The following is a 57,671-nucleotide window of genomic DNA, read 5'->3' on the forward strand; positions in this document are numbered from 1 at the left end:
GCGCAGGATCTTGAAATGTCATCTTTGCCACGTTTTGAAAGAGGAGGAGGACAAAAAGCATCTTTGCATGCACGCACTGTTGCGCGATACTTATGTCAGGATGGGAAACCAGTTGCAACAAGCGATCTTTACGAGGGGGCTGGTGCCAATGCTACTGTCAATGATGAGTTTAAAAATCGCGATCATCGGTTGTACTGGCGCTGTATTCCTCCCTATAAAACCAATAAGGGAAATGGTGTTGCTGTAACCGATGCAAACCGGGACTCGTGGTGGACTGAAGGAATGGATCCGAAAGATCGTTATTACATTGATTATATGAACAGTATTAACGATGCCAACCACCAATTTCCGTTGCATACCTGGCAGCCTCAGTTTCTTTCCAGAGTTCCAATGATTCAAACCTCTTCCAACTCGTGGGGACCCATGCGTAATTACGGAGGCTATTACTTCTACATGTACTATAATACCTACAATGAGGCTGCCATTCAGGCCGGAGGAAGATTTGCTGTAACAGATTGTCCGATTTTTCATATTGAAGAAATCATGCTGAACTATGCCGAGGTTACTTACGAGTTGGGTAAATTTGATCAGTCGGTTGCTGATTTGACCATTAATAAGTTGCGAGCCCGTGCCAATGTAGCAGCCATGAATGTGAGTGAAATAAACGCCTCATTTGATCCGGAAAGAGATCCGGCGGTTGATCCAGTGGCTTGGGAAATACGCCGGGAACGAATGGTTGAGCTATTGGGAGAAGGATTCGGGTTTTATGATATCAGAAGATGGAACAGAGGCGAATACTATATAAATCAAAGGCCTTTAGGGGTACGTGTTGCAGCATTGGAAAAAGATGAGTATTTTGGAAATGCTTCCATTTTTGTAACAACAGATGACGTAAATCCTGATGCATCAGTCACAACGGATGATGTAGGGCGTGTCGTTTGTGTTGGCGATTTTGTCCAGCAAGGAAAAGGTTGGCAAGATTATTACAATCTGAATCCGATACCTAAAACGCAGTTGATACTGAATGAGAACCTGGAGCAAAATCCAGGATGGCAATAAATTATTTTTGAGACCAGGTGGCTTTTATTTTTGAATAAAGGCCACTTGGTTTAAATAGAGTTTACATATGAATAAATTTTTTTTAGCGCTTGCAGGTGTTACCGGCTTGGCTGGATGCCAGGCAATAGAAAAGCCTGAAGATAAGTTGCCCAATGTCGTTTTCATTTATGCCGATGATCTGGGACGTGGCCTATTATCGCATGAAGGACAACAAATCGTAAAAACACCGAATATTGACCGGATTGCAGCAGAAGGAATCCGGTTTAGCAATGTTCGGGGATGTATGTTTTGTGCACCGGCACGGGCAAGCCTTTTAACCGGCTACCATGATTGCCATACCGATAAGTGGCAGATTACGAGCGGAGGGGCTTACAAAAAGGTTTTTGATGGCGACGTTACGGCTGATGAAGTTTCGCAGGCATTGGACAGGCAGGTCGGGAGTTCAAACACATCAACAACAACACTGGCCGAAGTGTTTAAAAAAGCAGGCTATACAACCGGTCAGGTAGGCAAGTTGGAATGGGGCTTTTCGGTTTCGTTTGAAGAAATGAAACAGCATGGCTGGGATTATTACTATGGCTATCTCGATCATGTGATGGCCCATGGTTTTTACCCCCCTTATATGTTCGAAAATGGACAGAAAATTGATATCCCGGGTAATACCCGAAAAGATTGCGGAAAAACAATCGAGCGGGAAACGCCAAAAGCGTATAAGGAACGGTGGAATATGGAAGGCAAGAGTTTATATTCTCAAAACTTGTTTCTGGATAAGATGCTTTCTTTCATTCGCGAAAACAAAGACCGACCGTTTTTTCTGTACCATCCAACACAATTACCACACGGTCCGGTTGCCATTCCTGAGGTACATGACGACTTTAAGAATGACGATCGCTTGACTCAAATCGAAAAGGAATATGCTTCGATGGTGAAAATGCTGGACGACCACGTTGGCGTAATCATGCAGGAGCTGGAAAAGCTCGGTTTGGAAGAAAACACCATGATCATTTTTAGCTCAGATAACGGGCATGAAATCTACTACTCTCAGGAAGGACGAATTCTCAAGCCGGTTCGAAATATGCAAACCGGAGAACGATTTGATAATATTACAACGAAGTTTTATTCCGAGCTGGGAGGCGATGTATTTAATGGCAATGATGGCATGGCCGGGTTAAAGTATGACAACTGGGAGGGAGGATTGCGCATTCCCTTGCTTGTAAAATGGCCCGGGAAAATTGAAGGCGGACAGGAGGCGAATAACCTGGTGGCTAACTATGATTTGGTACCTACATTTGCCGATTTACTGGGCGTCGAATTGGAGGAAGCAAAAGATGGAATCTCGATCATGCCAATACTAACAGGAGCGGATAAAACGACAGAACATGATTACACGATTAATTCGTCCATGTACGGAGGAACGATCGTGACCAAGGAGGGGTGGAAGCTTCGGAACTACTACTCTAAAGATATCTTTCAATTGTATTATTTACCTGATGATTATCGGGAAGAAAACAATTTGGCGGATCAGTTTCCGGAAAAAGTAGAAGAACTAAAAGCAATCTTAACGAAAGAGTGCAATGGTGATTTGGCCAATGGGCTATTCACTTACCAGAAATTTGTACTTCCAATGGTGAAACTTGATCCGAACTAATCAGACTTCAATATTTCTAAACCACTAATCATTTGAATTGCAGTAGAATCAAGGCAGATTGAATTATTTCTTATTTTGCTCTTGTACCGCTCAGTAGTAAGTATAAATACTAAGATTTGAGGCACAAGTCAAACAAGAAAAGTCTATTGTTTGAACAAAGAGAGCATTCAAGGAGAAGTTAGGTTGAAATCTATTCTGGAGTAAGCATATAATAGCTTAACTAATGTAAATATGTATAAAAATGACTAAGATAAATATTATTTACCTTCTACTACTGCTGATGTTAGCTTCTTGTTCAACGGATAGTGTGACTAGTCTGGAAGAAGAAGCAGGTCCGGATGAGGTTGACAAGCTTGTAGACAATGAATGGAAAGATAATCCATACAAGCTTAATGTCGTTTATTTTGTTCCGAATGATATGGTTCCTGTTGTTGATTATGAAACTCGTATTGAGGAAATAATGTTTGATGCTCAGGAGTTTTTTGCTGTTAACTTGGAACGGGAGGGGTTTGGACGAACTTCTTTTGGATTAGACATCAAAAGTGATGGAAAATTGAATCTTATAACTGTTACCGGCAAGCAAGGGAAAAGTGCTTATCCATACAGTGGTGGAGGTGGAGTTATTGTTAATGAACTAAACGCCTATTTCAATGAGCATCCTGATGAAAAGAAAAGCGAACATACGCTTGTTCTTTTACCATCTACGTCTGGAGATCCGTTAAACCCGGGCGGTGTTCCGTTTTATGGATATGGAAAGTATTGTTTTGCTCTCGATTATGAGTATCAGGATGTGCAATACTTGGGGCAAGATAATAACTTGGGAAATCTGGCGACTAAATGGATCGGTGGGTTGGTTCATGAGTTAGGCCATGGGCTTAATGCACCACACAATAAGGAGTGGAATAGTGTGCAATCGACGCTGGGAACCGCTTTGATGGGGACTGGGAATGGTACCTATGGGAAAAGACCGACCTTCATTACAGCGGCTCATGCTGCCATTTTTGCCAATTCACAAACATTCAGCACGGATGAAAGATCCGATTGGTACTCCAAAGTAACGACCAATATTACGAACCTGAGAGGAAAAGTTGAAAACAATAAAATCATAATCTCAGGCAATTTTACATCCGACGGAATGGTCGCTGCCATTAATGTGTGGCACGATCCATATCCAGCTGGAGCAGCTAACCAGGATTACGATGCGCCTTCTTTCACATCACTGCCTATTGGGCAGGATAGTTTATATATCGAATGCCCATTGTCGGATTTTTACAAGCTGGATGGTCAATACCAATTGAGAATTGGCTTTATTCATGAAAACGGATCGAGGGTTACCAGAGCTTATGAATATGAATTTGTAAATAATGTCCCAACAATTGAAGTCATCAATACAAAAGACCTATTAGATAGATCCGCTTGGTCGATTATTTATGCTGATAGTGAAGAAGACAATGGACCTGCTTCAGGCATGTTAGATGGCGATTTAGCTACTTTTTGGCATACCGAATGGAAAAGCACATTACCTGGTCATCCGCACGAGTTTGTGCTAGATATGGGAACGCTAACAACCGTGAAAGGCTTTGCTTTTGAAAACAGATCTAACCTGAATGGTGCCATTAAGGATTTTGAAATGTTTAAAAGTGACGATGGGGAAAATTGGACGAGTTTGGGAACGTATTCATTAGCGCAAATGCAAAACATCCAGAACATAAATCTCACAGCAGTACAGTCGTTTAGATATATGAAATTGGTGACCAACAATTCTCATGGTGATTTTAATTATGCACATTTGGCCGAGCTTAATGCCTATAATAATTAGTTGGGATCGACTTTTTACTTATATTGCCGAAATCTACTAACTACTTAATTGAATGAATATGAGATCTACCCTGATTGTCTTGTTCTTTGCTCTCTTGGTCTCGTGTGTGGCCAAAGAGGAGCCGGAACAAAATCCGAAGAATAATTTAGTGTTTAATGATCTGGCGGCTACCTGGGATGAAGCGATGCCTTTGGGGAATGCCATGGTCGGTGCACTCGTCTGGCAGAAAGAAGGCAAGCTGCGTTTTTCACTTGATCGTGCAGATCTTTGGGATTTACGCCCAATGGCAAACATCGATTTTGATAAATGGACGTTTGATGATGTCTATGAACACTGGAAAGCCGGAGAATACAAAAAAGTACAAGAGGTATTTGATACACCTTATAATCAGTCGCCAGCTCCTTCTAAAATCCCAGCTGGCGCCTTGGAGTTTGATATTGAAAAGTTGGGTACTGTAAAAGAAGTGAAGTTGGATCTAGAAACGGCGTCCTGTGTGGTTTCTTGGGAAAATGGTGCTAAGCTAACGACTTTTGTGCATGCAGAGAAGCCAATTGGTTGGTACCGCTTTGAGAATTTGCCTGACGACTTGGGAATTGAGCTTATTTCGCCAGCGTACAACCGGGAGAATAATGAAGGTCATACCAGCCAGTCACGAAATGACTTGAATCAATTGGGATATGAGCAGGGCGAAATTACTAAAGACAACAACTCCCTGACATACAACCAGCACGGATGGGGCGATTTTTCGTACCAGATCCATACCTCGTGGCAGCAGACTGAAAACAGCTTAGAAGGTTGTTGGTCGGTTTCTTCTGAAAATGATAAAAAAGATAGTCAACCATTAGCAAGTGAGTGGGTAAAGAAGGAATTGACCCAGGGACTTGAGCCTTCTTTAGCAGAACATCTGGCATGGTGGAAAAGCTATTGGGCAAAGTCAGCAATTAGCATTCCTGATTCGGTGTTACAACGCCAATATGATTTGGAAATGTATAAGTTTGGATCCGCTGCAAGGCCCGATGCGCCCCCTATTTGCTTACAATCTGTTTGGACGGCAGACCATGGGAAGTTACCACCTTGGAAAGGCGATTTTCACCACGACTTAAATACCCAGCTAAGCTACTGGCCATCTTACACCGGAAATTACCTGGACTTGGAAGAAGGTTTTCTGAATTGGTTGTGGAAGTATCGGCCAACATTTAAGAAATACACCAAGGAGTATTTCGGTGTTGAAGGAATGAATGTTCCGGGGGTGAGTACCTTAGAAGGAGAGCCAATGGGTGGCTGGATCCAGTACTCCATGGGACAAACAGTGGCTGCCTGGTTGGGGCATCATTTTTACCTGCATTGGAAATATTCCATGGATCGCGACTTCCTGGAAGAACGTGCTTATCCTTGGTTGAAAGATGTGGCGGTGTTTTTTGATAATATGGCCATCAAAGCGGAGGATGGGACGCGAAAACTGAAAATGAGCTCGAGCCCCGAGATCTATAATAACTCGGCTAAAGCTTGGTTTTCAGAAACTACGAATTTTGACTTGGCTTTGATTCGCTGGACGTATGAGAAAGCAGCAGAGCTAGCAGGTGAATTGGGATTGCAAGAAGAACGCAACGCTTGGTTGCAAATACTTTCAGAGTGGCCAGAGTTGGCTGTTGATTCGGAAACAGGATTGATGTTCGCCCCGGAGTTCCCTTATAACGAGTCGCACCGCCATTTCTCGCACCTGATGGCATACCATCCCTTAGGAACAATTGATTTTTCAAAGGGGGAAAAAGATCAGGAGATTATCCGAAATACACTGGAGAACCTCGAAAAACAGGGACCAGATTATTGGACCGGCTATTCGTATAGTTGGCAAGGAAACCTTTACGCACGGGCTTTCGAAGGAGAGAAAGCAGCAGAAGCGCTTCGTGTTTTTGCTGAATGCTTTTGTTTGCGAAATTCATTTCATGTGAATGGCGACCAATGTAAAGCCGGGCACTCAAAAATGACTTATCGTCCATTTACCTTGGAGGGGAACTTTGCTTTTGCAGCCGGTGTGCAGGATATGTTAATCCAAAGCCATACCGGAGTCGTAAGAATTTTTCCGGCGATTCCAGCGGATTGGAAAGACGTTAGCTTTCAACACTTACGTACGCAGGGCGCTTTTTTAGTATCAGCTGAAAAGCAGGAAGGGGTGCCAGTTTCAGTAAATGTAAAATCAGAAAAAGGAGGAGTGTTTAAACTTCATAATCCTTTTGGGAATCATGATTTCAACGTTGACGGTGCTGATTTTGCTCTTGATTCAGGGATAATTAAGATTAACATGGAGGCTGGACAAGCGGTTAAGTTGACCCTAAAATAGGTATGAAATAGCTTTAGAATTGCAAGCACAAAAGGGGAGAGCGTTTTGTCGCTATCCATATGGCTTGTTACTCCAACATAAAAGCCAATCTTTTCAGTCGAATGTGGATTTCCACGAATCAATGACTGTAGAGATTGGTTTTTTTATTCTGATCGACCGGATTTATAAGCCAACAGAGGCACCAAAATACTTGAAGGTGTTTTGTGTGTTTTTCAGATGATTTTTAATTAGCTTTAGATTCACTAAAAAACCTATGGAACAAACAGCAAGCTTAACGAAACTGCAGCGCGTGCTTTCGATAGATATCATGCGTGGTTTAACTCTTTTTTTAATGCTTTTTGTGAATGACCTTTTTGTGCCCGGAGCACCAAAATGGATGGTTCACACCCCTGCCGATTTTGATGGAATGGGATTAGCCGACTGGGTTTTCCCCGGTTTCCTTTTTATGGTAGGACTCTCGGTCCCTTTTGCTTTTGCCTCTCGTTTAAAGAAAGGAGACCGTAAACCACAACTCCTTGGACACATTTTGGTGCGTACTATCAGTTTACTAATTATTGGTGTCCTGATGCTGAATGCCGGACGAATTAATCCGGAGTTTACAGGAATGAACCGTTTTGTCTGGGCGATCTTGATGTACCTGTGCGTGTTTCTCATTTGGAACAAATATCCTTTAAATCCAAATTATAAAAAGCTTTTCATGGGATTGAAAGCCCTCGGTGTTTTAGGCTTGGTGGCCTTGGTTGCGATATACCGAGCCGGAGAACCCGGGCAGGTGGAGTGGCTGCGAACAGGCTGGTGGGGAATCCTCGGACTGATTGGCTGGGGGTACTTTGCAGCTTCCGTCACATTCTTAATTGTTGGCGAACGGATGTTGGGAATTGTGGCTGGCTGGTTATTGTTTTTTGTGTTGAATGTTTTGTCGCAGCTACAGTTACTTGGAGGGTTGGATGTAATCAAACCTGTTTTTGGCGTACTCCTGTCAGGGAGCACTCCTTCAATAGTTATGGCTGGCTTGGTAGTTGGCTTGTTGCTCAAGCAGCAAGGAAAGAATAAACAACGGTTCTTAATGATTCTCGTGGCGATGGGGATCACTTCGTTAGTTGCTGGCTTGGTGTTGCGGCAGTGGTTTATTGTTTCTAAAATTCAGGCAACTCCTAGCTGGGGAATGCTTTGTAATGGCATTAGCATGTTGCTTTTTGCCTTGTTGTACCTGGTGCTCGATGTCTGGAAAAAACAGCAATGGTCGCGAGTGTTTCTACCAGCCGGACAAAACTCCTTAACAACTTACCTGGCGCCCGATATCCTTTATTACTTGATTTGGGGATTGAGCTTGCCTATTTTGTTTTACAAGCAAGAAGATAGTCAGTTGTTGGTTGTTGCAGGATCATTGGTGTGGGCTTTTGCCATGGTGGGCTTTGCTGCGTTGTTAGCGCGAATCAATATTCGATTAAAATTATAGAACGAAGGCTAACTTATTCTCTTTTCCTGATTGACAAAGCTTGAACTTCTAAATGCTTTTGAAATCTTGCTGCGAAATGGCTTAATCGCTAAAAACGAATGAAACTAAACAGATGAAACACTTCAAATTATTTTTGGTATTAATGTTTTTTGTAGGCATTCAATTGAATGTTCAGGCAGGTGAAACGCTTCCAATTCGCGGTTTTTGTATTGGAGCTCCGCAAGTTGGAGAAGTCAAAGACTTTGTCCGCTTTATTGACGAAGAACTGGCGCCTCGGCAGGTCAATGTGTTGGTGCTGCGCGTCGATTACAACTATCAATATGAAAGTCATCCGGAGCTCAGAAATGAAGTAGCACTTTCTAAAGAGGATGTGAAGCAAATGGTTGAAGTATGTCAGAAACACAACATCCGTTTGATTCCTCAAATAAATCTATTGGGGCATCAATCCTGGCATTCACGCTTGGAAAAGCTGCTTGAAGTTTATCCGGAGTTTGACGAAACGCCACATGTTCAGTTACCCGAAAAGTATGAGTGGCCCAATGAGGATGGCTTGTATTGCAAGAGCTACTGTCCACTGCATCCCGAAGTGCATGCTGTTGTATTCGACTTGGTTGATGAAATTTGTGAGGTTTTCGAAGCGGACGCTTTTCATGCAGGGATGGATGAGGTGTTCTATATTGGCGATGAAGAATGTCCCCGATGTGCTGGCCGTGATAAGGCTGAACTATTTGCTGGCGAAGTCAATAAAATTCAAAATTACCTGGATTTAAACGATCGTCAGCTGTGGATCTGGGGCGATCGGCTGTTGGACGGGAAGACTACTGGCATGGGCATGTGGGAGGCGAGCATGAATAATACGCACCGGGCGATTGACTTGATTGATAAAAGCGTCATGATTTGTGACTGGCATTATGAGCGTCCCGATAAAACTGCCGTTTACTTCGCCATAAAAGGCTTGAATGTAGTGACTTGCCCGTGGAGACACCCAGAAAATGCGATTGCTCAAACGCGCGATATGTTTGATTTTAGAGCTTCTGCCACTCCTGAGATGAAACCGCGTTATCAAGGAATGATGCAAACGGTATGGTCAGGTGCAGGAGCCTTTATGAAAGAATTTTACAATGAAAAAAGCAGTACAAGAAACACGGCTTCAAAGTGTTTTCGAGCTATGTTTAAAGAAATAGAAAACCTTTCGTCGAATTAGGAAAGCTCAGAATGAAACGAAATATTATTGTTACTGGAGGAGGACAGGGGATTGGAAAAATAACCGTTCAGGAACTGCTTAAGGCCGGCTATGGGGTAACTGTTTTTGAAGTGGATGATGAAGCCTTGGCAGAACTGGAGGCTGAAATGGAAAACGAGAACCTTTTGCTCTTAAAGGTGGATGTGGCTGATGAGTCCATGGTCAAGTCCGGAATTAAGTTTTCGGAGGAATTCTTTGGGGGTGTTTATGGCTTGATGAATAATGCGGTTATTCATCGCAATGGGCCAATTGCTGATCTGAGTTTGGAGGACTGGGACAGGGCCTTAGCGGTAAACCTGACCGGCCCCTTTTTGTGTGCGAAGTATGCGGCTCCAGCCCTTCAAAAAGCCAAGGGGACAATTATAAATATCTGTTCTACCCGTGCCTTGCAGTCTGAGGCAAATACCGAAGCCTATTCGGCCAGTAAAGGCGGATTGCTCTCGCTGACTCATGCTTTGGCAATGAGCTTATCGCCGGATGTTCGGGTAAATGCCATTAGTCCCGGCTGGGTTGACGTGTCCGGAATCAAGAAAAAATCAGAACTCAAGCCCGAGACGCTAAGTCCGGGAGATCATCTGCAACACCCTGCAGGTCGGGTGGGACGACCGGAAGACATTGCCCGGATGGTGCTGTTTCTGTTAAATCCGGAGAATGATTTTATCACGGGCCAGAACTTTGTAGTCGATGGTGGAATGACCCGGAAAATGATCTATCAGTAAGGTAATTGGAAGCCTACACTTTTTCCCGAAGCGGACAGCGGCTGGGAGCATGTTTTTCCACAATGCTGATCAGGTCGTTCCCTTTAATCGGTTTCGAGATGTAATCGTCACAGCCTTCGGCCAGTGCCCGTTGCCGGTCTGATTCCATGGCATAAGCAGTTTGCGCAATGATTGTCAGGTTGGGCCGGAACTTTTTAATTTCTTTGGTGGCCGTGTAGCCATCCATTACTGGCATGCGAATGTCCATCAGAACCTGGTCAATCTCAGGGGTTGACTTGCAGATTTCTACGGCAGACAAACCATCCTTGGCCCGATAAAGCTTGACATTGAACTCGCTGAGAACTTCGGCCAGGTAAAGAAAATTAAATTCTTCATCTTCGGCAATCAGGATATGAATAAGGTTTGAATTCATCAGACTAGGTTTCAAGTTAAAATAAGAGGAAATTATGTATTCAAGTTAATGGTTTCCTTTTGATTTCGCAATTCAAAATAGTGGTTTTATTACAGGGAATTTCTCCGAACAAACTCAAAAGGACTTTTTATTCGCTTAAAGTCATTGGTCAGGATCATTTCTGCAGCCATCTGCCCAATTTGATCATGATTGGTTGAAATGGTGGAAATTCCTTCACAAAGCAGCTCCTTTACCGGACTGTCGTTATACGACAAAATACCAATGTCTTTTCCGGCTGTCCAGCCCCGTTGCTTCACCAGCTTGATCAGCTCATACAAGTCATTATCCGAGATAAGAATATAAGCTTCGTGCTGGTTGAGGCTTTCTTCTTTAAGCGAATTCAGAATTTGGTATTCGAACCCATGAATTTGATTGAAAATCTGAAATCCGCGGCTGATGTAAATGGAGTAATATTCGTTGGTCGGAAAGACCAGGTTCAAGCGTTTGTATTTCTTTAAGAGGTCCAGCGCTTGGCCCAAAGCCTGCTGAATGTCTTTGTCGTATTCCTGATAAACAACCGGGTAGTCCCGCAATGCCTCCAGGTTTTTATCAATAATCAGTACTTTTTCCTTGGGAATTTTTTTCACCACCGAACTAATATCCGCATGTTCATTTCTGAAATGGGGAAGAATGACAAAATAGTCGTAGTTCGTCAGGTTGTTGTTGATAATATCTTCAAACTCCGTCAAATCATAATTGTAGATAAACACATCTACACTTGCCTTGGAGCCAATGGTAGAGACAAAGGAGGCGTATAAACTTCGTTTGTAATTACTTAGTTTGTTAAATATCAGGGCTATTTTCAATTTTTTCCCCACAGCCGTTCGGTTGACGTAGTAGCCCTTTCCGCGGACAGCCAGTAAAACACCTTTTTCTTTCAGACGAACATAGGCTTTTTCAACCGTATCGCGCGAAAGCAGCAGCTCTTCGCTGGTTTCGTTGATGGATGGAATGCGTTGTCCGTGCTTAAAGATGCCTGTTTCGATGTCGGAAAGGATAAGCTCTTCCACTTGCTTGTACTTGGGGACTTCAGAATCAGAATCTATCCTTGAAAATTGAGTCATGGTATTCTCTTGCAAATTTAACTAATGCGTATGCTCTGTAAAAATAAGAAATCCCACCATCTCGCCATGAATGATCCGGTTTATATTTGTGATTATTTCACTATCGGGCAACAAGAGGATTTGTTCTTGCTTACAGGTATTTTTTTCAGACCGGATTTTCTCCTGTCAAAAAACCATTATCTTCGTTTCAGACTAAATTTATTCAGAATGAAGAAAGGACTTTTTCTGTTGCTTTTTCCCTGGCTTTCCCTGGCTGCATTTTCACAGACTGAAACCAAAGAAGAACTCGTAAAAGAGGGGTGGAATTTTGGTGCCCTGCCGGCTGTAACTTTTGACACCGACTTGGGGTTTCAATACGGTGCGCTGGTCAATTTGTACCATTATGGTGATGGAAGCAGGTACCCGAAGTATAACCATTCGCTTTATTTTGAAGTTTCCCGCTTCACCAAAGGAAGCGGAATTTACCGTTTTTACTACGATTCGGATCAGCTGATTAAAGGGATTCAAAGCTCGGTTGATTTAACTTATCTGACGGATCAGGCTTACGATTTTTATGGTTTTAATGGCTATGATGCGGTGTTTAATGATTCCTGGGTGGATGACGAATCGGAGGATTACGTGTCGCGTGTGTTTTATGACTATGACCGGAAAATGTTTCGGTTCAAGGTTGACTTGCAGGGAAAGCTTGTCGGTTCAAAATTTCGTTGGATTGGCGGGATGAATTTGCTGAACTTTGAGGTGGCTCCGGTAAATCTGGAGAAGCTGAACAAAGGGAAAAAAGAAGATGACCTATTGCCTGATGTTGACGGCTTGTACGATAAATACCTGGATTGGGGCCTGATTTCAGCGGAGGAGGCCAATGGAGGTTTTGTTCCTGTTTTTAAAGGAGGTTTGGTGTTTGACACCCGCGATAATAAGCCTCATCCGATGCGCGGGCAGTGGTCGGAAGCGGTGCTGGTGGTTTCGCCCAAGGTGTTGGGAGCCGAAAGCTCGTTTAGCAAACTGAGTTTGACGCACCGGCAGTATTTTACATTGGTTCCAAAGGATTTGTCGTTTGCTTATCGGTTGGTATATCAAACAACGTTGGGGGGAGAGGTGCCGTTTTACTACCAGTCGCAGGTGATTACCTCCATCATGACGGGCTCTACTTCAGAAGGGCTGGGAGGCTCAAGAACGCTTCGCGGCATTCGGCGTAACCGGGTGATTGGCGATGGTATTTTCTTTGGAAATGCTGAATTGCGTTGGAAAGTTGCCCGTCTTCAACTGCTGAATAATAACTTTTACATCGGACTTAATGGTTTTACAGACTTTGGAAGAGTTACCAAAAAGACGGTACTCAATCTGGATACCGATGTTTTTAATGCCTTCAGCTTGGCTAATGATCCAAAGGATTACTTTAATCCAGACAGTGAAGCGATGCACATTTCCTATGGGGTAGGTGTTCGGGTAGCAATGAATGAAAACTTTATAATAGCCATCGACTATGGGATGGCGGCCGATAAGCGAGATGGGGATTCGGGCTTGTACATGGGCCTGAATTACTTGTTTTAAAAGGCTGAGTTGATCAATGGTTTTTAAGAGGGAAGGAGAGTTGGTTTTAAGGCCGGCTCTCCTTCTTTTTTCTGTTTTAGGCTAAGCCTTCCTCGTGACAAATTTGAAGGATGGTTTCAGCCGTTGCTTCGATGTCGTTGTCCAAGCCCACCGAAAAGCGAACCAGCCCTTCCGAGAGTCCCATTTGGCGCTGCACGTCTTCAGGCACTTCCGAGGAAGTACTGGTTCCGGAGCAGCTGAACAGGGTTTTGAAATAGCCCAAGCTGACAGCCAGGTAACCCACATCCTGCTCCTGCATTTTTTGCATCAGGCTGTTGGCTTTTTTTACCGTGTGTGCATCAATCGCCAGCATGCCGCCATAGCCAAACTCCGGATTCATCAGCTGGCTGTGTAGCTCATGTTGCGGATGATTTTTAAGCCCCGGATACGTAATGGAAATTCCGCTTCTATTGAGCTTCTCTGCCAATACCTGGGCGTTTTGGCTGTGCTGCTTCATGCGTAAATGCAGGGTGTGTATGTTTTTCAAAATGGATGATGAACGTAGCGGATCCAGCACCGGGCCAAGCAGCATGGCGGTTCCGTCGTTTACATTCGACAAATCGTGAATGAATTGGTTGGTTCCGCAAATGGCACCAGCTACGCAGTCGTTCTTTCCATTGATGAATTTGGTCATGCTGTAAACCACAATGTCGGCACCGAGTCGGGCTGGCGAGATAATCATGGGAGTAAACGTATTATCAACCATAAGTTTGATGTTGTGGCGCCGGGCAATGGCAGCCAGCCTGGGGATGTCAGAAACCTGTAGCAAGGGATTGGTGACACTTTCCGTATAAATCACCTTGGTGTTTTCCTGAATAGCGGCTTCCACGCTTTCCAGGTCCGAAATGTTGACAAAAGTGACCTCAATCTGAAACTTTTTGAGGTAATTTTTCAGAAAGGCAAACGTGCCACCATAGGTGGTTACGCTGGTTACAATATGGTCGCCTGTGTTGCATAATTGAAGGAGCGAACACGTAATGGCCGCCATCCCCGAAGAAGTAACCCAGGCCGATTCGGTATCTTCCATGGCTGCCAGCGCATCGGCCAGGTATTTGTTGCTTGGGTTCCAGTGGCGCGAGTACAGGAAGCAGCCTTCCATGTGCCCCAGAAACGTTTCAAACATATCATCGCCATGCAAAAAGGTGTAGGTGGAGGAATCGGTGATGGAGGGATTTACGCCGCCAAATTCGCCAAAGTGCCGAAGTTTCTGAATGCGGCTTGCCGGATCATAGGTTGCCATAGTTTTATCGTTTAAATTTGCTTCAATTTAAACGAAGCGAACCTGAAAAAGCATGATATTTGAACAGGCCTGGGGCTATTGTTCAACATCTTGCAGAGGAACTGAAATTGTCTTACTTTCTACTTTTTCTTGAGAAAATGTTAGTATGCCGAGAAGGGGGTAAGCTTTCGGTAGCGGTTAAAAGCCTTTCAGAAAGAACGCAATGGCCACGCCCACATAGTTTCCGAAAGCATAGCCCAAAATACCTACCGTGAGTCCGGAAATGATGACTTCCTTGTTTTTCAGGGCTCCGGCAACAACCGGTACAAAAGGTGGCGAAAAGGTCAAGGCGGTCATGGTAATGATGGTCGTATCGGTATCCACTTTGAAAATACGCGAGAGAATGACATGGATGATCATTGAGCCATAAACGGCAAGTGCCACGTAAAGAAAAAGGTTCAGAAATTCAATCTGAAACATGCTTCTCAGGTCACTCATGCTGGCAATGACCAACGAAAAGACAATGATGAAATACATGCCTAGCTGAAAGGTTTTTTGAATACGGTTAATCTTTTTAATGGAGCTGAAGAGTAGGCCCAGCGTGGTGATAGTTAAAATGGCAACCACCATTTGAGCAGAAGGAGCAACTAGTAGGCTAAGTCCTCCTGCCACTGCAAAAATAAGCACGGATATGCCTAAGGCTTTTAGTAGCTGAGGCACTCCCTTGCGGGTCAGCATTCCCCGGTAATTATCCATTTGCTGGCTGTTTAAACTAAGCTCATTGGCCGGGATGTGAGCGTTTTCCCGGAAGGAAGGCAAAAAGGAATTCAACAGTCGCTGAGCTGCCGTCATAAAGAAAATCAGGCAAACGGCTCCAAGCATCATGTCATAGGTATGGGTCAGAATAAAAATATTGGGGTTCACTTCAAGGGCTGTGCTGATGGCTGCCAGGTTGGGGGTTCCTCCCGTGTAAATTCCAACGAGAAGGCCCGCTACTTTCCAGGCTTCGGCCAGCCCGTGATGCAGCAGAAAGTATCCGGAAAAAATGACAATTATTAAGGAGAGCATGGCTAAAACCAGCGAGAGCAAAGCTTTTTTGACCAACTTCAACCAGCGTTTGATATCGAGTGAAAATAAAAGCAAGGGAATGGCAAGTGGGATCACCAGAGTCATGATTAAATCCTGAAGGCTGGCAATGTTGTTGGCAATTACATCCGTTTCTGTAATGATTCCCTGTTGAAACAATTCGTTGACCTGATCACGCGGCAGACTGGTGCTACTGGCAAGCAGCTCCCGAAAAGTCTGTGACTGTTTCGGAAAAATGCCGATATTCCCCAGTAACATGCCAATGACGTAGGCCATTACAACAGCGCCAATCTTACTGCAAAACTTCGAAATATGGGTAAGGTAAATTAGTAAAACTGGGAAAGCAAAATAAAAGGTGATCAACACTATGCCTGGAATCATGATAAGCTGGAGTAGATAATTTGCGGTAAATATAGAAAAATGTTTTGTTAGATGGCTTCATTTTGCGTTTCAGCCTTTGCGGGACGACTGACCAACCGCCGTATTTTAATGTTGAAATAGGCAAACAAGATGCTCATGAGCGGACTGATTAAGTTGAAGAAACAGTAAGGGAGGTAGTCGAAAGTAGCCACGCCCAATACGCGCGACTGCGTTGCCCCACAGGTGTTCCAAGGGATCAGAACGGAAGTCATTGTACCGGAATCTTCCAGCGTACGACTTAGCACTTCCGGCTTCAAGTTCCGGTCTTCATAGGCTTTGCGGTACATGCGCCCGGGTACGACAATGGCCAGGTATTGATCCGAAGCTGTGGCATTGAAAAAAATGCAGGTACCCACCGTGGAGCTTACCAATGCTCCGGTTGATTTGGCCATCTTCATAATGGGACGGGTAATCCGCGACAGCAAACCTCCAGCTTCCATGATTCCTCCAAACACCATTGCTGAAAGAATCAACCAAATGGTGTCGAGCATGCCTCGCATGCCGCTGGTGCTTAGCAAGTGGTTGACGTTTTCATTGTGGGTTGATAAGGAAACATCGCCAAACATGGCTTGCATCGAACTGACATACGACGCTTTGGTATAGCTCATTCCACTGCCAGCAATTTCGCGTACCAGATCGGGTTGAAACACCACGGCAAAAATCGCTCCCAGTATGGTGCCAATCATTAGAGATGGAACAGGAGGAACTTTCATGATGATGATGCCGAACAAGATCACAGGAACCAAAAACAGCCAGGAGCTCGTATTGAAAACTTCCTCAATCGCTACTTTTACCAGCTCAATGTCGTGGATGGAGGAGTGGAACTCATAATTGAATCCAATGACTAAAAACAACACAAGCGTAATGATTAAGCTGGGTATGGTGGTAAATAGCAGGTACTGAATGTGGGTGAATAAATCGGTTCCGGCCATGGCTGGTGCCAAGTTGGTCGTATCGCTTAGGGGGGAAATTTTATCACCAAAATAGGCGCCCGAAATAATGGCTCCGGCAACAAGGGGTTCGTTGAATCCGATGGCTTTGCCGATGCCCAGCAGGGCTACGCCAATGGTGGCAATGGTTGACCACGAACTGCCAGTAGCCACCGAAACCAGAGCGCTTACAATTACAGCAGTTACCAAAAACAGGTTCGGATTGATGATTTCCAAGCCATAATAAATCATGGCCGGAACAATGCCGCTGATCATCCAGGTACCGGCCAGCGAACCAATCAGCAACAAAATGAGCATGGAAGGCATGGCCGATCCAATGGTTTTGACGACATGCTGGTTAGTTTCCTCCCATTTTTGGCCATTGCGCCGGACAATGATGCCCGCAATTGTTGCAGCCAATAATAAGGCAATTTGATTTGAGCCTGCCAAGGTGTCTTCAAACACAAAAACATTGATTGTGAGAAGAATTACCAGGCAAACAATGGGTAGCAAAGCCTCCGCTAAAGAGGGTGTTCTGTTTGTCGATACCATTTGGGCTAAAATTTAGGGAGTGCAAATAACGCAATAAATGCTAAAAATTAGAAATTTGCAGGCTCCAATCGACGTTTTGATGGGAAGAATTAATCATTAATTTTAGATAATTTCTTAAATTGTCAGGAAAAGTAAACCGTTATGTTATTTCGCATAGCGGAAAAAAAGAAGGAAAAAGCAAATTATGCGAATTCAGTTGGGGGTAATTTTCATTCGGACTTTTATGTTACTGTTAAGCTTGGGCGCTTTGGGGGAAGCTTATGCTCAGGAAGGTACTTTTTTGGAAGTGATTGGTCGGTTGAGTACCGATGATGGCAATAACAGTGATGTCAAGATTTTAATTTTAAAAAACGGCGAGGAGCAGGAAACCTTTACGCCGCCTCGTAACGGCCGTTTTCGGTTTGAATTCGATTACAACAATGAGTTTACCATGACCTTCTTTAAAGACGGTTACTACAAAAAAACGATCATTGTTTCGACCCACATTCCGCAGGAAGTGCTGGATGAAAACAGCGAGTTTCCTCCTTTTGAAATTGACGTGTCACTGGTGCGTGAAATTCCGGGAGTTGACAAAAGTTTTACCTACAAACCTGCCGGAAGGGTTTTTTACAACGGAAGTATTGATAATTTCGATTCTGAAGTTTACTTTTCCGATATTCAACTGGCCGAACAGGCTGCTAATGCCAGGGCACAGGAGCAGGCTTTAACAGAAGAGCAGCGAGCTGCCCAGGCTCAGCGTGAAGCCGATTATCAACGAGCTATCACTGCAGCCAATAATTTAATTACCGATGAAAATTATGAAGCGGCCATTGAGCAGCTTCAGCAAGCCAGCAGTCTTTTCCCTGAACGCGATTATCCGCGTGATCGCATTGCGGAGTTAAATGATTTGATGAGTGCCTTGCGATTGGCAGAGGAAAGACGGCAACAGGCTGATCAGGCTTACCAGGAAAAAATCAGGCAGGCGGATGGCCTGATGACTAGTCAAAATTATGAGCAGGCTCAAAATACTTACCGTGAAGCATTGGAATTGAAACCGGAAGATGCTTATGCCACGGCTCAGATTACCCGGGCTGAAGAGTTGATGGCTCAGCAGCAATTGGATACTCAATACCAGAATTTAATCACACGGGCCGAAGAGTTTTATGCCGAAGGTAGCTTGCAAGATGCCAAAAGTTTATATCAGGAAGCGCTGCAGGTCAAGCCTTCTGAGGCTGCTTATGTCAATGAACAAATCGCTAAAATAGATACCGAGCTGGCTGCGCAACAGGAGTTGGCTCAGCGGGAAGCGCAGTATAAAGAGTTCATGGAGCAAGGGGAGCAGGCTTTTGGCAGGGAGAACTACCAGGAAGCTGTTGATGCTTTCCGTCAGGCGTTAACCTTTATGCCCAACGATGAAACAGCGCTGCAACGAATTTCTGATGCTGAAAACTCTTTGTTGGCCATTCAGAATCGTGAAAATTACAACCAGCAAGTAGCACAGGCAGAAGAAGCATTGAAAGAGGAAGATCTGGGCTTGGCAAAGTCGCTTTTCAATGAGGCACTAAGCTATTTGCCTGATGAAACTTATCCCAAGGAGCAAATTGCTGAGATTGATAAAACCATGGCTCAGCTGGCTCAATTCAATCAATTGGTTGAGCAGGCTACGATGTTTGCTAGTCAGGAAGATTTCCAACAGGCCAAGCAGCTTCTGATGCAGGCATTGCTTATTCAGGAAGATGAAACGGTGAGAAATCGGGTGCAGGAAATGGATGAGCAACTGGCTCGTATTGCGATGGAAAATGAGTATGCCGACTTGATTAGTCGGGCAGACGAGGCCATGGCTGGTGAAACTTATGCGCAGGCGAAATCACTCTACACCAAGGCACTGGCATTGAAGGAAGAGGATTATCCGGCGGCACAGATTCGGGAGATTGATACCATTCTGGCCCGACTTGCCGAGCAGCAACAACTGGATGAACAATTCAATACATTGATGACGACAGCAGAAGCTGCTTTTGGTCGTGCCGAATTCCCGGCGGCACTGGAAAGCTTCAAGGCTGCCCTGGCCATTAAGCCTGAAAATGAGTTGGTGAAAGACCGGATTGCAGCTACCGAAGATCAGATCCTTCAGCTGGAGCAAAAGCAACAGTTTGATGCCCTGGTTGCACAGGCAGATCAGGCTTTTGAAAGTGAATTGTATGAGCAGGCAAAAACAGCTTATCAGGAGGCTTTGCTTCTGCTTCCTCAGGAAAGTTATCCGCAAAATCAGCTTGATCGCATTGAGCAGCTTGTGGCACAACTGAAAGCAGAGGAGCAGTTAGCTGCCGACTACCAAGCGGCAATTGAGGCAGGAGACAACCTGTTGGCTGCTGAAAATTATGTCATGGCCCGAAACAGTTACCAAACGGCTTTGGGGCTGAAGCCGAATGAGGCCTATCCGCAGCAAAAAGTATCAGAGATTGATGCTATCTTGGCCCGACTTGAGCAGGAGCGCCTAGCAGCAGAAGCGACACGTGCTGCCTACAACGAGCTTATTCAGGGGGCGGATGCAGCTCTGACTGCCAAACAATATGCTGAAGCTCGTCAAGGATATGAAGAAGCATTGGGGCTACTTCCGGAGGAAAGTTATCCGCAGGAACAACTGGCTGAAATTGACCGCCTGGTTGAACAGGAGCGTGAAACTGCCTTTCAAAATGCGATTGCATCGGGCGACCAGTTTTTTCAGTCCGAAAATTATAGCGAGTCGAAAAGTGCTTACAGCAGTGCGTTGGAAATAAAGCCGAATGATGCTTATGCGCTGGCTCAGATTGCGCGGATTGGGACGATCTTGGATCAGTTGGCTCAGAACCAGTTGCAACGCGAAAAGATGCAGCAGGATTACAATGAGAAGATTAAAAATGCTGACTTGGCATTCAATAACTCCCGTTTTGCTGAAGCCCGAACTTTATACCAGCAAGCCAATACCTTGATGCCGGATGAAACCTATCCGACAGAACAAATGGCTAAGATTGATGCTTTGTTGGCTGAGATCCAGAAACAGGAAGAGCTTAACCAAACCTACGCACAAACAATGCGTCAGGCTGAAACGGCTTTTAAAGCAGAACAGCTGGAGGAAGCCTTGCGTCTTTTCCAGGAAGCTTCTTCTTACAAACCTGAAGAGCAGTTGCCGATTCAGCGCATTGCTGAAATTGAGCAACTATTGGCCGAGCGGGAAGAACTGGCTCGGCTGGCTGCTGAAGAAGAGCAACAGCGTTTGGCTGTTTTGCAAGCTAAGCAAGAGCGTTACGATGCAGCCCTGGCTGAAGCACAGCAGGCTTTTGAGCAAAAAGAATATGCTGATGCCAAGAGACTCCTGGTGGGTGCCCTTACCATTTTCCCGGATGAGCAGTACCCGAAAGACCGCATTGCCCAGATTGACTTGCTGATTGAGCAGGAAGCTCAGGAACGCATGGCACAGCTTCAAAAGGCGCAGCAGGATTCGCTTTTGCGTGTTATTCAGTTGGCCTACGATCAGAAAGTCGCGGCAGCCGGGCAGGCCGCTGCCATGGAAGAGTTTCAGAATGCCATTGCTCTTTATGGTGAAGCCAAAGAGATTATTCCGGCCAATTCGCCGGAGCTTGATCGCCGGATTGAGCAGTTGAAGGAACAGCTGCGTCAGCAGCAAGGACTGGAAGCTAGCTATGCCTTGGCTATTCAGGAAGGTGACCGCTACTTTGAAAGTCAGGCTTGGATGGATGCGCAAGCTCAGTACGAAGAAGCATTGACTTATAAGCCTGATGAGACTTATCCGAAAGAGCAACTGTTGCTGGTGAATCAGAAAATTCAGGAGCGGGAGCTTGCTTACACGGAGGCCATTCGTTTGGGTGATCAGTTGTTTGATGCTGAAAATTGGCAAGCGGCCAAAGAGAAGTATCAGGAAGCCCTGCTGGTAAAACCGCTGGAAGAATATCCGGCCAATCAGTTGGTGTTAATTGATCAGAAAGAAAAGGAGCGGGTAGTGCTTGTGTCCGAACAAGCTGTAGTTGAAGAGCAGGAGCCTGCTCCGATGCTGGTTGTTCAAACCAACGACCGGGAGGCTTATAACTCCTACATTGCCTCAGCGGATGAGAATTATGGCAAGCAGGATTACAAGGTGGCTCAATATTATTACCAGAAAGCGTTGAGTGAGCGTCCGGCTGAAAGTTATCCGAAACAGCGATTGGATGAAATCCGTGAAATTATCAATAAGAGCATGAGTCAGCAAGAGCTGGCCGATTATGAGAGCGCTATTCTGCAGGCTGATCAGGCTTTTGCCGATAAACAATACCGCATCTCAAAATTCTACTATAACAAAGCGCTGGAAATTAAATCGTGGGAACAGCATCCTAAAGATCAGCTTCAGGAGATTCAGCGATTGACCAATTCCTTGCTTTCAAAATTGAAGGAAGAGGAATACCAGGAATTGATTGCGAAGGCTGATGAGGCGTTTGTTCAGCGAAATTATTCGGTGGCCAGAGCTTATTACAACCGGTCGCTTGCGGTGAAGCAAGATGAATCCTATCCTAAAATCAGGCTGGATGAGGTTGCTGAACAGATTGAGAAGGAGTTGAAAGGTGCCGATGAGCAGGCGTATGAAAAACTGATTGCGGATGGTGATCAGGCTATGTTGACCAAAGATTACAGCATGGCGCGTTTTTATTATCAAAAGGCCTTGGGATTAAAGCCACAGGAAAACTATCCGCAACAGCAGTTGGAAATTATCAAGGAAAGCCTGAAAGCCACCGAATAAGTGGTTTCATCACATTCTTTTAAAATGAGGATGATTGCTGAGGACAAGCTTTGAGCGGAAGTTAATTCTTATTGATGTAGCGTGTAATGACCGAGCTTAATTCGTTCGGGTCAACAACGCCTTCCGCGATCCACTGAACGTTTCCTTCTTTGAACAGGATGAGTGTCGGGATACTTTTCACTTGGTAATGGGAAGCAATAAACGGGTTGTTGTCAACATTGACTTTGACGATTCGGATGCTTTCCTTGAAGGTGCTTTTAACTTCCTTCAGAATAGGTGGGATGGCTTTGCAAGGCTGGCACCAATCAGCATAAAAATCAACTAATACCGGACGTTCTGACTTGATAATACTCTTAAATCTTCGACTCATTTTTTTTCTTCTTCATTTGGGTTATGATCATATAAGCCAGGTCACCAACAAGGTACCCTGCAACAGCTCCCCATAAGGTGGAATAGTACCACACGGATTTTATGGGGCAACTGCCGGATGTGCATCCGATAAGCTTCCAGTAAATCAATCCACCGAAAGCTCCGGCAAATAAGAAGATTAATTGTATTCGGTATTTTTTAACGGACCAATCATTGATTTTTAAGTTTAAACATCGTTGAGCTTGATTGGTTTTTAAATCTTAATCGATAATAATGATGAGTGATAGATTTGATAAAAAAAGAAAAGGTTGTCAAAAATGAATTGACAACCTTTTAAGTTGAGCGGGAGACGAGATTCAAACTCGCGACCCTTAGCTTGGAAGGCTAATGCTCTATCAGCTGAGCTACTCCCGCAAATAGTGAAATTCCAAACTTTGGACTTTGAAATTTCTGATGTTGTGGGGAGAGCAGGATTCGAACCTACGAAGTCATAAGACAGCAGATTTACAGTCTGCCCCAGTTGGCCGCTTTGGTATCTCCCCATTTGAATATCAGAAGGATAGAATTTTGGAGGATTTGAATTTTCGCTATAAAAAATGCAAATCGTTATTCAACTTCATCAATTCGTCAATACTTTTTGAACTTTGGTCGTAAAAATAGACAATTGCTTGTTTGATTTTACGCTTTTTATGAGCCGAATCTCAGATTCGAACTGAGGACCCCGAGATTACAAATCACGTGCTCTGGCCAACTGAGCTAATTCGGCAGGTGGGTAAGCTACCTGTGTCGCACCGCTACAACCACCTACCCTTGCTGCCTTCCGACCCTGGGGGGATTCAGCGGGAGCTGGTCGCACAGGACTTACCCGGCGACAAAAGTAGAAAAAATTGTATTCTTCGCAAACGAAATTTGCGTTCTCGTTAATTCTTGCTAAAATGGCATAAAAAAAAGAGTCAAAATCGGGTGTGATTTTGACTCTTTTTTCGAGTGAACCTGAAGGGACTCGAACCCCTAACCTCCTGATCCGTAGTCAGGTGCTCTATCCAATTAAGCTACAGGTCCTTTGCAAATGCGATGCAAATATAGCACATTTTTGAAGAAACGGTCAAATTATTTTGACCTTTTTTCTCATTTATATTTTCTCATTTTATCGTCAATAGTTACATCTTCCTGAAAAACAGTTTGTATCTTGATGTAGGTCATTAACTTTTCGGTGCCATTATTTTTCAATTCCTGGTGGATTTGTTTGACCAAGTCCATTAATTCGTCAAATTTTCCTTCAATAACGGTCTCAAAAGGGCATACTTGGTAGGTTAAGCCGGATTGTTCGATGAGCTTTATGGCAACATCCACCAAATCGTAGCTATTTTTTCCTTCAGCTTGTGGAAGCACTTGCAGGGCCAGGTTAATTTTATTCTCTGTCATTATTATTCTTATTTATAAATTCTTGAATTTCTTCAATCGATAGTTTCTTCACGTTGGTGATAATTACATTTTCGCTCAAGAAATTGCCATATTGGTTGCATTCGTCAATGAACGATTTGAAAGTGGTGTGTAAGTTCTGTTTGAGCGGAAACAGAAAAATGGCAGTGGCTATAGGGCCTTGAAAATTGATTTCTTCCAGCTCTCCTTCACTTTCCTTCAGAAAAAATTGAAATTCACTCTCCACCAGTTTTTGCTGTGTTTCGTTGAAGGCCGCGACCGGCGTTTCGTGCAGTAAGGCCGCAAAATAGCGGATGTTTTGTCCTTTGCCACCCAATCCGGTTGAGATGAACACTTGTTGTTCGCCCAGCAACGAGCTTTGAATGACCATTCGGCTTTCCTGCAGGGCAAGCACCGACCAGCTTTTGATTTCATCGGATGCTTGTTTCTGGAACGCTTCAATGGTTCGAAAGGCTTCCACATTGTCGAGACCTGCCAGTTGAACAAGTAGTTTCTTTTTGTCTTCCAGGCTTATTGCCGGGTCGTACAGGTCTTTGCTGGCTTGGGGGAGTAGCGACTCATCCGGTTTTTCATTTCGTTGTTTTCGAGCCATATCAAAATAAGCCATCTGCAGTTCAATATCAATTTGCTCTTCCAGGATATTGAAATCTTCCGGCAGCTTATTGATGGCATCTTGTATGTGTTTCAAGTTGTTCTCGTCTTTCATGGCTATTTCCTTCTATTTACAAAGTTAACGTAATCCCAAAATCCGGCACGGCTTTTCCTTTATTTTTCAATTCTTTTTATAAAACTTGAATATCTTTGCACCGTTATTTTAATTTAATTCAAATTAGCATAGAGGAAACAGTGGGTGAGGCTTTCTGAGGTAAAAAATAATGAAACGGTAATAATAACCAAGGTTTTGGGCCATGGCTCCTTCCGGAAACGGATTATGGAAATGGGCTTTGTACGGGGGAAAGAAGTTAAAGTCATAAAAAATGCTCCGTTCAAAGGGCCTATTGAATTCAAAATTCTGGATTACAATATTACTTTACGTCGATCTGAAGCCAGTTTGATTGAGGTTATGTTGCTTGATGAGGTCACGGAAGAGCTTTCTTCTGGCTTTGACGGGGTTATTGATCAGGAAACGCTTAAAGAATCGGCCTCGGAAAAAGGGCGAATCATCAATATTGCCTTGGTGGGTAATCCGAATTGTGGGAAAACAACGCTGTTTAATTTTCTTTCAGGTTCCAAAGAACATGTGGGGAATTACAGTGGGGTGACCATCAGTGCTAAAAAAGCCTCATTTTCAAAATTTGGGTTTCAATTTAATCTTGTTGACCTGCCCGGAACTTATTCGCTGACAGCTTATTCTCCGGAAGAGATTTATGTTCGTAAATACATTTGGAAAGAAACTCCTGACATTGTAATTAATGTTGTCGACTCTTCCAATCTGGAGCGCAACCTGTTTTTGACCACGCAGCTGATAGATATGGATATCAAGGTAATTTGTGCCTTGAATATGTACGATGAGTTGTTAAAAAATCAAGGAAGCCTCAATTACGAAAAGATGGGCAAGATGATGGGGATTCCCATTATTCCGACCGTCAGCTCGAAGGGGAAAGGCATTGATGATTTGCTCCAAAAAGCCATTGAGGTTTATGAAGATCGCGATCCGATTGTTCGGCATATTCATATTAACTATGGACAGGAGATTGAAAAGGCAATTCAGCGCATCCGAACTAAAATAAAAGAAAACAAGCCAATTACCGACAAAATTTCCTCTCGGTTTATGGCCTTGAAATTATTGGAAAAGGATAACGAAACCTTGTTCAATTTATCGCGCTACTCCAATTTTGATGAAATAAAAGCCATTACCAAGGAGGAATCTCATCGCATTGAATCGCTTTACAATGAAGATAGCGAGACGGTGATTACCGATGCAAAGTATGGGTTTATTGCTGGTGCGCTAAAAGAAAACTTCAAACAAAAAAGAAACTCAGGAAAATCACGGTCCGATAAAATTGATCATTTTTTGACACATCCGCTGTTGGGGATGCCCATTTTTATTGTGTTGATTTTTATCGCCTTCTACACTACGTTTAGCTTGGGGAGTTACCCGATGGGATGGATTGAAGAACTGGTGGGGGGACTGAGTAATTTAGTTTCATCATGGATGCCGTCAGGTATGTTGCGTGACCTACTGACCAATGGAATTATCGATGGAACCGGAAGTGTATTGGTTTTCTTACCCAATATTTTGATCCTGTTCTTTTTCATATCCATCATGGAAGATTCGGGCTATATGGCCCGTGCGGCGTTTATTATGGATAAAATTATGCACTATTTTGGGCTGCATGGCCGTTCCTTTATTCCAATGGTGATGGGCTTTGGATGCAACGTGCCGGCCATTATGGCTACCCGAACGCTACGTAGTCCAAGCGATCGCCTGCTGACCATGCTCATCATTCCCTTTATGTCGTGTAGTGCACGATTGCCTGTGTATGTCTTATTTATTTCGGCTTTCTTTCCCAGTAATCCGGGGCTTGTTTTAGTTGGAATCTATTTTACTGGGATTTTTGTCGCTTTTCTGATGGCGCAGCTTTTCAATCGAACGATTTTTAAAAGCAAGGAAACTCCTTTTGTGTTGGAGCTTCCACCATATCGGATTCCGACTTTGCGAAATGTGTTGATGCACATGTGGGATAAAACCTGGCAGTACCTAAAGAAAATTGGAGGAGTTATCCTGCTCGGAGTCATCATTATTTGGGCCTTGGGGTATTTCCCACGGTACGATGTGGAAGCGGAGAAGCAAGTTGTTCAGACTGTTGAGCTTCAGCAGGAATCAACGCTGGACCGTCCGTCGGCGAACCTCCATCGGATGGAGTTGCAACAAGAGGCTGCTCGCCTGCAAAATTCTTATCTGGGGCGAATTGGTCAGTTTATTGAGCCTGCTATGCGTCCGCTCGGTTTCGACTGGAAAATGAGTGTAGCTTTGTTGGCGGGGCTGCCAGCCAAGGAGATTGTAGTAAGCACCATGGGGGTACTTTACCAGGTTGATGATGGTGGTGATGTAAGTTTAACCCGCAAACTGAGGCAGGAACGTTATTTGTCGGGTCCCAAGCAAGGTGAATTAATCATTTCAGTGCCTGTTGCCTTGGCGTTTTTGATCTTTATTTTAACCTATTTCCCATGTATTGGAGTTATTGCCACCATTAAAAATGAATCGGGAAAATTGTATTGGGCAATTTTTACGATGGTTTATACCACCGCGCTGGCTTGGGTTTTAGCTTTTATAACATTGCACCTGGCTCGGTTGTTCTTTTAGTATAGAAGGGCAGCGTGCCTTATTGGATAGAGAAGTTTATGGTTCAGGAAATCTTGACATACCTTATTTTATTGATTGCCATTGCGGTTATTGTCCGCAAGGTGTATCGGGTGGTACGTTCCGTGAGTCAGGCGAAACGAGGAACTTCTGAGCCTGATAAATGCGGGATCTGCGCAACAGGCTGTGCGATTAAGGATATGAAGGAAAATCAAGCCTGTCCGCCAGGAACAGGCTTTTCAGAAAAGCAGGCTTAAAGATTTTTAAATTTTTGAATGGTGGCAATCGGATCGTCTGCCTTGAAGATGAAGCTTCCCGAAACCAACACGTCAGCACCTACATCATAAAGGTTTGCACCAGTTTCAAAATTGACACCCCCGTCTACTTCAATTAAGCATTTGGGATTTTTTGAAGCCACCAGCTCTTTCAGTTGTTTAATCTTTTTGTACGTATTCTTGATAAAGCTTTGTCCGCCAAAGCCCGGATTGACTGACATGATCAGTACCATATCCAGATCACCAATAATGTCGTCGAGTAAATGAACCGGCGAATGGGGATTCAGACAAACACTGGCTTTCATCCCTTCATTTTTAATTGAATGTACGGTTCGGTGCAAATGGGGGCAGGTTTCGTAGTGTACGGTTAAAATGGAAGCTCCGGCCTGACGAAAAGGGACAATGAAATCGTCGGGGTTTGAAATCATCAGGTGAACATCCAACGGCTTGGTTGCAATTTCGGCCACTTTTTCAATGACAGGAATTCCAAAAGAAATGTTGGGAACAAAAACTCCATCCATTACATCGCAGTGAATGTAATCGGCTTCACTTTGGTTGAGCATTTCAATATCGGCTTGCAGGTTGCCGAAATCGGCAGATAAAATCGAAGGCGCTACGAATCTTGTGGTCATGAATTGATAATTTTGCCACAAAGGTAAGTTATCTCCGGCTTATTTGAAATCCGAAAGTGCGGGAGTACCGTATTTATTGTCCTAAGTAGGTTTTTAACAGTCGGTTGCGGTAGTTGTTTTTTAGTCGTTTTATGGATTTTTCTTTGATTTGTCTAACCCGCTCTCGGGTTAAATTAAAGATGTCTCCAATTTCTTCCAGCGTATGTTGGCGGTATCCGCTCAGCCCAAAATAGTACTTCAGAATTTCGGCTTCCCGTTCGCCTAGAGTCATCAGTGTGCGTTCAATCTCTTTTTTTAGCGAGTTGTTCATCAGTCCGTTGTCCGGGCTGGGTGACTCGTCATTCAGCATCACATCGTACAAGTTGTTGTCGTCTTCATCGCGCATGGGGGCATCCATCGAAACATGGTGACTGGATACCTTCATGGAATCTTCAACAACTTCAGCCGTTGTTTCCAGAATTTTGGCTACTTCTTCGGCCGTTGGTTCACGTTGGTACTCCTGCTCAAGCTTGGAAAAGGTCCGGTTAATCTTATTAATTGACCCAATTTTGTTGAGTGGTAAGCGAACAATGCGGGCTTGTTCGGCCAGTGCTTGCAGGATGGATTGACGAATCCACCATACGGCATAGGAAATGAATTTAAATCCACGGGTTTCATCAAAACGTTCGGCTGCTTTAATCAGCCCCAGGTTGCCTTCATTAATCAAATCCGGAAGGCTTAAGCCCTGGTTTTGGTATTGTTTTGATACAGAGACTACAAAGCGGAGGTTTGCTTTGATGAGTTCTTCCAGCGCAGCGCGGTCGCCTTTTTTAATACGTTTAGCCAGTTCAACCTCTTTTTCTGCGGTTAACAAGTCCACCTTACCAATCTCATGCAAATACTTATCAAGCGATAAGGTCTCCCTGTTGGTTACTTGTTTGGTAATCTTTAACTGTCTCATCCAGTTCGGTATCAGTGTTCAGTTTATAAAATGAAAATAAATCAATCTTTGCTTTTGTCGAAGTGAAAATAGTTATATAATGCGGAAAATTTATAATTCTATACATTTTTTTCATGAGTAGCACAAATTTTGCTGGAAACTGGGGGTTTCCCTTCATGAATGAACCAAAAAGACGTTTTTTTGTTTAAAAAATTCCCCGACCTTGGAGAAAAAAAGCAGAGAAAATAGAATCTTTTTTGGGGAATAACTACTTATTACTTATTATTGCAGAATATTTCTAGAGTTTACTATATCCAGATATTTTCCAAAAATACATTTTACTTTTCTCCTCCGAGCATTTTATAGATGTAATTAATTTTCAAAAAATATGTACGACATTATTGAATTAAGCAAAAAGTTGGTTCCCGAACTTAGGGATATCGCTAAGGAGCTTAACATTAAGAAAGTGGAATCTTTCAAAAAACAAGACCTGATTTACAAGATCTTAGACACTCAGGCGATCATCGCTTCTGAGAAGAAATCAGATTTCCCGAAGAAAGAAAGAGGTCCCAAAAATAAACCAACCCAAGGGAAAGAACCCAAGGATGAAACGAAAAACAAACCATCCGGCGATGAGGAAGAAAAACAGGATGGAGCCAAACCCAAAAAACGTAAACGCACCACTGTAATTAAAGCCGGTTCGTTTTTTGATAAGAACAGAAAATCAGCTGAACCTACTGAAAAGCCTGAGGAAAAGAAAGAGGTTGAGCTTCAGAATAAAAAAGAAGAAGAGCCGAAAGAACAACAGCAACAAGCTTCAAAACCCACCGTTACTGTTAAGAAGGCAGAAAAAGGCCCACAAGAGCAATCCGCTCAAAAACACACCCCAAAAGATCAGAAAAAAGACCAGCCCGAGCGCAAGCCCAAGCACCCAAAATGGGAAAACAAAGGAAAACATGGCAATGGTGGTCCTGATAAATCGTATGAATTTGAGGGAATCATAACCAACTCGGGGGTTTTGGAAATTATGCCTGACGGATATGGTTTTATGCGTTCTTCGGACTATAACTACCTGAACTCTCCGGATGATATTTATGTGTCGCAATCTCAAATCAAGTTGTTTGGATTGAAAACCGGAGATACAATTACCGGAACGATTCGTCCGCCTAAAGAAGGCGAAAAATACTTCCCGTTGATTAAAGTGATGGAAATTAATGGAAGAACACCTGATTATATTCGTGATCGTGTGCCTTTTGATCACTTGACACCGCTTTTCCCGAACGAAAAATTCAACTTGACCGGAAACGGACATGACAATATTTCGACTCGCGTAGTGGATTTGTTTGCACCGATTGGTAAAGGCCAGCGTGGTTTGATTGTAGCCCAGCCTAAAACGGGTAAAACCATGTTGCTGAAGGAAATCGCCAATGCGATTGCAGCCAACCACCCGGAAGTTTACATGATTGTTTTGTTGATTGATGAGCGTCCGGAAGAGGTGACCGACATGGCTCGCAGCGTAAATGCTGAAGTGATTTCGTCAACCTTTGATGAACCTGCTGATCGCCACGTACGTGTTGCCGGCATGGTTTTGGAAAAAGCAAAACGCATGGTGGAATGTGGACACGATGTGGTTATTCTGTTGGATTCAATTACACGTTTGGCGCGTGCTTATAACACAGTAGCTCCCGCTTCTGGCAAAGTACTGTCGGGTGGTGTTGATGCCAATGCGCTGCACAAACCCAAGCGTTTCTTTGGTGCTGCACGTAACATTGAAGAAGGTGGTTCATTAACCATTCTTTCAACGGCACTGACAGAAACCGGTTCGAAAATGGATGATGTGATCTTCGAAGAATTTAAAGGAACAGGTAACATGGAACTGCAGTTGGATCGTCGTTTGTCGAACAAGCGTATTTTCCCTGCAGTGGATATTGTTTCTTCAAGTACGCGTCGTGAAGACTTATTACTGTCTAAAGGAATGATGGACAAAGTTTGGATTCTGCGGAACTACCTGGCCGATATGAATTCGCTTGAGGCGATGGACTTTATTAAGACCCGCTTGATGCGCAGCAATTCGATTGAAGAGTTCCTGATCTCGATGAATAGTGAATGATAATCCGAAAAGGAATGAAATAATAAAGCCGTTTGCATTAATTGCAAACGGCTTCTTTTTTTTAGTGAATTTCCTGCGTTTGTTGCTTCAGGAATTCAAGCTCATCCGCTTCCAATAGAGGAGCTAGCTTTTTATACACCTTTTGATGGTACTGATTCAGCCAGTCAATTTCTTCTTTGGTCATCAGCTGGGTGTCAATTAATTTCAGATCAATGGGGCAAAGGGTGAGTGTTTCGAAAGCCAGAAAGCGGCCGAATGGTGTTTCTTCTTTTTCTGTGCATACAATCACATTTTCAATTCGAATGCCATATTCGCCTTCGCGGTAAAGGCCGGGTTCGTTGGATAATACCATGCCGGGCTTAATGGTTTGCTCATTGTACTCCTGTCGGATGCTCATGGGGCCTTCATGCACATTCAGGAAGTAGCCGATTCCATGACCGGTGCCATGCCCGTAGTTTAAGCCGTTTTTCCATAAATGCATCCGCGCGTAGGCATCTAGGTTGCTTCCCAACGCTCCGGCAGGGAACTGAGCCATGCTTAATCCTATCATGCCTTTCAGCACCAAGGTGAAATCCCGTTTTTGTTGAGCGCTTGGGCTTGAAAGAGCGATGGTGCGTGTGATATCTGTTGTTCCGCCTAAATATTGGCCGCCGGAATCAAAAAGCAGCATGCCGTCCTGGTTAATTTCAGCAGCTGTTTCTTTGCTTACCGAGCGATGCACGATGGCTCCATTGGCATTTAACCCAACGATGGGGTAGAAGCTGTTTCCCTGAAAACCGTCTTGCTGAGCCCGGAAGTATTCCAGTTTTTCAACAACATCATACTCTGTCAGATTTGTTTGGCCAACGTTTTGGTTAAGCCAATGCAGGAGCTTAACCATGGCTGCTCCATCCTTTTTCATCGTTTCGCGAAGATGAATAATTTCAAAGGTTGACTTTTGGGCTTTCAGCAGAGTAGGTGCTGAGGTTTGTTCAACAAGCTGAATTGTTGGCGGAATAGCAGCTATGGAAGCCTGGTTGGTTCGCGCCGAATCAATCATGATGATGGTTTCTGGTGATAGCTGGGACAGAAAACTGTAGAATTCAGTATATGCTTTAAGCTGAATTTGATCCTCCTGCAGCTTCGCTGCTAATTCTGAATCCATTTTTTTTGAATCGACAAACAGCACTTTTTCTTTTTCGGATAAAAATGCGAAGCCAACAAATACGGGGTTGAAATCAACATCTGTTCCTCTCAGGTTGAAGGTCCAGGCGAGGTCATCCAGCGCTGTGATTAAGGTGGCATTGGCGCCGTTAGTTTTCACAAAATTCAGGATGGCACTGATCTTATCGGTCCGTTTGGTACCGGCATATTGCAAGTCGTGTTCAAAAATCGGGTTATTGGGCAGGGGAGGACGTTCTTCCCAGTCTGCAGACAGCAAATCGCTGGTATCTTTCAATGTCAGACCTCCCGCAGCCAAGGCTTTGCTCAGCTGGTTGTATTGTAGAACAGACAAGCATGCAAAATCGGTTCCAACGGTATCACCTTCCTTTAAGGAATTATTTAGCCACTCGGCAGGTTCAGGCGTACCGGTAACCCGCTGTTTCATAAGTTCAATTCCGGTGTTTTGCAATTGCTGGCCGGCCTGAAGAAAGTAACGCGAGTCGGTCCATAAAGCTGCTTTTTCGTGGGTTACAACCACCAAACCTGCCGAGCCGGTAAAGCCGCTGATGTAGCTTCTGGCTTGCCAGTGGGTGGGCATGTATTCACTTTGGTGCGGGTCTGTTCCGGAGAAATAACAGGCCTGTACGCCTGCTTTTTTCATTTGCAACCGCAGTTGCGCTATTCTTTGGGGTATAATTTCAGGTGTGTTCATTTAATTTTTTTAAGATGTTTTTCATTGATTGTGCGGGCAGCTCGTCCAGGTTGACTTCCGAGGGATGGTAGAACTCGATGGATGCAATGTCGTCCATCGGTTTTAATCCGGTGAGTGTTTCCAGTTCAACCAGAAAAGCCAGATCCAGCGTCATTACTTCCATGCCGGCAAAGGGGTAGGTGTTGGGAAACGACGCGAAATAGGTCATTTTTTTCACGCTTGCCCCCAGTTCTTCCTGAATTTCGCGGGTCAATGCTTCTTCGGCTGTTTCCATCGGATCAACAAATCCTCCCGGGAAATCCAGTTGCCCTTTATGGGGTTCTACGGCTCTTCGGGCCAGCATGATTTTTCCTTCGGGATCAAAAATAATGGCGGCAACAGCCGCCGAAATATTAAAGAAATAGTGAAAGCCGCACTGCAGACATTTCTTGGAACGATCGCCCGACTGCCTCAATTGGGTTGAGCCACAGCTGGGGCAGAACTTAAAAATTTTGTTTGGATGTTGTGCTTGTGTCATTATTTAATTATTGCCATTGATTTTAGCCAGTCGATGAAAAGTGCTGGCCACTTTGCTGCCGGAATATCCCGGTCGGTCATTCCAAAGCCATGTCCTCCCTTGGCGAAAATATGAAGTTCGGCAGGGATGGCGTAATCTTTTAATGCCCTGTAAAAAGCAATTGAATTTTCCGGAATGACGGCCTTATCATCATCGGCTAGAACAAAAAATGTGGGTGGAGTGTTTTCCGTTACCCATAGTTCATTGGAAAATTGCTTGGCGATTGACCAATCATTGGTTTCACCAATCAAATTTTTTCTTGAGCCCATGTGTCCGATACCTTCTTTGAAGCTAATGACGGGATATAGTAGAAGCATGAAGTCGGGACGGGCACTTATTTCCTGAAAAGGAATTGCGGTATTGGGAGCTGCCCAGTCAAAATGAGTTCCAGCCGTCGAGGCCAGGTGTCCTCCGGCAGAAGAGCCGGCAATGCCAATCTTTTGCGGGTCAATTCCCCATTCCTGGGCTTTTGAGCGGGTGAGCCGGATAGCCTGCAGGGCATCAGTCAGGGGAATTTCAGAATTGCCATAGGGCAGGCGGTATTTTAAAACAATTCCGGTAATACCTTGACTTTTCAGGTACTCAGCGATGCGAAATCCCTCGTGGTCGATGGCTTCAATCCAGTAGCCACCACCGGGACAAATGATTACAGCCGCGCCGGTGTTTGTTTCCTGACTGGGTTGGTATATAAAAAGCTCAGCTTTTGAAATGTTCTTGTAACGGTAAGTACCTCTTTCCTGGTAATAGTCTTCTTCTCCCGGAGGATTGTTTTTGTTGGGAGCTCCGTTTGGCCATAAGTCAAGCTGAAAGTCTTGTGCCATAATTGATGTGGAAAGAATAGTTAGATATAAAAGAAGTGCTATTCGGTTCATAGGTATGTTTATTTGGTCTATTCGGGTAAAATTACAAATAAATGGCACAAAATAAATTTAAAAGGAAGTGATTGGGAGTTCATATTCTTCAAATAATTATTTTTGCAGCATGTTTTTCAATTTGTTTTTAACAGGCTTGTTTATTGGGGTTGCAGTGTCCATTCCTTTGGGACCAATTGGCGTATTGATAATTCAGAGAACTGTAAATAAAGACCGCACCGCAGGCTTTTTGTCGGGGATGGGAGCGGCGACTTCGGATGCCATTTATGCGATTGTTGCCGGATTCAGTTTAACCTGGCTTATTGATTTTATCCGACAATATCAATTGACGTTTCAAACGCTGGGCGCCCTGATTATTTTTTTGCTGGGCGTGCATATTTTTCTGAAGAATCCGGTAAAAGACATTCGGCGGTTACGTCGGAAAGGATCTTCTTACTTGCAGGACTATGTTTCTACCTTCCTGATTACCTTTCCGAACCCCTTGGTTATTTTTGTTTTTTTGGCGGTGTTTGCCAGTTCCGGCATTGTCCTGAATATTGACCGGCCTTACCAGTCGTTTTTTATTGTGTTCGGAGTTTTCTCCGGAGCATGTCTTTGGTGGTTGTTTCTTACCGGCCTGGTTAGCTTATTTAAGCATCGTTTTAACCTGCGGTTGCTTTGGTGGTTTAATAAAATTGCCGGTGTTATTATCTGGATTTTTGTAATCGTCAGCTACGCTTACTCCCTGATCAACCAACTTAAGATTTAAAATGAAGCTCCATGGCTTGGCGGAATTTCTGGGGAATCCGGCAGGGCTTGTTGGTGTTTGCATCAAAAAAAGCAAGCACAACTTCGCCAGAATTGATTAACTCATTCTGCTGGTTGTAAATCTCTGTTTTAATTGGAAACTTTACTTTCGGAATGGTTTCAATAATCGTCCTGATCGTGAGCAGATCATCGTAGTAGGCTGACTTGAGGTAATTTATTGTTAAGCTTCGCGCCGGAAGCAGAATATTGGTCTCCTCAATTTCTTTGTAAGAAATCCCCAGGCTACGAATCAACTCTGTTCGTCCGATTTCATAGTAGCGGGGGTAAACACCGTAATAGACGACTCCCATTTTATCGGTATCCTCATAGTAAACGCGAACCTTTGTTTCGTGAATTAGCATGTTATTTATTTAAATGGAGAATTGGCTTCTTTTCCCATGTGAATATACGTCAGTCGGTCGAGCATGGTAGGCCAGAATTTCCCGAGGAAAACCGTGAATTTCCCTTCAATGAAAGTCAGGATAATCTCGCGTTTGCGTTTTTTAACAGCATTGGCAATGTGTCGGGCACAGGCTTCTGCAGTCATCATTTTGCCTTCGTTGCGTGGCGTTTGCCCTTGCGAAGTGCCATTTTGGGTCAGGGCAGACTCCCGTACTTCGGAAGCTGTGAACCCCGGTGCGGCAACCAGCACATGAAGGCCGGTTTTTCTATTTTCAATTCGAAGAGCATCTAAAAAGCCGCGGATGGCATATTTTGATGCTGAATAGCCAGTGCGGGCAGGAAGTCCGACATAACCCGCAATAGAAATAACACCCACTACGGTACCTTTAACAGCAAGCAGGTGTGGTATGGCGTATTTGGTACAATAAACCGTTCCCCAGAAGTTAACATCCATCAGCTTTCGGATCACGTCAAGGTCTAAGTCGCTAAACAAAGCCCGCATGGATATTCCTGCGTTGTTTATCAATACGTCAATTCGACCAAAGTGAGCAATGGTTTGCTCAATCAGGTTTTTGCAATCCTGTTCGAGACTGACATCTGCTTGCGTGGTCAGGATGTTGGTTTGAGGCAAATCGTTCTTTATTTCTTCCAGACGATCCAGTCTGCGAGCAGCCAACGAAAGCGAAGCTCCACGAGCGGCAAATTCATATGCCAGGGCTTTCCCAATTCCAGATGATGCACCAGTGATGACAACTATTTTGTCTTTCATAATTCAGAAAAATCAATTGGCTGCAAAATTAGTGTTTTTATTTTAAGCTCGTTTGTGGCCGCGGCTTTTTGAATGAAAAACTGGGAGTAATTTTTTTTAGACTCTAAGTTTCTTATAATCTTATGTTTGTTTTTGGAACGTGCTTTTTTTTGAAAAAATAATGAGAAAATGTTTTGCATTTTAGGTTCAAAAGCATACTTTTGCAACGCCTTTAAAACAAAAAGGCACTACACATGATGACTCAGTAGCTCAGCTGGTAGAGCACATCCCTTTTAAGGATGGGGTCCTGGGTTCGAACCCCAGCTGAGTCACCAAGTAAGACAGAAGGCCTTGCAAGTAAATAACTTGTGAGGCTTTTGTTCTTTAGTGGTGTTTGGTGTTGTTGCAAAAAGAATCTGCACAAATAAGGAACCACCAAAGAGAGGTTGAGCTACTTAAAAAAAAAAGGATTGTCTTTGGTTGCCATGATGGGCGAAGTGGATGCAGGCTTACTCAAGTTTATTCTACCTCAGGAGTATTGCTTTTTCATCGCGACAGTTGCGAATAGGCAGGAGATTTAAATAAGGATGTGATAAAGTGCAGGTGATCTTTCAGGGAAGGGAAACTGCATATCCAGAGGATAAAAATGCAGTGACAAATTCAGTGGACGGAAGAGGAAGGTATACCCCGCTTAGTCTGGCTGTAGGGCTGTATTATGTAAGCAGAATTTGCTGCCCTTAGAAGTTCGGGCAAGATTATATAATGTCAGATGCCAAGTGACTTGTCCTTTATAATCAGTAACGCTTATCTAGGACTAGTCATGAAGGGAACTGGTTCCCTATAATGCCCCAATTCTGGATTGGCATAGACCATTTTTTAGTTGCTACTCTCAGAGTGTTAACAACTGATTGTTGAATTTTGCCGGATTGTTTACGAAACCCCTTCTGAAAACTTTTAGAATAAATGATCTTCATAATCCCATTTCTTTCTCAAAAGCAATTTGCTCTTTCGAATTCAGATAAACTTGGCCGTCTGGATCATTCTTAGCAAGATAAGTATACAGGTTTGCATCCTCCAGGTCTTTTGTCTTTTTTCTAAGTGATTTCTCTATCAAAGCTTTGATATTTATTTCCTTAGAAGCATCAGCGATGGAGAGTATCTTGAAGGTATGGGCATCCAAGTCTATTATCTGTCTCTTTTTTGGATCTGATCCGCAATCAGGCTTTGATGCTTTTGCTACGATACGTCGCACCTTCGAAACACATCATGATACAATCATCAACTATTTCAACCAAAGAAGCACCAATGCTGCGGTGGAATCATTCAATGCCAAAATTAAAGAGTTCCGAAGACAATTTAGAGGAGTCACAGATGTGAAGTTTTTCCTTTACAGATTGTGTAAAATTTATGCCTAGACCCAGATTTTGGATCTGATCCATAATTTTAATAAATACGGCAGGGGTAATAAAAAAAGAGCTACGATATTTTATCGTAACTCTCTTACTTTGAATCTGTCGGGATGACAAGATTTGAACTTGCGACCCCTCGCCCCCCAGACGAGTACGCTACCAGACTGCGCCACATCCCGATTCCTTGCTTTTGCTGAAATACTACCGTGGTAGAATCATTTCGCTGAAGCGTCTGCAAAAGTAAATAAAGAAGCTAATTCTGCAAAATTAATTTTAACTATTGTGAAAATAATTTTGATAGCCTGGCTCTATTGAGGCTTCATTATTATCGATGAGACAAATGTTGCAAATATCTCGATGTTGTGTAATTTTGTCGTGTTATTTAATGAAAAAAAAGCTAAAAAATAAAAGTCATGTTTAAATCATTGAATCTGAAAGAAAACGAAAAGCCAAATACAGATCCGGTAGGCGATACAGAGCGTGTCAAGTGTTTAATTATTGGTTCGGGCCCAGCAGGATATACAGCTGCCATTTATGCCGCACGCGCTAACTTAAATCCAGTTATGTATGAAGGACTTCAGCCAGGAGGACAGTTGACCACAACGACCGAAGTTGAAAATTACCCGGGATACCCGGAAGGAGTTACCGGACCGGTGATGATGGAGGATTTCAAAAAGCAAGCGGAACGTTTCGGAACAGATGTTCGTTTTGGTTATGCTACAAAAGTGGATTTCTCAGGAGAAATTCACAAGGTGTGGATTGATGACAAGAAAGTGATTGAGGCGGAAGCAGTTATTTTGGCAACTGGAGCTACTGCGAAGTACCTGGGATTGGAAGATGAGCAAAAATATGCTGGTGGTGGTGTTTCTGCCTGTGCTACTTGCGATGGCTTTTTCTACCGTGGAAAAGATGTTGCAGTTGTTGGTGGGGGAGACACTGCAGCTGAGGAAGCCTTGTACCTTGCCGGGCTGGCCAACAAAGTGTATTTAATTGTGCGTCGGGATGTCTTGCGTGCTTCACGTGTGATGGCTGACCGGGTTAAAAAGACACCCAATATTGAAATTCTGTGGAAACACCAAACCAAAGGCTTATTTGGTGAGGGAGTTGTGGAAGGAGCAACTCTTGTGAAAAACAAAGGGGAAGCTAACGAAGAAGAAGTTAAGATAAAAATTGATGGTTTCTTTTTGGCAATTGGTCACAAACCAAATTCGGATTTTGTGAAGGATTACCTCGAAACGGATGAGGTTGGCTATGTGAAGACGATTCCTGGCACTTCAAAAACAAATGTTCCTGGCGTGTTTGCTTGTGGTGATTTGATGGATTCCATCTATCGTCAAGCGATTACTGCTGCCGGTTCGGGCTGTAAAGCAGCCATGGATGTTGAACGCTATTTATCAGAGAAGAATGCTTAATTGCTAAAACCAGAGATAAAAAAACAGCCGTGTGGATTTCCCGCACGGCTGTTTTTTTATTGTCTATGACCTTAGGCCATATCCGGAACTTCAGCGTCTTTGTAGACTCCTGATTCCAGTTTATCTCTAACCTCTTTGAATGCTTCGATAGTGATTTTAACATCTTCCAGGTTGTGCATTGCGGTAGGGATTAAGCGAAGGATAATTTCCCCCTTCGGAATAACCGGGTAAACCACAACAGAGCAGAAGATACCATAGTTTTCGCGTAGGTCCATAACCACGTTGGTAGCTTCGCCAACGCCACCTTTCATATAAACCGGAGTAACAGGAGAGTTGGTACGTCCTAAGTCGAAACCAGCTTCTTTCAAGCCTGATTGCAAACTGTTAACAACAGTCCACAGTTGTTCGCGCAGTTCCGGGCTGTTTTTCAAAAGCTCCAGACGTTTCATAGCACCAACGACCATAGGCATTGGCAATGATTTGGCGAATGTTTGTGAGCGCATGTTGTAGCGCAAATAGTTGCAAATATCCGTGTCGCAGGCAATGAATGCTCCGATTCCGGCCATCGCCTTGGCGAAAGTGCAGAAGTGAAGGTCCACCTGATCCTGAACGCCAAAGTGCTCTGGTGCTCCGGCTCCGGTTGGTCCCATTACTCCAAATCCATGGGCATCGTCAACCAATAGTCTGAAATTGAATTCTTTTTTCAAGGCAACAATTTCATCCAATTTTCCAAGGTCGCCTGACATTCCGAAGACCCCTTCAGTAATTACCAAAATGCCACCGCCTTGTTTTTCGGCTAACTTGGTTGCACGGGTAAGTTGAATTTTTAGATTTTCAATATTGTTGTGTGGATATACATAGCGTTTGCCCATGTGCAGACGAACACCATCCAAAATACATGCGTGAGATTCACTGTCGTAAACAATCACATCATTACGGCCACAAACCGCATCAATGATTGAAACCATTCCCTGGTAGCCAAAGTTCAATAGGAACGAATCCGGTTTGCCAACGTAGGCGGCCAGTTGTTTTTCCAGTTCTTCGTGTTGGTTGGTTTGCCCCGACATCATGCGGGCTCCCATCGGATAAGCCAGTCCCCATTCTTTAGTGGCATCAGCATCCACTTGACGAACTTCCGGGTGATTGGCCAGGCCAATGTAGTTGTTCAAACTCCAGGTTAGCACTTCTTTGCCCCTGAACTTCATGCGGGCACTGATTTCGCCTTCCAGCTTAGGGAATGCAAAATAGCCATGGGCTCTCTCCATGTGCTTACCAATGTCGCCTCTATTTGATCGAAATTTTTCAAAAATATCCACTTCAAAAAGCTTTAAAAATTAACAATGCAAAAGTAATTTTTTTTAAGAAGTCTACAAATTTGTTAATTTATATTAAACCAGTGAGTATATAAACAATATCTTGCGTATTTTGCCGCTGAAATTTTAATAAAAATGTATCTTTGCGCCATGCTTATAAAAATGAAGAATTTTATCCTTTTTGCACTCTTGCTAATAATGGTTGGTACATCGTGTAGCGATTACAACAAGATTGTGAAAAGTACAGACTACGAGTTTAAGTATAAAAAAGCACTGGAATATTATGAAGACGAGGAATTTGTGCGTTCTTCCCAGTTGCTGAGTGAGCTTGTTAACATTTATCGGGGAACCAGTCGGGCCGACGAAGTGTATTACTATTACGCTAAGAGTCATTTTGGAATGAATGACTACCTGATGGCAGGACATTGGTTTAGGACATTGGTTAAAGATTTTCCGAAAAGTAAATATGCCGAAGAATCACAATATATGATTGGCTATTGCTTTTACCTGGATTCACCCAAGCCTCGTTTAGATCAGCAAGTTTCACAAAAGGCCATTGATGCATTTCAATTGTATATGAACCTTTATCCGGGAAGTGACCGGATAGAAGAAGCCAATCGCCTGATTATTGAACTGCGCGATAAATTGGTATTCAAATCGTTTTTGAGTGCCAAGCTCTATTACGACCTGGAAGATTACAAAGCAGCGGTGATTGCTTTGAATAATGCTTTGAAGGATTTTCCCGACACCAAGTATCGTGAAGAGCTCATGTTTATGCATTTACGGGCCAAATATCTTTTGGCTATCAGAAGTATAGAGGAAAAAAAAGAGCAACGTTTGACCGATGCTTTGGATGAATATTTTACCTTTGTCGATGAATTCCCGGAAAGTGAATACCGGAAAGATGCGGATAAGTTTTATCAGCAGACGGCAAAATTGTTAAATTACAACGAAGAGGCTAATTTATAAATAGATATGGATTATAAGAAAATTAAAGCTGAGAGCTCGACAGTCCCAAGAGACTTGACCGACTTGGAAGACCAAACAGGAAATGTTTACGAAACAGTCATGATTCTGGCAAAACGTTCAAACCAAATTGCTTCTGAAATGAAAGAAGAATTGAACCAGAAATTGCAGGAATTTGCTTCGTATTCAGACAACCTGGAAGAAGTATTTGAAAACCGCGAACAAATCGAAATTTCAAAATATTACGAGCGTTTGCCAAAACCAACTTTGATTGCTTTTGAAGAACTGAAGCAAGAACAAATTTATCACCGTAACCCCGCGAAAGAAAACCGCAAGGGACTTTAAATGGAGGCCTTCATGAGGCTAAAGGGAAAACATATTATATTAGGATTAACCGGAAGTATAGCTGCCTACAAGGCGGCTTATCTTTTAAGAGGGCTAGTGAAAGAGGGAGCTGAGGTACAAGTGGTGATGACTCCTGCCGCTAAGGAGTTTATTACCCCTGTAACCATGTCGGCCTTATCCGGACGACCGGTGGCTTCTGAATTCTTTGCGGCCAACGATGGTACCTGGCATTCGCATGTTGATATGGGACAATGGGCTGACTTAATGCTTATTGCTCCGGTAACAGCTGCTACGCTGGGGAAAATGGCGCATGGTATTGCTGATAACCTACTGGTAACAACTTACATGTCGGCTAAATGCCCGGTGTATTTGGCCCCTGCCATGGATTTGGACATGTTTAAGCACCCTTCAACACTTCAGAATCTCGAGATATTGCGTTCGTTTGGCAATGTTATTCTGGAGCCCGGCGAAGGTGAACTGGCCAGTGGCTTGCATGGCAAGGGACGCATGCAGGAGCCCGAACAGCTGGTTGAAGAAGTTGTAACCTTTTTCAACTCAAAAAAAAAACTTCTGAATAAAAAGGTGTTGGTAACTGCCGGCCCTACCTTTGAAAAAATTGACCCGGTACGTTTTATAGGTAATTATTCTTCAGGAAAAATGGGTTTTGCTCTGGCTGAAGAACTGGCTGAAGCAGGCGCTTCGGTGACCTTGGTAAGCGGACCGGTTAGTTTAGCAACTACTCATCCCAGCATTCAACGGATTGATGTTGAGTCTGCGGCAGAAATGCACCAGGCTTGTTTGGATCTCTTTTCCGGAGTTGATGCCGCAATTATGTGTGCAGCAGTGGCCGATTACAGACCCAAGCATGCGGCAGACCAGAAAATTAAGCGTACTGCTGCTGATATGCAGATTGATCTTGAAGCAACAGCCGACATTGCTGCATCGCTTGGACAATTGAAAACCGATATGCAATTGCTAGTTGGTTTTGCTTTGGAAACCAATGATGAAAAGCAAAATGCGCTGGGTAAAATGCAAAAAAAGAACCTCGATTTTATTGTGCTCAATTCGTTGCAGGATGCAGGGGCCGGATTTGGAGGAAATACCAATAAGATTACAATTCTGTCGAAAGACAATAATGCCCAGGAATTTGAGTTAAAGCACAAGAGGGAAGTTGCTGCCGATATTGTGGGAAAACTCATTCAGGAATTGGCAAAGTTGTAAGACTTCAGTAGAATTTTTTTATTTTTACTCTACAGGTATTTTTTAGGTTATGAAGAAACTTAGCTTCTTAGTACTGTTTGTTTTTATGTTAGCTGGTTCGTTAGTGGCGCAGGAGTTGCGCTGTAATATTAGCGTCTCGGGACAACAGATTCAAGGAGCTAACCGCAATGTTTTTCAAACCATGCAGGCCGACCTGTACGAGTTTATGAACAACCGTAAATGGACTGATCATGTCTATTCCATGGACGAGCGGATTGAGTGTAACATTTACATTCGATTAACTGAGCAAATTTCCTCCAACGAATTTAAAGGAAGTATTCAGGTGCAGTTGCGTCGTCCGGTTTTCAATTCCGACTACGAAACACCACTTTTGAACATCAAGGACAATGATTTTCAAGTGGAATATGTAGAATACCAGGCCCTGGAGTTTAACGAAACATCAAACCGGGATAACCTCACCAACCTGATGGCTTTTTACGCTTATATCATTTTAGGAATGGATTATGATTCGTTTGCTCCCAATGGGGGAACTCCCTATTTTCAAAAAGCACAGCAAATCGTCAACAATTCGCAGAATGTCCGGTATTCAGGCTGGAAAGCCTATGAAAGTGAGCGAAATCGTTATTGGTTGATTGAAAATATTATGAATCGGTCGTATGCCCCGTTTCGTGACTGCATATATCAGTACCATCGCTTAGGCCTGGACCGGATGTATGAGCAGGTTGAAGAAGGGCGTGCTGCCATTGCCGAATCGTTGAAGTCGATTCAAAAAGTATTTCGCTCCCGGCCATCGCTTTATATTTTACAGATTTTTTTCGATGCCAAATCGGATGAGTTGGTCAATATTTTCTCCAAGTCGTATCCTGATGAGCGCAACCGGGTGTTAAGTATTTTGAATGAAGTTGATCCCTCAAATGGAAGTAAATACGAGAAGATCAATGAAGCCGCAGAAGAGTTTTAAATGCTAAAAATCCACCTCTGTGTTACAATCTTTATACATTAAAAATTACGCGCTGATCGATAAGTTATCGATTGAATTTAACAGTGGTTTCAACATTATTACTGGTGAAACGGGTGCTGGAAAGTCCATTGTGCTTGGGGCTCTCGGACTCATCCTGGGCCAACGGGCCGACCTTGCTGTGCTACGTGATAAAGCGAAAAAATGTACGGTTGAAGGGTGCTTTGGCGTGCAAGCTTATGGGCTCGAAGAATTTTTTGCCGAGCATGAGTTGGATTATGATGAACAAACCATTTTGCGTCGCGAAATTACTCCGGCCGGAAAATCACGGGCTTTTATCAATGATACGCCTGTAAATCTAAAAACCATACGTGAGCTGGCTTTGCGATTGATTGACATTCATTCGCAGCATCAAAACCTGGATTTGGGGAACCGTTTGTTTCAACTGAAGTTGGTTGATTTGGTGGCTAAAAACAAAGCACTGTTGGCTAACTATCAGGCTCTTTTTCGGACTTATTCTGAAACTAAGAGCACCTATGCCAGTTTAGTGAATGAAGCAGATCAAGCTCGTAAGGACCTGGACTATTTTCAGTTTCAGTTTACTCAGCTGGATGAAGCCAAACTTAAGCAAGGCGAACAAGAGGAGCTTGAAGCCGAGCAAAACCAATTGGAACATGCCGAAGATATTAAACGGACTTTTGGTCAGTTGGCAGATGCACTGGATAGTGATGAAGTAGGTTTGCTGACCCATCTAAAGGAACATGTGAGCCAGCTTGGAAAGATGAGCGATTATTTTGCAGAAGCCAAAACACTACACCAACGTTTAGAGTCCTGCTACCTGGAGTTGAAAGACATTTCGGAGGAGAGTGTGTCTGTTGCGGAGCGGGTTGAGCATGATTCGATGCGCATTGAGCAGGTGGCTGATCGTTTGGATCTCATTTATTCGTTGCAACAAAAATTTTCGGTGGACACCATTGAAGAACTCATCGGCGTTCAGAACGACCTGGAGCACAAAATCAGCCAGGTAGAAAGCTTTGATGAAGAGCTCGCATCGATGGAGAAGGTATTGGATCAGCAGAAGACCGAGCTGGAGAAAATGGCTGCTGGATTAGCCAAAAGCAGGAGAGCTGTCTCTAAAGATTTTGAGCAGGCCGTGGTTGGTATGTTGCATAAACTTGGTATGGCCAATGCTGTTTTTCAATTAAATTTTGAGGCTACGGAACAGTTGGGGATGATGGGAAAGGATGAAGTTCGCTTTCTGTTTAGCGCCAATAAAAGTGCCGAGCCTCAAGAGATTTCAAAAATTGCGTCAGGGGGGGAAATGTCACGTGTGATGTTGGCACTCAAAAGCCTGATTACAGACAGCAAGTCGTTACCCACCATCGTTTTTGATGAGATTGATACCGGGATTTCAGGCGAGATTGCCTTGAAAATGGGCGACATTCTAAAAACAATTTCCTCCAAAATGCAGGTCATCAACATTACGCATCTACCGCAAATTGCTGCTAAAGGCGATCATCATTATCAAGTGTATAAATTTGATCAGGAAGACCAGACATTTACTTCAATTCGCAAATTAGAAAACAGTGAACGGGTTGACGAGTTGGCTCAAATGTTGAGTGGCGACCGCCATTCGGATACCGCCCGTGAAACGGCCCGTGAGTTATTGAACTAAGCGTTTTATTTGAGCGATAAAAACAAGGCTTCACCATCCGATGAAGCCTTGTTTTTTTTATAAGCGGTTTTCCAGAATATGTTGAATTTCTTTGGGGCCAATATCTGCCTTTTCGCCCACCTTGAAGCCCCGTTGCTCAAAACGGTTGGCAATACGAGTAACGGTTTCGGCCGGAACATCATAGTCGGGCAGGGTGGTTTTAATGCCCACCGACTCAAAGAAAGCAATGGTCTTGGCAATGGCCAGATCAATGCGCTCATCGACTGTTCCTTCGGTTATATTCCAAATGCGTTCGCCGTATTGCAGGAGCTTGGCTTGTTTTTCTTTTCGGCGGATATGCATGATGCCGGGAAGCACAATTGCCAGGGTACGGGCATGATCAATTCCATGATAAGCCGTTAGTTCATGCCCAATCATGTGGGTAGCCCAGTCCTGAGGAACACCCATGCCAATAAGTCCGTTTAAAGCCATGGTTGCGCTCCACATAAAATTGGCTGCTGACTCATAGTCATTTCGATTAGCCAGCACTTTGGGGCCTTCTTCAATCAGCGTGTGTAAAATGCCCTCGGCAAACCGATCCTGCAAAGGCGAATTGACCGGAAAGGTGAGGTATTGTTCAATAACGTGAATGAAAGCGTCCACAATGCCGTTGGCTACTTGCCGGTCGGGAAGAGAGAAAATAACTTCCGGATCAAGTACTGAAAACTGGGGCATAACAGCCGGCGAATCGAAAGCCAGTTTTTCCTGGGTAGAAACCCGGTTGATAACGGAATTGCCATTCATTTCAGAACCAGTAGCCGGAAGGGTAATGACGGCGCCAATCGGAATGGCTTTTTCTACTTTTACCTGACTTCGTTTAGCACAAATATCCCAAGGATCATCACCTTCAAACAAGGCTGCAGCAGCAATAAATTTTGTTCCGTCGAGTACGGAGCCGCCACCAACAGGAAGCAGGTAATCCACGCCTTCTTTTTTTACCAGTTCCACAGCTTGCATCAAGGTTTCGTAATGCGGGTTGGGTTCAATTCCTCCAAACTCAATGATGTCGAGCCCTTGGGTTGCAGCTTTCACCTGATCGTAGATGCCGTTTTTAAAAATACTGCCTCCGCCATAGGTCAGCAGAATTTTTTTATCTCGTGGCAACTCGGCAGCGATTTTGGCAATCTGCCCTTTTCCAAACAATATTTTTACTGGATTTTTGAACTCGAAATTATACATGTTTTCTCCTTTTTTTTGTTTTGGTCTCCAAATTTACAAAACGTGTGGCAAATTTTCTGTTAATAAACTTTAAGCTTTATCCGGTGAATCGGGAATCTTTCTTCATCATGACTTTAGCATTTGTCGCTGAATAAAGTTTCCTATTTTTGTTGAATGGAAAAAGATGAATTGAGAAATCGGATTTGCTCTCTGGATGACAACGCTTTGGAAGAACTGCTTAGCCAGCGTGATGCGTATGAACCAGAGGCGGTTGATATTGCCGTACAGGAAGCGATTGACCGTCAGTTGATACAGTCGAAAGATGAGTTGAAAGGGGCAAGGTTCACGGAAAAACGTCATCCCAAAAGCCTGTTTCCATACCTTCATCGCGAAAAGCAATTTCAAAAAGTCTTTGGCAGCTTAGTTCGATCCTTGTACCTGGTGGCACTCATCCCGCTTATTTTTGGGGCACTAAAAATGGTGGAGATGCAGCAGCAGCAAGGTTTGGGAATGCTGGGGCTGGGCCTGTTATGGATTGGCTTGAGCATTCGGATGCAAAAAAGGAAGGATGCCCGGATTCCTTTGCTGTTGATGGTCATTTTCGTGACAGGGTTGATGCAGTTTTTACTGAGTAGACCCGAGCATTTGAATTGGCAGCTTACCGATTTTCTCGTTTTAGGAATTGCGACATTGCTGGTTATTTATGGCTTAGTATACCTTCGGGTTTTGCTTGCTCGCAGACAAGGCAAGCAATAACTGATTGTTCCAGTCATTCACCTTTTAAAAACGGGGATTCATCGAAAAAAACAAGCGTAGAGTCCTTGGATGGTTTAGTTTTGTGCTACAATGAATTTAATTCCTGAAAACGATGAAAACCAGACAACTTTCAATGTTACTTCTTCTTTCGGTCTTTTGGTTACTCCCTGCCTTGGCTTCTGCTGCTCCGGAGTGGGACGACGATGATGTTCGGGTATATGAGCTTACTTCCTTTAACCGTATTGTCCTGGAAGGCGGGTATAAAGTTATTCTTCAGCAATCTGATCATCCCGGTTTGCGAATAAAAACTGATGAAGAGGCTTTCGAGTACATTGAGGTAGAAAATGAACGGGGAATTTTAAGCGTCAAGCTGAAGGAAAAGCACTTTAGTTTTGACCGAATGATTTTATACATCGAGTTTGTGGAGCTGGAAGAACTCGATGTGGAAGGCGGTCTGAACCTGGAAACCCGTGGATATGTTGATTTGAAGGATTTCTACCTGAAAGTGGAAGGCGGTGCCAAGATTGAAATGGAAATGAAAGTAGATCATCTGAAAGTGGTGGGCGAAGGCGGTGTTAGCTTCAAATTTCGCGGCGTAGCTCAGTCTATGGATACACGAATTTCGGGAGCCGGACACTTGGATGCAGACGCATTGAAAGCCCAATCGGTTGCTATTGAAATCGAAGGCGTAGGCGGAGGTTCGGTATATGCAACCGACTATTTGAAAGCCAAAATCGAAGGCGTAGGTAAAATTCGCTACAAAGGTAATCCGGAAGTGGACAAAGAAATCGAAGGAATCGGTTTCGTAAGTCCGGAATAATAATAAATCTATTTTTTTAGAAAGCAGAAGTCGTCTTGTCTTCTGCTTTTTTTTATTTTATTAAAATCCTGTTTCTGAGTGATTAAAACCAAAGGAGTGCAATATTTGTTTAGGTTTTTAAATCATTATTGTTATTTTTGGAAACTTCGATGCCCAAAAGAGGTAAGATTTAACTTTTATATAATTAATAAAACTGAAAAGAGGATCATATTATGAAGCGATTTATTTTATTTACTGTATTTTGTCTGGGAATGGCCGTTGCTGGTGTGGCACAAGAGGCTCCTGATGCACTTCAATTGAAGAATGACGGTAACGATGCACTACGAGACAAAAACTACAAAAATGCGCTGGAGCTGTTTGAGAAATCTTTAGCTAACTGGGGTGAGGAAGAGCAAGACAACGCGATGATCTACAATGCTGGATATTGTGCTTATAAAGTAAAAAGCTTTGACAAAGCGGTTAAATACTTCGATCAGTCAATCCAAAGTAATTATAAAGTATCTACGGCCTATTTGTACAAAGCCAATGCTCAACGTAAAAAGGGTGATGATGAAGGTTTTGTTGAAACACTGGAAGCTGGTATTGCAGCCAATTCAAATAATACGAAAATGAAATCCATGCTTTCCACTTACTATTTGAAAGAAGGAAATGCTTACTACAAAAAAGGAGCTTCAATTTTGAAAGAGGCTGCTGCTGATGTGGCTGCAGGAAAATTTAAGACCACTGACGATCAGTATAAACAAGCCACCAGTAAAGCAAAAACGGAGTTTAAAAAGGCATTGCCATTCTTTGATAAAGCCTTGAAATTGACTCCAAATGATGATACGGCCAAACAGCTGAAAGCTGCAGCTACTCAGGCAATCAACGGATAGTAATTGAACACGAGTTCAAAAAAGGCTGTTCCAATCGGAGCAGCCTTTTTTTTGGTCTTTTTGAGACGTGTTTTTAGTTGGATCCAAACCCTGAATGGGGCCACTAACTTTTAGATCTTGATTTTTTGTTGTCTGGATGTTCCACCGAGATATTCTTTTGAAGAATAATGCTGTTGGGAATGGTTATGCGGTCGCCGTCGGGCGAAATCAGGTGAACAAAAAAGAAAGTTACATCGTTGACCTGCCCTTCAATAATAAAGTCTTTCTCCAGTATTTTGATGTGATCACCCAGTTTCATTGGATGGTTAAAATAGAGAATTAAGCCGGAGGTAATATTAGCCAGGATAGACCATTGCGCAAAAAAAGCGATGCCAATGATGGTCAGCACCGAGGATAAGAATAGCATCAACTTTTCTCGTTCAATTCCCCAAATACCAGTAACGGCTATGATGGTGCCTAGAATGATGAAAAAGTTCATCATCTTAATGGTGATTCTACGACGCTGCAGCGTGAAGTTGAACTTTTTTAGCGTTCGGTTGATCGAATGTCTGATAACGAATCGAATGGCTAATAATAGGGCCAAAACAATGGCCGTTTGCATGATTTCTAATTTATAGGCATCCATAGTTGTAAATGTTTTAAACAAAAATAGGAATAAATTGAGGCATTCTCACTACTGCTTATGGGGCTCCTTTGAAGTGTTTGCAGTTGATTCAAAATGAGCGGTAAAAAAAGCCGGAATACGAATGCTTCCAGCTTTATGATAGGATTTTAGTTTTTGAGCATCGGAAAAAGTCGTCTTATTTCATCATCGGAAGGGTATCTGCCATATTCGCATATTTCAAAGACTTCGGCTTTTTTAACCGCTTTCCCTTTTTTAGGGCCATACCATTTGATTAGCGATGTGCGCGCTTCGTCGTTGATTTCCTGGTCGCGTATGGCATTTAGCCACTTCAGGCGTTCTTCTTCGGTTTCGGGTACCCGATCCAGGCTTCCGTTCAGCCAGGGTAACCACTCAAAAAACTGCGATTCGTGAGCAGCCATCCCGTAAGTTTTAGCCTCGTAAACATCCGTAATGTCGATGGCAATATCTGGTTTTAAGGGAGCTGGTTTCTGAAAGCGATCATGCGAATACAAGAAAATCGGATTCTTTTTTAGGGCCGGAACATCGGAGGCTACATTCGGAACAACCACCATAAAGGCAGCATCCTGAACAAGTTGAGCGGTGTACCGATGATCCGGGTGATAATCGTTGGGCCGATGGCCAATCACAATGTCTGCATTCCATCTGCGGATAATGCGGATCAGCTCCAGGCGGTTTTCCAGGCTAGGCACCAGTTCTCCGTCGTGGTTATCCAACACAAGGTATTCAACGCCAAACCGCTTACCGGCTTCCTGGGCTTCAGCTCGCCGTATTCTGGCCAGTGCGCCACCTCCTTTTTCATGATGGCCGGCATCTCCATTGGTTAAAGACACAAAAAGAACCTTGTGCCCCATGCGTGCAAATTGAATCGCGGTTCCTCCGGCATCAATATCACAATCGTCAGGGTGAGCACCAATAACGACCAGGTTGATTTTTTCCTGGGCATTGGCAAACAAGGGGACAAGAAAAAGGCATAGAATGAAGTTCATTAGTTTTTTCATGGTTCAGTTGTTTGTTTAAAGGATCAATTCGAAATTCTTTGATTTAGGTTAAAGGCTGCCGAATCAACTAAAGATGATGTATTAAAAATTAAATTTAAGGGTGATGTTTCTCCCAAAGATATCCTAAAAAAAGGAATCTCAAAAAAGACCAGTTCGTGTTCTGTTGGCCTTTTTGAGATTCCCTTTGAAAATACTGTTTAAAATAATCCATCAATAGAAAGATAGCGCTCCCCGGTATCATAGGAAAAAGTGAGAATTTTTGATCCTTTAGGAAGCTCCTGGATTTTCTTAGCCACAGCAGCCAGTGAAGCACCTGATGAAATGCCTACAAACAAGCCTTCTTCTTTCGCTGCACGTTGGGCGTAATCAAAGGCTTCCTCTTTCGAAACCTGAATGGTTCCATCCAGCAGTGGGGTTTTCAGATTCTCAGGAATAAAGCCAGCACCTATTCCCTGAATGGGGTGGGGCCCGGGACTGCCACCGCTAATAACCGGCGATTGTTCAGGCTCAACGGCAAAGGTTTTTAACTCCGGAAAGCGTGTTTTTAAAACTTCACTTACCCCAGAAATATGGCCACCCGTGCCTACCCCGGTAATCAGGTAGTCAAACCCCTCAGGAAAGTCGCTGAGGATTTCCTGAGCCGTATGGTCGCGGTGAGCTGCAATATTGGCTTCGTTGTCAAATTGCGAAGGAATCCAGGAGTTCGATTGTTCTCCAGCAAGTTCCTCAGCTTTGGCAATGGCCCCTTTCATACCCTTTTCTTTGGGGGTAAGCACCAACTCAGCGCCATAGGCAGTTAAGATCCGACGGCGTTCCAAAGACATCGATTCAGGCATAACCAGAATGAGTTTGTATTTTTTTACAGCCGCAACCAAGGCAAGTCCAATCCCCGTGTTTCCCGAGGTTGGTTCAATAATCAAGGAGTCTGGGTTTAAGATGCCTTTACTTTCGGCTTCTTCCACCATCTTTAAAGCAATCCGGTCTTTAATGCTACCTCCGGGATTGGTGCGTTCCAGCTTGACATAGACTTCGTAGTCTTCCCGATACAGGTTGTTGATGCGAACTAAAGGTGTGTTTCCAATGGTTTCCAGAATGTTGTTGAATTTCATATTTGTCTGTTTTAAAGGGTTATTAAACAAAAAAAGGCCTTCCAAATTCATGGAAGGCCTGCTCATATCTTTATTAAAAAGAATTTATTGCATTTTAAACATACCTTCCCCGTGTTACTCTGTAGCAACAGCACATACACATATTTGGGAAGGAAAAGTTCATCAGAAATGATCTGTTTTTATTTTGATGCAACAATATTAATTAAAAAAAACGAATAAAATACAATTTAGTCTGATTTTAATTCTTATAAAAAAGCCATTTAAAGATTTCTTTAAAGTTCACTTTTTTGCCATACATCAAAATGCCGGTTCGGTAAATTTTCCCTGCTACCCAGATTGTGCCATAAATGGAGGCGACCAGAATGCTCATTGAAAGCAGCAGTTCCCACATCGGAACGCCATAGGGTACACGCACCATCATTATGATTGGTGAAGTGAACGGAATCATGGATGCCCAGAAGGCCAGTGCACCTTCGGGGTTTTTCACTACCGGAAATAAAATGATGATGGAGAAAATAAGCGGAAGGGTAACCGGAAGCATCAGTTGCTGGGCTTCTTCTTCATGATCTACAGCGGCACCCACGGCACCCATAAGGGACGAGTACATCAGGAAGCCCCCCAGAAAGTAAAATACAAACGAGCCAAGAATCAGCGGAATGTTCAGGTTGCCGATTAAATCAATAATGTTGAGGACGGCATTTTCCTGTGCTGCTTGTTGGAACTGTGGATTAGCCGCCATCATGCTTTGCGACTGCTGGAGCATTTCAGCCTGGTCGGGTGCAAGGAAGACCTGCAGACCGGTAACGATCAAAAACATCAGTACAACCCAGAAAACAAGTTGCGTTAAGCCAACCAGACCAATGCCTACAATTTTCCCGAACATCAGTTGGGTGGGCTTTACCGAGGAAATGATTACCTCTACAATACGGCTTGATTTTTCTTCCATCACCCCACGCATCACCATGGCGCCATAAAAGAAGACAAACATGTAGATAATAAATCCGGCACCATAGCCAACAGCCATGGCAATTTCGGTAGAGCTTTTCACTGCTTCGCCTTTTGCGTCCACCTTCATGGTTTCCAGTTCAATATGTGTGCGTGCGGCAGCTAGTTTTTCTTCCAAATCCGGAATGCCGGATTCGTCGATGATCAGGGCTTTTTTATCTTCTTCAATCAGGTTTTTTAGCTTGTTGCTAATCATATTTTTGATATCGAAGGTCACCTGCTTGTCGGACAATAAACTGGCACGACTGGTCGTCACAATATCTTCAGGAATGTGTAAAACTGCATAGTACGCACTCGATTTGATGTCTTGCTGAATACGTTCAAATTCCGTTTTCGGAATAAAGGTAAAGCGAGTAAACTCTGTGTCTTCCCAGCGATTTTCAAACTGCTGGCTGGCATCATAAACCCCGATTGTGCGCTCTTCCTCGTCGTCCTGCATGGCCAGCCAGGCCGGCAAAACGGTAATTCCACCAAATAAAAATGGGACCAGCAAGGTTAAAATGATAAAGGATTTTTTCCGGACCCGGGTGATGTATTCGCGTTTTAAGATTATAAGTGATTTATGCATGAGCTTGTTTTTTGGGGTTTGCTTGTTCAACAACTTGAATAAAAACTTCATTCATGGAAGGAATGACTTCGCGGAAGGAGCGGATGTCCATTTTTTCCATCAAATTGCGGAGGAGGGCATTGGTTGGAATCTCATTGTTCAACTGAAACTTTACCCGCTGGACATGTCCCTTCAATTCATAATCGATGAGCTGAAAACCATTGCGACTAAACTCGGCGGTAACATCATGCGCGACCGTGGTTTCAATTTCAAAAACATCCTGCTTATATTGCTCTTTAATGGTGTCAATGGGGCCATCCAGTATCTTTTTCGACTGGTTAATCAGGGCAATGTGATCACAAATTTCTTCGACCGAGGCCATGTTGTGGGTTGAGAAAATAATGGTTGCTCCATTTTCTTTCAGCTTAAGAATTTCATTTTTCAGCAGGTTGGCATTGATGGGGTCAAAACCACTGAAAGGCTCATCAAAAATCAGAAGTTTGGGTTGGTGAACGACCGTGGTAATAAACTGAACCTTTTGCTGCATCCCTTTCGAAAGCTCTTCCACCTTTTTGTTCCACCAGGGTTGAATCTCAAATTTTTCAAACCAGTACCTCAGCCCTTTTAATGCATCGTGGCGGCTTAAGCCTTTCAGTTGAGCCAGGTACAGCGCTTGTTCGCCTACTTTCATTTTTTTATAAAGTCCGCGTTCTTCGGGGAGGTAGCCAATGTGTTGAATATCGGTGGACCTGAGTTGACGTCCAAACAGCTGAACTTCGCCTTCGTCTGGAGCTGTAATCTGGTTGATGATGCGGATCAGGGTGGTTTTTCCTGCTCCGTTAGGCCCCAGCAGCCCAAAAATACTTTGTTCGCCAACTTCAATGCTGACTTTATCCAAAGCCCGGTGTCCGGCATAGTCTTTTACGACATTGGTCGCTTTGAAGAATTCCATGGATGTGCTATTTAAGATTTTTAAACGATGTAATTCGTATTAAATTGAACGGATGCCCGTTTCTGAATTCAAATTTAAGTAAAACAGGACAAAGGCACTGCTTTTTTCGGCGAATAGTCGACTTTAATCTTTGAATGGGAAATGGGGCTTTTGTTGAGACTCTCCGAGTATGCTGATGCCTGCTGGTTTTTAGTTTCTGGTAATGTCGGTCTCGTTCACCCGGGTTACGCCGCCCGAAACCACAAATTTCATGGCTTCAGAAGGAGGCATGTCCAGCGGCCTGATGGCTGAGGAAGCAATCATATACAGTTCGCCGGAGAAGTTGTAGGAGTGCGGAAAGTAAACGGCAACCAAGCCATCCATGCCAATTTCGGCCATGCTTTTTTGGGTGACGAATCCGATTTTCCAAAGCTTGTTTTCTTTATTAATTTCAACCAAAACCGGTTGATTAAACTTCTTTTCTTTGCCCACAAAGGCCGAGAAAAGATCGACCAATGAACTGTAAATAACCTGAAGCAGTGGGGCTTTTTTTAATACCTGATGGCCTAGTGCTTTGAATGGGCTGGCTACAATGGATTGGCCAACGAACCCTAATACGGTGATGAAGCCCAGAATGATGAGGAGCCCCAGGCCAGGGATGGTATAACCAAACCACAGTTCCAGCTGGTGGCGTAAGATGCCGTCAATAAAATCAAAAATCAGAAAAACAATATAACCTGTGATCACAATGGGGGCAACAAACACGAGGCCTTGCATAAAATAAGTCAGTAGTTTTTTCATGAATATCAAGCATTTGATGAAGTGAGTACGCTCACTGGGATTATCTTTTTTAGATATAGCAAGTTACAAAATAAACTTATGAGTCAACAAAAAGTTGACTGGCTTTGGAAGAAGCAAGGTTTAATGATTAGAGCATCAACATGGGCAATTGAACAAGAAGTTGGAACAGCGATTTCTTGAAGAGGTGGACCTGCTGCAAGGGGGAAATGCTTATCTTCGAAGCGTGAAAAATGTATCGGATATTATTGCACAAGAATCGTTTTCGAAAGAAGAGTTGATCACCTTGCTTCAGGCCGAAGGGCAGGAGCGTGCACTTCTGTTTGATGCAGCTCATGCCCGAAAAATTGAGTTTGTTGGCAAACAGGTCTATTTTCGGGGGCTCGTTGAGTTTTCGAATATCTGCTCCAAAGACTGCTTGTATTGCGGGATTCGCAAGAGCAATGAAAAGGTTATTCGCTACGAGGCCTCGGATGAGGAGATTTTAGGCGCCTGTCGTTTTGCCTGGGAGAATCGTTTCGGGTCGGTGGTCTTGCAGTCGGGAGAGCTGTCATCACCCGCATTTACAGAGCGGGTTGATCGTTTGCTGAAAGCCATCAAACAGCTTTCAAACGAGGAGCTGGGAATCACTTTATCCTGCGGGGAGCAAAGCCGTGAAACGTATCAGCGCTGGTTCGAAAGTGGCGCACACCGGTACCTGTTGCGTATTGAAAGTTCTACGCCGGACTTGTACAATCAAATTCACCCGCAAAATGTGCATCATTCTTTTGAAAAGCGACTGGAATGCCTGCAGCTGTTAAAGGATTGCGGCTACCAGGTAGGAACAGGAGTTATGATTGGATTGCCCTTTCAGACCATGGAGCACCTGGCAGCGGACTTACTATTCCTGAAAAAGCTGGATGTGGACATGGTGGGCATGGGCCCTTATATTGAACATGAAGATACGCCTTTGTATGTTTTCCGGGATCAACTAAAAACCAAACAGGAACGTTTCGATTTGGCACTGAAAATGATTGCCGCTCTGCGTTTGCTTATGCCCGATATTAATATTGCAGCGGCTACAGCTTTGCAGGCCATTGATCCGGCCGGTCGGGAAAAAGCCTTGAAAATTGGGGCCAATGTGATTATGCCTAACCTGACTCCATGCGATTTCAGAAAAGAATACCAACTGTATGAAGACAAGCCTTGTTTGGATGAAGATGCCGAATTATGCCGCAATTGCCTGGAAGCAAGGGTTGAAATGGCAGGAGGCGAAATTGGCTATGGCGAGTGGGGTGATTCCAGGCGTTTTGTCAACCGTAGGCAAGGCTCATCACACTAACCTTTAAAACAGTTCGTTGCTGTAGGGCCGAAACTCCAGCTCGTGACGTAACAGCCATTTTTTTCGCCACAGGCCTCCGGCATAACCAACCAGCTTTTTATTGCTCCCAATTACCCGGTGGCATGGAACAATAATGGGCAAGGGGTTTTTAGAATTGGCGTTGCCAACAGCCCGAACCAGGTTTTTATCGCCTAAACGCAAGGCCAGCTCTAAATAGCTGACAGATTGCCCGTAGCTAATGGTTTTCAGCTCTTTCCATACTTTCTTTTGAAAGTCAGTTCCTTCGGGGCTAATCGGGAGGTTAAAGTGAAAAAGCCTTCCACGGAAATAATCATCCAGCTGACGCACAATCAGGTCTTCCAGTTCCGGCTCGATGTCTGTTTTCTCACATTCGTGCTCAACAAAATGAATGCGGCTAACAGCTTGCGAGTTACAGTCGATTTGAATCAGGCCAATTGGCGACGGGTATGTGAAGGATTGAGACACCGGATGCTTGTCGTTTTGCTTTTAGTTAACATTGAGTTAACGTAGCGGTAATGAAAAAGGTTTGCGGATTAAACAGTTTCATTGCGAAAATAAGGTGTTTTTATCTTAGTCATCAATAGCTCCATAAATGACAGCGGTCAACCGGTCGTAAAATTCGCTATGGTTAAACGGATGAACCTGTGTCATTCCAACAAAGATGAGTTCTTCCTTGGGATCGATAAAAAACTGGGTGTTGAAATAGCCTCCCCATTCATACGTTCCGGGTGATT

At 43.7% G+C, this 57,671-nt stretch carries 51 protein-coding genes, 6 tRNA genes and 1 other RNA gene (2 of these 58 running past the window's edge); 25 read left to right on the top strand and 33 right to left on the bottom strand.

Annotation, left to right across the window (positions count from 1 at the left end; genetic code table 11):
- The 7 genes from Q1A18_RS00975 to Q1A18_RS01005 all read left to right on the top strand — a co-directional run.
- Window positions 1-1,059 carry the 3' portion of a RagB/SusD family nutrient uptake outer membrane protein gene (locus Q1A18_RS00975; RefSeq protein ID WP_299576407.1) on the top strand. Its footprint begins 852 nt before the window's first position, so the window shows 1,059 of its 1,911 coding nt (coding positions 853-1,911); its start codon lies off the left edge, out of view; it ends in the stop codon at window positions 1,057-1,059.
- A 67-nt stretch (window positions 1,060-1,126) separates the two neighbouring features.
- Complete coding sequence (locus Q1A18_RS00980) at window positions 1,127-2,707, top strand: arylsulfatase (protein ID WP_299576409.1); 1,581 nt, start codon at window positions 1,127-1,129, stop codon at window positions 2,705-2,707.
- A 241-nt stretch (window positions 2,708-2,948) separates the two neighbouring features.
- Window positions 2,949-4,526 carry a discoidin domain-containing protein gene (locus Q1A18_RS00985; protein WP_299576411.1) on the top strand — a complete coding sequence of 526 codons (1,578 nt, stop codon included), beginning with the start codon at window positions 2,949-2,951 and terminating at the stop codon, window positions 4,524-4,526.
- Between the two features lie 52 nt (window positions 4,527-4,578).
- Entirely contained in the window at window positions 4,579-6,867 is a 2,289-nt protein-coding gene (locus Q1A18_RS00990; RefSeq protein ID WP_299576413.1) for a glycoside hydrolase family 95-like protein, read from the top strand.
- A 253-nt stretch (window positions 6,868-7,120) separates the two neighbouring features.
- A complete protein-coding gene (locus tag Q1A18_RS00995; RefSeq protein ID WP_299576415.1) occupies window positions 7,121-8,326 on the top strand; it encodes a DUF5009 domain-containing protein in 1,206 nt (401 codons plus the stop codon).
- 112 nt (window positions 8,327-8,438) lie between these two features.
- Window positions 8,439-9,530 (top strand): family 20 glycosylhydrolase, encoded by a 1,092-nt coding sequence (locus Q1A18_RS01000; protein ID WP_299576417.1) that lies wholly within the window; start codon window positions 8,439-8,441, stop codon window positions 9,528-9,530.
- 11 nt (window positions 9,531-9,541) lie between these two features.
- Window positions 9,542-10,288, top strand: coding sequence for an SDR family oxidoreductase (locus Q1A18_RS01005; protein ID WP_299576419.1), 747 nt, complete (start codon window positions 9,542-9,544; stop codon window positions 10,286-10,288).
- A gap of 13 nt (window positions 10,289-10,301) precedes the next feature.
- Here Q1A18_RS01005 and Q1A18_RS01010 read toward each other — a convergent pair whose 3' ends face one another.
- Together Q1A18_RS01010 and Q1A18_RS01015 are read right to left on the bottom strand one after the other, a co-directional pair.
- Window positions 10,302-10,700, bottom strand: a complete 399-nt coding sequence (locus tag Q1A18_RS01010) for a response regulator (protein WP_299576421.1) — start codon at window positions 10,698-10,700, stop codon at window positions 10,302-10,304.
- Between the two features lie 89 nt (window positions 10,701-10,789).
- The gene (locus Q1A18_RS01015; RefSeq protein WP_299576424.1) at window positions 10,790-11,803 is read right to left on the bottom strand and encodes a GntR family transcriptional regulator; all 1,014 of its coding nucleotides are present in this window, start codon (window positions 11,801-11,803) and stop codon (window positions 10,790-10,792) included.
- Window positions 11,804-12,010: 207 nt separating this feature from the next.
- Between Q1A18_RS01015 and Q1A18_RS01020 the strand changes: the two genes are divergently transcribed.
- The gene (locus Q1A18_RS01020) at window positions 12,011-13,354 is read left to right on the top strand and encodes a BamA/TamA family outer membrane protein (protein ID WP_299576426.1); all 1,344 of its coding nucleotides are present in this window, start codon (window positions 12,011-12,013) and stop codon (window positions 13,352-13,354) included.
- Window positions 13,355-13,430: 76 nt separating this feature from the next.
- On the opposite strand, the gene Q1A18_RS01025 is transcribed toward Q1A18_RS01020, so the two are convergent.
- From Q1A18_RS01025 to nhaC, 3 genes are all read right to left on the bottom strand, one after another.
- The gene (locus Q1A18_RS01025; protein WP_299576428.1) at window positions 13,431-14,633 is read right to left on the bottom strand and encodes an aminotransferase class I/II-fold pyridoxal phosphate-dependent enzyme; all 1,203 of its coding nucleotides are present in this window, start codon (window positions 14,631-14,633) and stop codon (window positions 13,431-13,433) included.
- Window positions 14,634-14,810: 177 nt separating this feature from the next.
- The gene (locus Q1A18_RS01030; protein ID WP_299576430.1) at window positions 14,811-16,079 is read right to left on the bottom strand and encodes a DUF819 family protein; all 1,269 of its coding nucleotides are present in this window, start codon (window positions 16,077-16,079) and stop codon (window positions 14,811-14,813) included.
- A gap of 47 nt (window positions 16,080-16,126) precedes the next feature.
- Window positions 16,127-17,599 carry a Na+/H+ antiporter NhaC gene (gene nhaC, locus Q1A18_RS01035; RefSeq protein ID WP_299576432.1) on the bottom strand — a complete coding sequence of 491 codons (1,473 nt, stop codon included), beginning with the start codon at window positions 17,597-17,599 and terminating at the stop codon, window positions 16,127-16,129.
- Window positions 17,600-17,822: 223 nt separating this feature from the next.
- On the opposite strand from nhaC, the gene Q1A18_RS01040 reads away from it, so the two are divergent.
- Window positions 17,823-22,346, top strand: coding sequence for a hypothetical protein (locus Q1A18_RS01040; protein ID WP_299576434.1), 4,524 nt, complete (start codon window positions 17,823-17,825; stop codon window positions 22,344-22,346).
- A 61-nt stretch (window positions 22,347-22,407) separates the two neighbouring features.
- Here the strand turns inward: Q1A18_RS01040 and trxA are convergent, their stop codons facing one another.
- The 9 genes from trxA to Q1A18_RS01080 all read right to left on the bottom strand — a co-directional run bounded on the left by trxA (window position 22,408) and on the right by Q1A18_RS01080 (window position 24,864).
- On the bottom strand, window positions 22,408-22,716 hold the full coding sequence (gene trxA, locus Q1A18_RS01045; RefSeq protein ID WP_299576436.1) for a thioredoxin: 309 nt from the start codon (window positions 22,714-22,716) through the stop codon (window positions 22,408-22,410).
- Window positions 22,700-22,933 carry a DUF6132 family protein gene (locus tag Q1A18_RS19080; protein WP_363322861.1) on the bottom strand — a complete coding sequence of 78 codons (234 nt, stop codon included), beginning with the start codon at window positions 22,931-22,933 and terminating at the stop codon, window positions 22,700-22,702. Before Q1A18_RS19080 ends, trxA begins: the two co-directional genes overlap by 17 nt.
- Before the next feature lie 123 nt (window positions 22,934-23,056).
- Window positions 23,057-23,129 (bottom strand) — tRNA-Gly (locus Q1A18_RS01050).
- Between the two features lie 45 nt (window positions 23,130-23,174).
- Window positions 23,175-23,257: transfer RNA gene (locus tag Q1A18_RS01055), tRNA-Tyr, on the bottom strand.
- 150 nt (window positions 23,258-23,407) lie between these two features.
- A tRNA-Thr gene (locus Q1A18_RS01060) sits at window positions 23,408-23,481 on the bottom strand.
- Window position 23,482: 1 nt separating this feature from the next.
- Window positions 23,483-23,582, bottom strand: an RNA gene (ffs, locus tag Q1A18_RS01065) — signal recognition particle sRNA small type.
- Between the two features lie 121 nt (window positions 23,583-23,703).
- Window positions 23,704-23,777, bottom strand: a tRNA-Arg gene (locus tag Q1A18_RS01070).
- 66 nt (window positions 23,778-23,843) lie between these two features.
- Window positions 23,844-24,140, bottom strand: a complete 297-nt coding sequence (locus Q1A18_RS01075) for a thiamine-binding protein (protein WP_299576438.1) — start codon at window positions 24,138-24,140, stop codon at window positions 23,844-23,846.
- Window positions 24,127-24,864: a hypothetical protein gene (locus tag Q1A18_RS01080; RefSeq protein ID WP_299576440.1), complete on the bottom strand. Its 738-nt coding sequence runs from the start codon at window positions 24,862-24,864 to the stop codon at window positions 24,127-24,129. Before Q1A18_RS01080 ends, Q1A18_RS01075 begins: the two co-directional genes overlap by 14 nt.
- A 144-nt stretch (window positions 24,865-25,008) precedes the next feature.
- Between Q1A18_RS01080 and feoB the strand changes: the two genes are divergently transcribed.
- Both feoB and Q1A18_RS01090 read left to right on the top strand, forming a co-directional pair.
- Complete coding sequence (feoB, locus tag Q1A18_RS01085) at window positions 25,009-27,465, top strand: ferrous iron transport protein B (RefSeq protein WP_299576442.1); 2,457 nt, start codon at window positions 25,009-25,011, stop codon at window positions 27,463-27,465.
- A gap of 14 nt (window positions 27,466-27,479) precedes the next feature.
- A complete protein-coding gene (locus Q1A18_RS01090; protein WP_299576444.1) occupies window positions 27,480-27,719 on the top strand; it encodes a hypothetical protein in 240 nt (79 codons plus the stop codon).
- Here the strand turns inward: Q1A18_RS01090 and rpe are convergent.
- On the bottom strand, window positions 27,716-28,369 hold the full coding sequence (gene rpe / locus Q1A18_RS01095; RefSeq protein WP_299576447.1) for a ribulose-phosphate 3-epimerase: 654 nt from the start codon (window positions 28,367-28,369) through the stop codon (window positions 27,716-27,718). The two genes, Q1A18_RS01090 and rpe, sit on opposite strands and share 4 nt — an antisense overlap.
- A gap of 73 nt (window positions 28,370-28,442) precedes the next feature.
- Window positions 28,443-29,309, bottom strand: a complete 867-nt coding sequence (locus Q1A18_RS01100) for a sigma-70 family RNA polymerase sigma factor (RefSeq protein WP_299576449.1) — start codon at window positions 29,307-29,309, stop codon at window positions 28,443-28,445.
- Between the two features lie 367 nt (window positions 29,310-29,676).
- Here Q1A18_RS01100 and rho point away from each other — a divergent pair, with 367 nt between their 5' ends.
- Window positions 29,677-31,398, top strand: a complete 1,722-nt coding sequence (gene rho, locus Q1A18_RS01105; RefSeq protein ID WP_299576451.1) for a transcription termination factor Rho — start codon at window positions 29,677-29,679, stop codon at window positions 31,396-31,398.
- A gap of 61 nt (window positions 31,399-31,459) precedes the next feature.
- Here the strand turns inward: rho and Q1A18_RS01110 are convergent, their stop codons facing one another.
- The 3 genes from Q1A18_RS01110 to Q1A18_RS01120 are packed head-to-tail and all read right to left on the bottom strand — an operon-like array spanning window position 31,460 to window position 34,681.
- Entirely contained in the window at window positions 31,460-33,253 is a 1,794-nt protein-coding gene (locus Q1A18_RS01110) for an aminopeptidase P family protein (RefSeq protein ID WP_299576453.1), read from the bottom strand.
- Window positions 33,240-33,770, bottom strand: a complete 531-nt coding sequence (locus Q1A18_RS01115; RefSeq protein WP_299576455.1) for an NUDIX domain-containing protein — start codon at window positions 33,768-33,770, stop codon at window positions 33,240-33,242. Before Q1A18_RS01115 ends, Q1A18_RS01110 begins: the two co-directional genes overlap by 14 nt.
- Window positions 33,770-34,681, bottom strand: a complete 912-nt coding sequence (locus tag Q1A18_RS01120; protein WP_299576457.1) for an alpha/beta hydrolase — start codon at window positions 34,679-34,681, stop codon at window positions 33,770-33,772. The genes Q1A18_RS01115 and Q1A18_RS01120 overlap by 1 nt, the downstream gene beginning before the upstream one ends.
- 109 nt (window positions 34,682-34,790) lie before the next feature.
- On the opposite strand from Q1A18_RS01120, the gene Q1A18_RS01125 reads away from it, so the two are divergent.
- A complete protein-coding gene (locus tag Q1A18_RS01125; RefSeq protein ID WP_299576459.1) occupies window positions 34,791-35,429 on the top strand; it encodes a LysE family transporter in 639 nt (212 codons plus the stop codon).
- Here Q1A18_RS01125 and Q1A18_RS01130 read toward each other — a convergent pair.
- Window positions 35,419-35,829 (bottom strand): thioesterase family protein, encoded by a 411-nt coding sequence (locus Q1A18_RS01130; RefSeq protein ID WP_299576461.1) that lies wholly within the window; start codon window positions 35,827-35,829, stop codon window positions 35,419-35,421. The genes Q1A18_RS01125 and Q1A18_RS01130 overlap by 11 nt on opposite strands.
- Window positions 35,830-35,834: 5 nt before the next feature.
- A complete protein-coding gene (locus Q1A18_RS01135; RefSeq protein ID WP_299576463.1) occupies window positions 35,835-36,638 on the bottom strand; it encodes an SDR family oxidoreductase in 804 nt (267 codons plus the stop codon).
- Window positions 36,639-36,876: 238 nt separating this feature from the next.
- On the opposite strand from Q1A18_RS01135, the gene Q1A18_RS01140 reads away from it, so the two are divergent.
- Window positions 36,877-36,952 (top strand) — tRNA-Lys (locus tag Q1A18_RS01140).
- A 635-nt stretch (window positions 36,953-37,587) separates the two neighbouring features.
- Here the strand turns inward: Q1A18_RS01140 and Q1A18_RS01145 are convergent.
- On the bottom strand, window positions 37,588-37,869 hold the full coding sequence (locus Q1A18_RS01145) for a hypothetical protein (protein WP_299577169.1): 282 nt from the start codon (window positions 37,867-37,869) through the stop codon (window positions 37,588-37,590).
- Here Q1A18_RS01145 and Q1A18_RS01150 point away from each other — a divergent pair.
- Window positions 37,766-38,032 carry a transposase gene (locus tag Q1A18_RS01150; protein WP_299576465.1) on the top strand — a complete coding sequence of 89 codons (267 nt, stop codon included), beginning with the start codon at window positions 37,766-37,768 and terminating at the stop codon, window positions 38,030-38,032. The two genes, Q1A18_RS01145 and Q1A18_RS01150, sit on opposite strands and share 104 nt — an antisense overlap.
- A 99-nt stretch (window positions 38,033-38,131) precedes the next feature.
- Here the strand turns inward: Q1A18_RS01150 and Q1A18_RS01155 are convergent.
- Window positions 38,132-38,205: transfer RNA gene (locus Q1A18_RS01155), tRNA-Pro, on the bottom strand.
- Between the two features lie 234 nt (window positions 38,206-38,439).
- Between Q1A18_RS01155 and trxB the strand changes: the two genes are divergently transcribed.
- Window positions 38,440-39,438, top strand: coding sequence for a thioredoxin-disulfide reductase (gene trxB, locus Q1A18_RS01160; RefSeq protein WP_299576467.1), 999 nt, complete (start codon window positions 38,440-38,442; stop codon window positions 39,436-39,438).
- A gap of 71 nt (window positions 39,439-39,509) precedes the next feature.
- Here trxB and Q1A18_RS01165 read toward each other — a convergent pair whose 3' ends face one another.
- A complete protein-coding gene (locus tag Q1A18_RS01165) occupies window positions 39,510-40,754 on the bottom strand; it encodes a pyridoxal phosphate-dependent aminotransferase family protein (protein WP_299576469.1) in 1,245 nt (414 codons plus the stop codon).
- Window positions 40,755-40,913: 159 nt separating this feature from the next.
- Between Q1A18_RS01165 and bamD the strand changes: the two genes are divergently transcribed.
- From bamD to recN, 5 genes are read left to right on the top strand one after another with little or no spacing between them, the layout of a single operon-like run.
- Window positions 40,914-41,720, top strand: coding sequence for an outer membrane protein assembly factor BamD (bamD, locus tag Q1A18_RS01170; protein ID WP_299576471.1), 807 nt, complete (start codon window positions 40,914-40,916; stop codon window positions 41,718-41,720).
- Window positions 41,721-41,726: 6 nt separating this feature from the next.
- Entirely contained in the window at window positions 41,727-42,062 is a 336-nt protein-coding gene (locus tag Q1A18_RS01175; protein WP_299576473.1) for a DNA-directed RNA polymerase subunit omega, read from the top strand.
- A 12-nt stretch (window positions 42,063-42,074) separates the two neighbouring features.
- On the top strand, window positions 42,075-43,283 hold the full coding sequence (gene coaBC / locus Q1A18_RS01180; protein WP_299576475.1) for a bifunctional phosphopantothenoylcysteine decarboxylase/phosphopantothenate--cysteine ligase CoaBC: 1,209 nt from the start codon (window positions 42,075-42,077) through the stop codon (window positions 43,281-43,283).
- A gap of 49 nt (window positions 43,284-43,332) precedes the next feature.
- Window positions 43,333-44,244, top strand: coding sequence for a DUF4835 family protein (locus Q1A18_RS01185; protein WP_299576477.1), 912 nt, complete (start codon window positions 43,333-43,335; stop codon window positions 44,242-44,244).
- 19 nt (window positions 44,245-44,263) lie between these two features.
- Window positions 44,264-45,916, top strand: coding sequence for a DNA repair protein RecN (gene recN, locus Q1A18_RS01190; protein ID WP_299576479.1), 1,653 nt, complete (start codon window positions 44,264-44,266; stop codon window positions 45,914-45,916).
- Window positions 45,917-45,973: 57 nt separating this feature from the next.
- Here recN and Q1A18_RS01195 read toward each other — a convergent pair whose 3' ends face one another.
- On the bottom strand, window positions 45,974-47,134 hold the full coding sequence (locus tag Q1A18_RS01195) for an iron-containing alcohol dehydrogenase (RefSeq protein WP_299576481.1): 1,161 nt from the start codon (window positions 47,132-47,134) through the stop codon (window positions 45,974-45,976).
- 153 nt (window positions 47,135-47,287) lie between these two features.
- Between Q1A18_RS01195 and Q1A18_RS01200 the strand changes: the two genes are divergently transcribed.
- From Q1A18_RS01200 to Q1A18_RS01210, 3 genes are all read left to right on the top strand, one after another.
- A complete protein-coding gene (locus tag Q1A18_RS01200) occupies window positions 47,288-47,869 on the top strand; it encodes a hypothetical protein (protein WP_299576483.1) in 582 nt (193 codons plus the stop codon).
- 112 nt (window positions 47,870-47,981) lie between these two features.
- Window positions 47,982-48,689 carry a head GIN domain-containing protein gene (locus Q1A18_RS01205; RefSeq protein WP_299576485.1) on the top strand — a complete coding sequence of 236 codons (708 nt, stop codon included), beginning with the start codon at window positions 47,982-47,984 and terminating at the stop codon, window positions 48,687-48,689.
- A gap of 212 nt (window positions 48,690-48,901) precedes the next feature.
- The gene (locus tag Q1A18_RS01210) at window positions 48,902-49,561 is read left to right on the top strand and encodes a tetratricopeptide repeat protein (RefSeq protein WP_299576487.1); all 660 of its coding nucleotides are present in this window, start codon (window positions 48,902-48,904) and stop codon (window positions 49,559-49,561) included.
- A gap of 103 nt (window positions 49,562-49,664) precedes the next feature.
- Here the strand turns inward: Q1A18_RS01210 and Q1A18_RS01215 are convergent, their stop codons facing one another.
- From Q1A18_RS01215 to Q1A18_RS01240, 6 genes are all read right to left on the bottom strand, one after another.
- Window positions 49,665-50,186 (bottom strand): mechanosensitive ion channel domain-containing protein, encoded by a 522-nt coding sequence (locus tag Q1A18_RS01215; RefSeq protein WP_299576489.1) that lies wholly within the window; start codon window positions 50,184-50,186, stop codon window positions 49,665-49,667.
- A gap of 146 nt (window positions 50,187-50,332) precedes the next feature.
- Window positions 50,333-51,205 (bottom strand): PIG-L deacetylase family protein, encoded by an 873-nt coding sequence (locus Q1A18_RS01220; protein ID WP_299576491.1) that lies wholly within the window; start codon window positions 51,203-51,205, stop codon window positions 50,333-50,335.
- Between the two features lie 197 nt (window positions 51,206-51,402).
- Entirely contained in the window at window positions 51,403-52,314 is a 912-nt protein-coding gene (gene cysK, locus Q1A18_RS01225) for a cysteine synthase A (RefSeq protein ID WP_299576493.1), read from the bottom strand.
- A 238-nt stretch (window positions 52,315-52,552) separates the two neighbouring features.
- On the bottom strand, window positions 52,553-53,887 hold the full coding sequence (locus Q1A18_RS01230; RefSeq protein ID WP_299576495.1) for an ABC transporter permease: 1,335 nt from the start codon (window positions 53,885-53,887) through the stop codon (window positions 52,553-52,555).
- Entirely contained in the window at window positions 53,880-54,818 is a 939-nt protein-coding gene (locus Q1A18_RS01235) for an ATP-binding cassette domain-containing protein (protein ID WP_299576497.1), read from the bottom strand. The genes Q1A18_RS01230 and Q1A18_RS01235 overlap by 8 nt, the downstream gene beginning before the upstream one ends.
- Window positions 54,819-55,007: 189 nt before the next feature.
- On the bottom strand, window positions 55,008-55,598 hold the full coding sequence (locus Q1A18_RS01240; RefSeq protein WP_299576499.1) for a DUF502 domain-containing protein: 591 nt from the start codon (window positions 55,596-55,598) through the stop codon (window positions 55,008-55,010).
- 148 nt (window positions 55,599-55,746) lie between these two features.
- On the opposite strand from Q1A18_RS01240, the gene hydE reads away from it, so the two are divergent.
- Complete coding sequence (gene hydE / locus Q1A18_RS01245; RefSeq protein ID WP_299576501.1) at window positions 55,747-56,916, top strand: [FeFe] hydrogenase H-cluster radical SAM maturase HydE; 1,170 nt, start codon at window positions 55,747-55,749, stop codon at window positions 56,914-56,916.
- A gap of 3 nt (window positions 56,917-56,919) precedes the next feature.
- Here the strand turns inward: hydE and Q1A18_RS01250 are convergent, their stop codons facing one another.
- Both Q1A18_RS01250 and Q1A18_RS01255 read right to left on the bottom strand, forming a co-directional pair.
- Complete coding sequence (locus Q1A18_RS01250; RefSeq protein WP_299576503.1) at window positions 56,920-57,402, bottom strand: methylated-DNA--[protein]-cysteine S-methyltransferase; 483 nt, start codon at window positions 57,400-57,402, stop codon at window positions 56,920-56,922.
- Between the two features lie 105 nt (window positions 57,403-57,507).
- On the bottom strand, window positions 57,508-57,671 hold the 3' end of the coding sequence (locus tag Q1A18_RS01255; RefSeq protein WP_299576505.1) for a serine hydrolase domain-containing protein. It continues 1,144 nt past the right edge of the window; only the last 164 of its 1,308 coding nucleotides appear in the window; its start codon lies beyond the right edge, outside the window — the gene reads right to left on this strand; the stop codon is at window positions 57,508-57,510.

The organism is uncultured Sunxiuqinia sp., assembly GCF_947495665.1.
GTDB classification, from domain to species: Bacteria; Bacteroidota; Bacteroidia; order Bacteroidales; family Prolixibacteraceae; genus Sunxiuqinia; species Sunxiuqinia rutila.

What these genes read in the sequence shown, in the direction of transcription:
- Q1A18_RS00980 (WP_299576409.1), top strand. Translation starts at nt 1,127, where the DNA reads ATGAATAAATTTTTTTTAGCGCTTGCAGGTGTTACCGGCTTGGCTGGA.
- Q1A18_RS00985 (WP_299576411.1), top strand. Translation starts at nt 2,949, where the DNA reads ATGACTAAGATAAATATTATTTACCTTCTACTACTGCTGATGTTAGCT.
- Q1A18_RS00990 (WP_299576413.1), top strand. Translation starts at nt 4,579, where the DNA reads ATGAATATGAGATCTACCCTGATTGTCTTGTTCTTTGCTCTCTTGGTC.
- Q1A18_RS00995 (WP_299576415.1), top strand. Translation starts at nt 7,121, where the DNA reads ATGGAACAAACAGCAAGCTTAACGAAACTGCAGCGCGTGCTTTCGATA.
- Q1A18_RS01000 (WP_299576417.1), top strand. Translation starts at nt 8,439, where the DNA reads ATGAAACACTTCAAATTATTTTTGGTATTAATGTTTTTTGTAGGCATT.
- Q1A18_RS01005 (WP_299576419.1), top strand. Translation starts at nt 9,542, where the DNA reads ATGAAACGAAATATTATTGTTACTGGAGGAGGACAGGGGATTGGAAAA.
- Q1A18_RS01010 (WP_299576421.1), bottom strand. Translation starts at nt 10,700, where the DNA reads ATGAATTCAAACCTTATTCATATCCTGATTGCCGAAGATGAAGAATTT.
- Q1A18_RS01015 (WP_299576424.1), bottom strand. Translation starts at nt 11,803, where the DNA reads ATGACTCAATTTTCAAGGATAGATTCTGATTCTGAAGTCCCCAAGTAC.
- Q1A18_RS01020 (WP_299576426.1), top strand. Translation starts at nt 12,011, where the DNA reads ATGAAGAAAGGACTTTTTCTGTTGCTTTTTCCCTGGCTTTCCCTGGCT.
- Q1A18_RS01025 (WP_299576428.1), bottom strand. Translation starts at nt 14,633, where the DNA reads ATGGCAACCTATGATCCGGCAAGCCGCATTCAGAAACTTCGGCACTTT.
- Q1A18_RS01030 (WP_299576430.1), bottom strand. Translation starts at nt 16,079, where the DNA reads ATGATTCCAGGCATAGTGTTGATCACCTTTTATTTTGCTTTCCCAGTT.
- nhaC (WP_299576432.1), bottom strand. Translation starts at nt 17,599, where the DNA reads ATGGTATCGACAAACAGAACACCCTCTTTAGCGGAGGCTTTGCTACCC.
- Q1A18_RS01040 (WP_299576434.1), top strand. Translation starts at nt 17,823, where the DNA reads ATGTTACTGTTAAGCTTGGGCGCTTTGGGGGAAGCTTATGCTCAGGAA.
- trxA (WP_299576436.1), bottom strand. Translation starts at nt 22,716, where the DNA reads ATGAGTCGAAGATTTAAGAGTATTATCAAGTCAGAACGTCCGGTATTA.
- Q1A18_RS01075 (WP_299576438.1), bottom strand. Translation starts at nt 24,140, where the DNA reads ATGACAGAGAATAAAATTAACCTGGCCCTGCAAGTGCTTCCACAAGCT.
- Q1A18_RS01080 (WP_299576440.1), bottom strand. Translation starts at nt 24,864, where the DNA reads ATGAAAGACGAGAACAACTTGAAACACATACAAGATGCCATCAATAAG.
- rpe (WP_299576447.1), bottom strand. Translation starts at nt 28,369, where the DNA reads ATGACCACAAGATTCGTAGCGCCTTCGATTTTATCTGCCGATTTCGGC.
- Q1A18_RS01100 (WP_299576449.1), bottom strand. Translation starts at nt 29,309, where the DNA reads ATGAGACAGTTAAAGATTACCAAACAAGTAACCAACAGGGAGACCTTA.
- rho (WP_299576451.1), top strand. Translation starts at nt 29,677, where the DNA reads ATGTACGACATTATTGAATTAAGCAAAAAGTTGGTTCCCGAACTTAGG.
- Q1A18_RS01110 (WP_299576453.1), bottom strand. Translation starts at nt 33,253, where the DNA reads ATGAACACACCTGAAATTATACCCCAAAGAATAGCGCAACTGCGGTTG.
- Q1A18_RS01115 (WP_299576455.1), bottom strand. Translation starts at nt 33,770, where the DNA reads ATGACACAAGCACAACATCCAAACAAAATTTTTAAGTTCTGCCCCAGC.
- Q1A18_RS01120 (WP_299576457.1), bottom strand. Translation starts at nt 34,681, where the DNA reads ATGAACCGAATAGCACTTCTTTTATATCTAACTATTCTTTCCACATCA.
- Q1A18_RS01125 (WP_299576459.1), top strand. Translation starts at nt 34,791, where the DNA reads ATGTTTTTCAATTTGTTTTTAACAGGCTTGTTTATTGGGGTTGCAGTG.
- Q1A18_RS01130 (WP_299576461.1), bottom strand. Translation starts at nt 35,829, where the DNA reads ATGCTAATTCACGAAACAAAGGTTCGCGTTTACTATGAGGATACCGAT.
- Q1A18_RS01135 (WP_299576463.1), bottom strand. Translation starts at nt 36,638, where the DNA reads ATGAAAGACAAAATAGTTGTCATCACTGGTGCATCATCTGGAATTGGG.
- Q1A18_RS01150 (WP_299576465.1), top strand. Translation starts at nt 37,766, where the DNA reads ATGGAGAGTATCTTGAAGGTATGGGCATCCAAGTCTATTATCTGTCTC.
- trxB (WP_299576467.1), top strand. Translation starts at nt 38,440, where the DNA reads ATGTTTAAATCATTGAATCTGAAAGAAAACGAAAAGCCAAATACAGAT.
- bamD (WP_299576471.1), top strand. Translation starts at nt 40,914, where the DNA reads ATGAAGAATTTTATCCTTTTTGCACTCTTGCTAATAATGGTTGGTACA.
- Q1A18_RS01175 (WP_299576473.1), top strand. Translation starts at nt 41,727, where the DNA reads ATGGATTATAAGAAAATTAAAGCTGAGAGCTCGACAGTCCCAAGAGAC.
- coaBC (WP_299576475.1), top strand. Translation starts at nt 42,075, where the DNA reads ATGAGGCTAAAGGGAAAACATATTATATTAGGATTAACCGGAAGTATA.
- Q1A18_RS01185 (WP_299576477.1), top strand. Translation starts at nt 43,333, where the DNA reads ATGAAGAAACTTAGCTTCTTAGTACTGTTTGTTTTTATGTTAGCTGGT.
- Q1A18_RS01195 (WP_299576481.1), bottom strand. Translation starts at nt 47,134, where the DNA reads ATGTATAATTTCGAGTTCAAAAATCCAGTAAAAATATTGTTTGGAAAA.
- Q1A18_RS01200 (WP_299576483.1), top strand. Translation starts at nt 47,288, where the DNA reads ATGGAAAAAGATGAATTGAGAAATCGGATTTGCTCTCTGGATGACAAC.
- Q1A18_RS01205 (WP_299576485.1), top strand. Translation starts at nt 47,982, where the DNA reads ATGAAAACCAGACAACTTTCAATGTTACTTCTTCTTTCGGTCTTTTGG.
- Q1A18_RS01210 (WP_299576487.1), top strand. Translation starts at nt 48,902, where the DNA reads ATGAAGCGATTTATTTTATTTACTGTATTTTGTCTGGGAATGGCCGTT.
- Q1A18_RS01215 (WP_299576489.1), bottom strand. Translation starts at nt 50,186, where the DNA reads ATGGATGCCTATAAATTAGAAATCATGCAAACGGCCATTGTTTTGGCC.
- Q1A18_RS01220 (WP_299576491.1), bottom strand. Translation starts at nt 51,205, where the DNA reads ATGAAAAAACTAATGAACTTCATTCTATGCCTTTTTCTTGTCCCCTTG.
- cysK (WP_299576493.1), bottom strand. Translation starts at nt 52,314, where the DNA reads ATGAAATTCAACAACATTCTGGAAACCATTGGAAACACACCTTTAGTT.
- Q1A18_RS01230 (WP_299576495.1), bottom strand. Translation starts at nt 53,887, where the DNA reads ATGCATAAATCACTTATAATCTTAAAACGCGAATACATCACCCGGGTC.
- Q1A18_RS01235 (WP_299576497.1), bottom strand. Translation starts at nt 54,818, where the DNA reads ATGGAATTCTTCAAAGCGACCAATGTCGTAAAAGACTATGCCGGACAC.
- Q1A18_RS01240 (WP_299576499.1), bottom strand. Translation starts at nt 55,598, where the DNA reads ATGAAAAAACTACTGACTTATTTTATGCAAGGCCTCGTGTTTGTTGCC.